Annotated in this window: 52 protein-coding genes (2 of these 52 only partly in view); 27 read left to right on the top strand and 25 right to left on the bottom strand. The window is 67.5% G+C overall.

All coding sequences use genetic code 11. The annotated features are described in order from the left end of the window. The 12 genes from IFT65_RS01965 to IFT65_RS01910 all read right to left on the bottom strand — a co-directional run. Positions 1-2,135, bottom strand: the 5' portion of a protein-coding gene (locus IFT65_RS01965; protein WP_192079733.1) for a TadG family pilus assembly protein. 7 nt of this gene lie to the left of the window's left edge; 2,135 of the gene's 2,142 nt are visible here — the first part of the coding sequence; its start codon is at positions 2,133-2,135; the stop codon falls past the left edge of the window. A gap of 2 nt (positions 2,136-2,137) precedes the next feature. Then, positions 2,138-2,560, bottom strand: a complete 423-nt coding sequence (locus IFT65_RS01960) for a DUF3613 domain-containing protein (protein ID WP_192079731.1) — start codon at positions 2,558-2,560, stop codon at positions 2,138-2,140. Then, positions 2,557-3,435 carry a tetratricopeptide repeat protein gene (locus IFT65_RS01955; protein ID WP_192079729.1) on the bottom strand — a complete coding sequence of 293 codons (879 nt, stop codon included), beginning with the start codon at positions 3,433-3,435 and terminating at the stop codon, positions 2,557-2,559. The genes IFT65_RS01960 and IFT65_RS01955 overlap by 4 nt, the downstream gene beginning before the upstream one ends. A 5-nt stretch (positions 3,436-3,440) precedes the next feature. Further along, a complete protein-coding gene (locus tag IFT65_RS01950; protein ID WP_192079727.1) occupies positions 3,441-4,367 on the bottom strand; it encodes a type II secretion system F family protein in 927 nt (308 codons plus the stop codon). A 31-nt stretch (positions 4,368-4,398) separates the two neighbouring features. Continuing rightward, on the bottom strand, positions 4,399-5,370 hold the full coding sequence (locus IFT65_RS01945; RefSeq protein WP_192079725.1) for a type II secretion system F family protein: 972 nt from the start codon (positions 5,368-5,370) through the stop codon (positions 4,399-4,401). 2 nt (positions 5,371-5,372) lie between these two features. Next, a complete protein-coding gene (locus IFT65_RS01940; protein ID WP_192079723.1) occupies positions 5,373-6,719 on the bottom strand; it encodes a CpaF family protein in 1,347 nt (448 codons plus the stop codon). Continuing rightward, positions 6,704-7,948 carry a fimbrial protein gene (locus IFT65_RS01935; RefSeq protein WP_192079721.1) on the bottom strand — a complete coding sequence of 415 codons (1,245 nt, stop codon included), beginning with the start codon at positions 7,946-7,948 and terminating at the stop codon, positions 6,704-6,706. The genes IFT65_RS01940 and IFT65_RS01935 overlap by 16 nt, the downstream gene beginning before the upstream one ends. Before the next feature lie 23 nt (positions 7,949-7,971). Beyond that, positions 7,972-9,306 (bottom strand): type II and III secretion system protein family protein, encoded by a 1,335-nt coding sequence (locus tag IFT65_RS01930; protein WP_192079719.1) that lies wholly within the window; start codon positions 9,304-9,306, stop codon positions 7,972-7,974. Positions 9,307-9,323: 17 nt separating this feature from the next. Further along, on the bottom strand, positions 9,324-10,358 hold the full coding sequence (gene cpaB, locus IFT65_RS01925; protein ID WP_192079717.1) for a Flp pilus assembly protein CpaB: 1,035 nt from the start codon (positions 10,356-10,358) through the stop codon (positions 9,324-9,326). Between the two features lie 20 nt (positions 10,359-10,378). After that, on the bottom strand, positions 10,379-10,870 hold the full coding sequence (locus tag IFT65_RS01920; protein ID WP_192079715.1) for a TadE family protein: 492 nt from the start codon (positions 10,868-10,870) through the stop codon (positions 10,379-10,381). Beyond that, positions 10,867-11,412, bottom strand: a complete 546-nt coding sequence (locus IFT65_RS01915) for a prepilin peptidase (protein WP_192079713.1) — start codon at positions 11,410-11,412, stop codon at positions 10,867-10,869. The genes IFT65_RS01920 and IFT65_RS01915 overlap by 4 nt, the downstream gene beginning before the upstream one ends. An 84-nt stretch (positions 11,413-11,496) precedes the next feature. Beyond that, positions 11,497-11,682 carry a Flp family type IVb pilin gene (locus IFT65_RS01910; RefSeq protein ID WP_192079711.1) on the bottom strand — a complete coding sequence of 62 codons (186 nt, stop codon included), beginning with the start codon at positions 11,680-11,682 and terminating at the stop codon, positions 11,497-11,499. Between the two features lie 590 nt (positions 11,683-12,272). Here IFT65_RS01910 and IFT65_RS01905 point away from each other — a divergent pair. The 7 genes from IFT65_RS01905 to IFT65_RS18820 all read left to right on the top strand — a co-directional run bounded on the left by IFT65_RS01905 (position 12,273) and on the right by IFT65_RS18820 (position 25,400). Next, a complete protein-coding gene (locus IFT65_RS01905; protein WP_192079709.1) occupies positions 12,273-13,253 on the top strand; it encodes a helix-turn-helix domain-containing protein in 981 nt (326 codons plus the stop codon). A 185-nt stretch (positions 13,254-13,438) separates the two neighbouring features. Beyond that, positions 13,439-18,052 carry a YadA-like family protein gene (locus IFT65_RS01900; protein WP_192079707.1) on the top strand — a complete coding sequence of 1,538 codons (4,614 nt, stop codon included), beginning with the start codon at positions 13,439-13,441 and terminating at the stop codon, positions 18,050-18,052. Between the two features lie 64 nt (positions 18,053-18,116). Then, positions 18,117-18,941 carry an OmpA family protein gene (locus IFT65_RS01895; protein WP_192079705.1) on the top strand — a complete coding sequence of 275 codons (825 nt, stop codon included), beginning with the start codon at positions 18,117-18,119 and terminating at the stop codon, positions 18,939-18,941. A gap of 136 nt (positions 18,942-19,077) precedes the next feature. Continuing rightward, positions 19,078-19,362 (top strand): hypothetical protein, encoded by a 285-nt coding sequence (locus IFT65_RS01890; protein WP_192079703.1) that lies wholly within the window; start codon positions 19,078-19,080, stop codon positions 19,360-19,362. A gap of 92 nt (positions 19,363-19,454) precedes the next feature. Then, positions 19,455-20,384: a M14 family metallocarboxypeptidase gene (locus tag IFT65_RS01885; RefSeq protein WP_192079701.1), complete on the top strand. Its 930-nt coding sequence runs from the start codon at positions 19,455-19,457 to the stop codon at positions 20,382-20,384. A gap of 143 nt (positions 20,385-20,527) precedes the next feature. Then, positions 20,528-22,507 (top strand): choline BCCT transporter BetT, encoded by a 1,980-nt coding sequence (betT, locus tag IFT65_RS01880; protein WP_188327089.1) that lies wholly within the window; start codon positions 20,528-20,530, stop codon positions 22,505-22,507. Between the two features lie 346 nt (positions 22,508-22,853). Then, a complete protein-coding gene (locus IFT65_RS18820) occupies positions 22,854-25,400 on the top strand; it encodes a methyl-accepting chemotaxis protein (protein WP_274602775.1) in 2,547 nt (848 codons plus the stop codon). Positions 25,401-25,535: 135 nt separating this feature from the next. Here IFT65_RS18820 and IFT65_RS01870 read toward each other — a convergent pair whose 3' ends face one another. Beyond that, the gene (locus IFT65_RS01870) at positions 25,536-26,513 is read right to left on the bottom strand and encodes a zinc-binding dehydrogenase (RefSeq protein WP_192079699.1); all 978 of its coding nucleotides are present in this window, start codon (positions 26,511-26,513) and stop codon (positions 25,536-25,538) included. 413 nt (positions 26,514-26,926) lie between these two features. Between IFT65_RS01870 and IFT65_RS01865 the strand changes: the two genes are divergently transcribed. From IFT65_RS01865 to IFT65_RS01850, 4 genes are all read left to right on the top strand, one after another. Then, the gene (locus tag IFT65_RS01865) at positions 26,927-29,305 is read left to right on the top strand and encodes a ribonucleoside-diphosphate reductase subunit alpha (RefSeq protein ID WP_192079698.1); all 2,379 of its coding nucleotides are present in this window, start codon (positions 26,927-26,929) and stop codon (positions 29,303-29,305) included. Between the two features lie 97 nt (positions 29,306-29,402). After that, positions 29,403-30,443, top strand: coding sequence for a ribonucleotide-diphosphate reductase subunit beta (locus tag IFT65_RS01860; protein WP_192079696.1), 1,041 nt, complete (start codon positions 29,403-29,405; stop codon positions 30,441-30,443). Positions 30,444-30,456: 13 nt separating this feature from the next. Further along, positions 30,457-30,921: a flavodoxin gene (locus IFT65_RS01855; RefSeq protein ID WP_249404987.1), complete on the top strand. Its 465-nt coding sequence runs from the start codon at positions 30,457-30,459 to the stop codon at positions 30,919-30,921. Further along, the gene (locus IFT65_RS01850; RefSeq protein ID WP_192079692.1) at positions 30,908-31,237 is read left to right on the top strand and encodes a thioredoxin family protein; all 330 of its coding nucleotides are present in this window, start codon (positions 30,908-30,910) and stop codon (positions 31,235-31,237) included. Before IFT65_RS01855 ends, IFT65_RS01850 begins: the two co-directional genes overlap by 14 nt. 13 nt (positions 31,238-31,250) lie before the next feature. Here IFT65_RS01850 and fabR read toward each other — a convergent pair whose 3' ends face one another. Continuing rightward, positions 31,251-31,904, bottom strand: a complete 654-nt coding sequence (gene fabR, locus IFT65_RS01845) for an HTH-type transcriptional repressor FabR (protein WP_188327094.1) — start codon at positions 31,902-31,904, stop codon at positions 31,251-31,253. Positions 31,905-31,997: 93 nt separating this feature from the next. On the opposite strand from fabR, the gene IFT65_RS01840 reads away from it, so the two are divergent. The 14 genes from IFT65_RS01840 (at position 31,998) to IFT65_RS01775 (ending at position 45,189) form a co-directional block, all read left to right on the top strand. Continuing rightward, positions 31,998-33,077, top strand: a complete 1,080-nt coding sequence (locus tag IFT65_RS01840; protein ID WP_192079690.1) for a ferredoxin reductase — start codon at positions 31,998-32,000, stop codon at positions 33,075-33,077. 12 nt (positions 33,078-33,089) lie between these two features. After that, positions 33,090-34,220, top strand: coding sequence for an acyl-CoA desaturase (locus IFT65_RS01835; RefSeq protein ID WP_192079688.1), 1,131 nt, complete (start codon positions 33,090-33,092; stop codon positions 34,218-34,220). A 131-nt stretch (positions 34,221-34,351) separates the two neighbouring features. Beyond that, positions 34,352-35,329 carry a glucokinase gene (locus IFT65_RS01830; RefSeq protein ID WP_192079686.1) on the top strand — a complete coding sequence of 326 codons (978 nt, stop codon included), beginning with the start codon at positions 34,352-34,354 and terminating at the stop codon, positions 35,327-35,329. 52 nt (positions 35,330-35,381) lie between these two features. Beyond that, on the top strand, positions 35,382-36,386 hold the full coding sequence (locus IFT65_RS01825) for a N(4)-(beta-N-acetylglucosaminyl)-L-asparaginase (RefSeq protein ID WP_192079685.1): 1,005 nt from the start codon (positions 35,382-35,384) through the stop codon (positions 36,384-36,386). After that, a complete protein-coding gene (locus IFT65_RS01820) occupies positions 36,383-37,117 on the top strand; it encodes a copper homeostasis protein CutC (RefSeq protein WP_192079683.1) in 735 nt (244 codons plus the stop codon). The genes IFT65_RS01825 and IFT65_RS01820 overlap by 4 nt, the downstream gene beginning before the upstream one ends. Before the next feature lie 212 nt (positions 37,118-37,329). Beyond that, entirely contained in the window at positions 37,330-37,800 is a 471-nt protein-coding gene (locus IFT65_RS01815; protein WP_192080115.1) for a DUF2975 domain-containing protein, read from the top strand. Further along, positions 37,800-38,027 carry a helix-turn-helix transcriptional regulator gene (locus tag IFT65_RS01810; RefSeq protein ID WP_192079681.1) on the top strand — a complete coding sequence of 76 codons (228 nt, stop codon included), beginning with the start codon at positions 37,800-37,802 and terminating at the stop codon, positions 38,025-38,027. Before IFT65_RS01815 ends, IFT65_RS01810 begins: the two co-directional genes overlap by 1 nt. A 44-nt stretch (positions 38,028-38,071) precedes the next feature. After that, entirely contained in the window at positions 38,072-39,616 is a 1,545-nt protein-coding gene (locus IFT65_RS01805; RefSeq protein WP_192079679.1) for a TerC family protein, read from the top strand. Between the two features lie 168 nt (positions 39,617-39,784). Beyond that, a complete protein-coding gene (locus IFT65_RS01800; RefSeq protein WP_192079677.1) occupies positions 39,785-40,645 on the top strand; it encodes an STAS domain-containing protein in 861 nt (286 codons plus the stop codon). A 1-nt stretch (position 40,646) separates the two neighbouring features. Further along, on the top strand, positions 40,647-41,009 hold the full coding sequence (locus IFT65_RS01795; protein ID WP_188327103.1) for an STAS domain-containing protein: 363 nt from the start codon (positions 40,647-40,649) through the stop codon (positions 41,007-41,009). Continuing rightward, positions 41,006-41,407, top strand: a complete 402-nt coding sequence (locus tag IFT65_RS01790; protein ID WP_192079675.1) for an ATP-binding protein — start codon at positions 41,006-41,008, stop codon at positions 41,405-41,407. The genes IFT65_RS01795 and IFT65_RS01790 overlap by 4 nt, the downstream gene beginning before the upstream one ends. Further along, positions 41,398-42,417 carry an ATP-binding protein gene (locus IFT65_RS01785; protein ID WP_192079673.1) on the top strand — a complete coding sequence of 340 codons (1,020 nt, stop codon included), beginning with the start codon at positions 41,398-41,400 and terminating at the stop codon, positions 42,415-42,417. Before IFT65_RS01790 ends, IFT65_RS01785 begins: the two co-directional genes overlap by 10 nt. Beyond that, the gene (locus tag IFT65_RS01780; protein WP_192079671.1) at positions 42,414-43,286 is read left to right on the top strand and encodes a HAMP domain-containing sensor histidine kinase; all 873 of its coding nucleotides are present in this window, start codon (positions 42,414-42,416) and stop codon (positions 43,284-43,286) included. Before IFT65_RS01785 ends, IFT65_RS01780 begins: the two co-directional genes overlap by 4 nt. Next, the gene (locus IFT65_RS01775) at positions 43,273-45,189 is read left to right on the top strand and encodes a response regulator (RefSeq protein ID WP_342029574.1); all 1,917 of its coding nucleotides are present in this window, start codon (positions 43,273-43,275) and stop codon (positions 45,187-45,189) included. Before IFT65_RS01780 ends, IFT65_RS01775 begins: the two co-directional genes overlap by 14 nt. A 61-nt stretch (positions 45,190-45,250) precedes the next feature. Here IFT65_RS01775 and IFT65_RS01770 read toward each other — a convergent pair whose 3' ends face one another. From IFT65_RS01770 to mdcA, 9 genes are all read right to left on the bottom strand, one after another. Then, positions 45,251-45,970, bottom strand: coding sequence for a GntR family transcriptional regulator (locus IFT65_RS01770; RefSeq protein WP_192079669.1), 720 nt, complete (start codon positions 45,968-45,970; stop codon positions 45,251-45,253). A gap of 88 nt (positions 45,971-46,058) precedes the next feature. Beyond that, positions 46,059-47,405 (bottom strand): SLC13 family permease, encoded by a 1,347-nt coding sequence (locus tag IFT65_RS01765; RefSeq protein ID WP_192079667.1) that lies wholly within the window; start codon positions 47,403-47,405, stop codon positions 46,059-46,061. A gap of 88 nt (positions 47,406-47,493) precedes the next feature. After that, positions 47,494-48,411: a malonate decarboxylase subunit epsilon gene (mdcH, locus tag IFT65_RS01760; RefSeq protein WP_192079665.1), complete on the bottom strand. Its 918-nt coding sequence runs from the start codon at positions 48,409-48,411 to the stop codon at positions 47,494-47,496. Beyond that, entirely contained in the window at positions 48,408-49,268 is an 861-nt protein-coding gene (gene mdcB / locus IFT65_RS01755; RefSeq protein WP_192079663.1) for a triphosphoribosyl-dephospho-CoA synthase MdcB, read from the bottom strand. Before mdcB ends, mdcH begins: the two co-directional genes overlap by 4 nt. After that, complete coding sequence (gene mdcG, locus IFT65_RS01750) at positions 49,265-49,918, bottom strand: malonate decarboxylase holo-[acyl-carrier-protein] synthase (protein WP_192079661.1); 654 nt, start codon at positions 49,916-49,918, stop codon at positions 49,265-49,267. Before mdcG ends, mdcB begins: the two co-directional genes overlap by 4 nt. A 3-nt stretch (positions 49,919-49,921) precedes the next feature. Beyond that, entirely contained in the window at positions 49,922-50,626 is a 705-nt protein-coding gene (gene mdcE / locus IFT65_RS01745; RefSeq protein ID WP_192079659.1) for a biotin-independent malonate decarboxylase subunit gamma, read from the bottom strand. Beyond that, the gene (locus IFT65_RS01740; protein WP_192079657.1) at positions 50,623-51,519 is read right to left on the bottom strand and encodes a biotin-independent malonate decarboxylase subunit beta; all 897 of its coding nucleotides are present in this window, start codon (positions 51,517-51,519) and stop codon (positions 50,623-50,625) included. The genes mdcE and IFT65_RS01740 overlap by 4 nt, the downstream gene beginning before the upstream one ends. Beyond that, complete coding sequence (gene mdcC, locus IFT65_RS01735) at positions 51,516-51,839, bottom strand: malonate decarboxylase acyl carrier protein (RefSeq protein WP_192079655.1); 324 nt, start codon at positions 51,837-51,839, stop codon at positions 51,516-51,518. Before mdcC ends, IFT65_RS01740 begins: the two co-directional genes overlap by 4 nt. A 12-nt stretch (positions 51,840-51,851) precedes the next feature. Continuing rightward, the gene (gene mdcA, locus IFT65_RS01730; RefSeq protein ID WP_192079653.1) at positions 51,852-53,495 is read right to left on the bottom strand and encodes a malonate decarboxylase subunit alpha; all 1,644 of its coding nucleotides are present in this window, start codon (positions 53,493-53,495) and stop codon (positions 51,852-51,854) included. Between the two features lie 162 nt (positions 53,496-53,657). Between mdcA and IFT65_RS01725 the strand changes: the two genes are divergently transcribed. Further along, on the top strand, positions 53,658-53,945 hold the full coding sequence (locus IFT65_RS01725) for a DUF3817 domain-containing protein (RefSeq protein ID WP_192096201.1): 288 nt from the start codon (positions 53,658-53,660) through the stop codon (positions 53,943-53,945). A 165-nt stretch (positions 53,946-54,110) separates the two neighbouring features. Here the strand turns inward: IFT65_RS01725 and IFT65_RS01720 are convergent, their stop codons facing one another. Next, positions 54,111-55,274 (bottom strand): MFS transporter, encoded by a 1,164-nt coding sequence (locus IFT65_RS01720; RefSeq protein WP_192079649.1) that lies wholly within the window; start codon positions 55,272-55,274, stop codon positions 54,111-54,113. Positions 55,275-55,296: 22 nt separating this feature from the next. Then, a complete protein-coding gene (locus IFT65_RS01715; RefSeq protein WP_192079647.1) occupies positions 55,297-56,082 on the bottom strand; it encodes a DeoR/GlpR family DNA-binding transcription regulator in 786 nt (261 codons plus the stop codon). A gap of 318 nt (positions 56,083-56,400) precedes the next feature. Here IFT65_RS01715 and moaA point away from each other — a divergent pair, with 318 nt between their 5' ends. Then, positions 56,401-56,893, top strand: the start of a protein-coding gene (gene moaA, locus IFT65_RS01710) for a GTP 3',8-cyclase MoaA (protein ID WP_188327119.1). It continues 527 nt past the right edge of the window; the window shows 493 of its 1,020 coding nt (coding positions 1-493); its start codon is at positions 56,401-56,403; its stop codon lies beyond the right edge, outside the window.

Genomic DNA, 56,893 nt, shown 5'->3' with positions numbered 1-56,893 from the left:
ACCAGTTGCGCGCCGCTGCAGCTGATCGACTGCACGTGCACGTCGGTACGTCCGAGTTCCAGGCCAAGCACGTTCGCCAGCGTGATCGAGAGCAGCCTGCCGACCTCGTTCAGCAGCCCCTTCAACGGCTCCATTGCCACTTTCAATACGGCACAGAGCACCCCGGAGCAGTTCAACGTGGCACCCGGCGTGGCCACGACGCTGCCGGCGTTCGGGTCGCCGATGCCGCCGGGCCGGGTCTGCAGGAACGAGGCCAGGTTGCGCTTGACGCAGCCGTTGTAGTCGACGAGCTGGGTCAGCAGGCCGCTGCAGCTTTTTGCGGTCAGGTCACCCAGCAGCAGCGACAGCAGGCCGCCAAGCAATCCGCCATTGCGTCCCTGGGTGACATCGGCGAAGACATTCAAGGCCGATGGCTGGTCTTTCAGTGACCAGTCACCAATTGGATTCAAGTTGGCGACGCGGACATCGCCGCGCAGCACCTTGACGGCCTGATCGACATCGTAACGGCCGCTGGCCTGCCGCGTCGCATCCAGGAACTGACCGGCGAACTGCAGCGCGGTGTCGTCGGTCCTGGCGCCGGCGATGCCGGGATTGATCATGTTGGCGAGCAGCTTCATGAGCTCATTGGTGAGGGTCATCAACGAGGTGCCGATCGGCAACGCGTTGGGGTCGGTGGAGCGGGTTTCGTTCTCGGGCACGGTCACGCGCTGGGTAGCCGACAGCGCGGCCAACTGCAGCTTGTCGTTGATCAGCGGTGCGCCCAACAGGGTGAGCAGCTGTTCCTTGCCCAGGCTGGCGTCACAGACATCGCGCCGGGTGAAACGATCCGCATCGGCCACTTTGCCGATGCAGGTGCGCAGCACCGACGAGGTGACATCGAAGGTGGCGGTGCGCGGACGGGCACCACATTGCAACGATTTCAGGTCGGCATACGCGTTGGTTACGTCGACGTGCAACGGCACCTTCAGGCGGGTGCCCAGCAACGACAGCAGGCCGCCCGCCAGTGGCAGGTTGTTGGTGTCGATATCGACGAAGACACGGACCTGGGCGTTGTAGGCGCGCGCGCCGTTGTGGGTGATGCCGGGTCCTCCTTGATGCGCGCCGCCGATGCCGATCGACGGCGGTTCGATCACGGCGGCCTGCGCCTGGACGAGGCCCAGCAGGGTCAGGTTGTTGACCGCAACGCCGCGTCCGCCGTTGGCGATGCTGATGCTGGTGGTTATCAGGTCCAGGGCGTTCAGTTGCGTCTCCAATGCGCTGGCTGCCGTGCCCTCCGGTGCCACTACCTGCGCGAACAGGCCACCCCCTGTGGAATCGCTGCCCAGCTTGATGGCCAGCTGGTCGAGGTCGAGTCGGGTGGCCAGCGCGCTGCGCAGTGCGCTCAGATCGACAGCCGCCACGCCCGACTGCGCCAGCACGGTCGCCGTTGCATCCAGCAGCCGGCCCAGTGACACGCGGTGTGCGGCAAGCAGGGCGTTGAAGTCACCGACGCTGATGTTCGCATCCACGGGGATGCCGAGCGCCTGCAGCAGGCCCCCCGGCGTGATGCGTGCCTGCGCCAGTCCGTCGTAGCCGAGCAGGCTGGTCTGGTCCAGGTCGACGCCGACCAGCTTCAGGGTGTTGCCGAGAGGCGTTCTGCCATTCACCCGCAGCAGCTGGGCACCCACGCTGAAGGCGGCGCTGGGTGCGCTCCGTTTGGCGACGGCCTGTGCGCTGACGGTCGGCATCGCGGTGTTGTGGCCGAAGAAGGGCACCACGCTGCGCCGTGCCGTGACCTTGACCGCGTTCAGCGCGTGCTGCGTGCTGGCACCGGACAGGAAGTGGTCGGCCGCCGGATGGATAGGCTTCCAGCTGCCACACTGGATATCGACCTGGCCGCCGAACCGGTTTTCCACCAGCGCGTTGCGGCGTGCCGCCGTATTGTCGCCCAGGCCGGCACTGCACAGATCCAGCCGCTGGGCGCCAGCGATGGCCGACAGGTCAGCCGTCTTCTGCGCGTCACGCTTTGCCCAGTACAGATAGCCGACCTCCACCAGGCCCAGCATGGTCACCAGGCCGACCATCAGCAGCAGCATGGTGACCGACATGGCACCGCGTTGCCGTGCGCGGCAGGGTATCGCGCGGCGGCGGGCCATGGTCAGTTGCTCCCTGCTTTGGTTGAGGTCCCGACGGTGTTTTCAAAGTACTCGGGCAGTTCGTGCTCGAAGCTCTTCAGGTAGCGCGCGTAGCTGGCGCGCGCCTGGTCGCCCAGTACGGGCAGGCCGGGCCCGGCCTGCGTGCCCGATGCCTGCAGACGGATCAGGTCGCGGGTGGCCTGGCCCGGTTCCCCGGACAGCGTGGCGACGGACGCGGCGCGGTAGGCGGGGGGCGGGACGGGGCCTGGTGCAGCCGGTCGTGCAGCGTCGGCGGCAGGCGGTGCAGGCACCTGGGCCTCGGTGCGCAACGGCACCACAGGGTCACCGAGCATGCGCCCGGTGACCGGTGCCTGCTGCGCGGCGGCGGCGGCCGCTGACAGCAGGGCGAGTGCAAGGCTGCAGCCGAGCAGGGTAGGTGAGGTCATGGGGTGCTCTCCGTGGCAGTGGCGATGTGGCCAAAGCGCTCCAGCATGGTGGCGGGAAGCGCGCTGTCGGGACGTACGGGGGTGGCGCGGACAGGGACGGTCCGGCGGTCTGCAGCGCCAGGCTGCGGCGCGCCGCGGCGCCGGTCATCTGCGGATGCGATGCCGGGTGATGAAGCGGCGGACGCCGCCTGCGTGCTGCTGGCGCGCTGGCGCAGTGCGACGGCTTGGCGCTGCACCTCGCTGCGCGTGAAAGCGGAGGCGTTGCCTCGTTGCAGCAGGCGCTCGGCCGTGTCCGGGTCGTTGCGCAGCAGCGCCCACACCGCGAGGTTCGCAACAGCACGCGGATCGCCCGGTACGAGCTCCAGTGCCTGCGCGAGCGGAGCCTGCGCCTGTTCGAGTTTGCCTGCACGCAGGCGTGCGTAGCCGAGGTCACCCAGCACGGCGGTATCCAGCGGCATCAGGTGGGCCGCGCGTGCGAGGGCAGCTTCCGCCTTGTCATCCTGGTCGCGCTGCGCCGCGATCAGGCCGATGCCGTGCCAGGCCGCCGCCGCTTGGTCGCCGCGCGTCAGGGTGACGTACAGGGCATCGGCCGCGTCCAGTTGGCCGGTCTGGCGCAGGGCGTCGGCCTGCAGCAGTCGCACGGCGGGTGTATCGCCATGGCGCTGCCTGAACGCATCGATGTGGGCCAGCGACGCGTAGTAGGCGCCTTGCTTCTGCATGCGCTGGATCAGGTCAAGGTAGGTGCCGCGCGTGTTGACCGCGTCCGCGCCGGGCTCGACCAGGCTGGGGGCGACCTGGCGATAGCCGCCGACGGTCTGCGAACACGCGGTGGCCAGCAGGCAGCAGCTCAAGGTCAGTATCAGGTGTCGCCGCATCGTCATCATATCCGGGTGAGGGTAGAAGCCAGCGCGAGCAGCGCAGGGCCGGAAAGCACCAGCATCAACGCCGGCAGCAGGGTCAGCATCATCACCACGGTCATCTTCACCGACAGCTTTCCCACCTTTTCCTTCAGGGTGTGCCGCCGTTGTTCGCGCAGCCGCAGGCTGAACTGCTTGAGCGGCTCCTGCACCGCACCGCCGTGGGCATGCACCTGCAGGATCAGCTGCACCAGGCTGCGCAGGTCGTCATCGTCGTACGCCTCGCCCAGCCGGCGCAGTGACTGCGATCGACTGCGGCCATGCGCATAGGCGATGTTGGCGTCGTGGATCTCACGCCCCAGCACGGGCAGCGCGGGACGCAGTTTCTCGCCCAGTGTCTGCAGGCTCTGGTCCATGCTGTAACCCACGCCCTGCAGCAGCCGCAGCAGGTCGATCAGCATCGGCAGTTCGTCGTTGACGCGCTTGCGCCGACGACCGGCCCAGATGCCGAGCACGATCTTCGGCAGCAGCAGGCCGGCGGCCAGCGCGGCGATCACGGTGAACACCCGTCCGGCGCCCTCGGCGTCCACCAGGGCCGGTGCCGGCAGGACGATCGCCACGGCGAGCAGCAGGCGCAGGGCGACATAGATGGCCGTGCCCCGGCGCGTGTTCCAGCCGCCGAGGTCGAGCAGCATGCGGTCCTCGCTGGCCAGCAACGCACGTTCGATGCGCCCGCCGCTGAAGCGCTGGCCGATGGCTTCCAGCCAGGCCAATGCGCTGCGGGGTGCTGCCGGGGTCGGCACGGTCGACGCGCGGGGCTGCAGTGCGGACTGCAGCGTCGCATCACTGCGTTGCTGTCGAACCGCCTGGATCCAGTACAGCGCACCGAACAGCGCCACGCTGGCGGCGAACAGCAGCAACGACAGGGTCCACCAACCGGTCGGGCTCATGGGGCTGCTCCCGGTGCGGCGTGCGGAAGTTTCATAGCGATTTCGCCAGCCGGTACAACAGGAAGCCGCCCACCAGTTCCAACCCCAGCGCTGCCAACAGCAGGGTGTGTCCCTGTGGCTGGCGCAGCATCGGCTCGAAGAAGCCGGGGCTCATCAGGGCCATCAGCAGGGCGCTGATGGGAGGCAGCAGGCCGAGTACCCACGCCGACATCCGGGTTTCCGAGGTGGTGGCCTTCAATTCCTGCTGCGCCTGGTCCAGGTCGCGCATGAAGTCGCTGAGCCGCTGCAGCACCTGATCGGAGCGGCCGCCGATGCGGACGCAGACACCCATCACCACCGCGAGCACCTCCAGTGCCTCCACCCGCCATGGAGCCGACGCCTGCGACAACGCCCGGTCGAGATCCATGCCGGTACGCGCATTGCGCAACGTGACATCCAGCAGGTCGCGCAAGGGCGCGACGGTCTGGATCGCTGCGGTCTGGAAGGACATCTGCAGACTGTTGCCCAACCCGGTCAGGCGGACCAGGTTGTCGAGGAAGTCAGGCAGTTGGCGGACCAGCTTCTGCTGCAGCTTGCCGATGCGTCGCTGCAGGACGAGCCCACAGACGAGTGCGTACAGGCCGAACGTGACCGGAAATGCCCAGCCGGTGCCCAGGCGCACCACGGCAAATGAAGAAAACGCGATTCCTGCCAGCAGGGCCAGCACGGGCGCACGCCAGCCCGGACGCATGCCCGCGCGCAGCAGGGTGGCATCCCACGGCAGCGCGCTGGCGTTACCTGCGGTGGCCCCCGGTGTAGCGGGCAGGGGCGCGATCGCGGCGGCACCGGATGCAGCGGAGTCGAGCTGGGTGGCCGACGCGGACGTTGCGCTGCGCTGCAGGCGCTGCTCTGTGTGTCCCATCGACGCCTGTGCGCGTGCCCGGCGCTGTGCACTGCCGAGCAGCAGCAGGGCGAAGGCACCCAGCACGGCGGCGATGCACAGCAACAGCAGCACCGTGGCCATGCTTACCAGGCCCCCGCGTTGAACGATTCGCGCAGTGCCTGGCGGAACGGCTCCAGTTTGTGCGAATGCGGGTGGAAGCCCAGCCCGATCCAGCGGTCTCGCTCGCCACCCTCCGCGTCCAGCTCGACTTCGTGACGGAACATCTCCTGGGTCGAGATCATGTTGTCGCTGACGCCGGTGATTTCCGTGATCGACACCAGCACGCGACGGCCGCTGCCCAGCCGGGAGATCTGCACGATGAAATCGATCGCGCTGGCGATCTGCCTGCGCAGGCTGTCCTCGCTGCCCTGGAAACCGGCGAACCCGGCCAGCATCTCGATGCGGTAGAGGCAGTCGCGCGGGGAATTCGCATGGATGGTGGCCATTGATCCGTCATGGCCGGTGTTCATCGCCTGCAACATTTCCAGGACTTCCGCCCCGCGGACCTCGCCGACCACGATACGGTCCGGACGCATGCGCAGGCTGTTGCGCACCAGGTCGCGGATGCTCACCGCACCGTGTCCATCGGTGCCGCCGATGCGGCTTTCCAGGCGCACCACGTGGGGATGGTTGAGTGACAGCTCGGCGGTGTCCTCCACCGTCAGTACGCGCTCGTTCTCCGGGATGTAGTTGGCCAGCGCGTTCAACAGTGATGTCTTGCCGGAGCTGGTGCCGCCCGACACCAGGATATTGCAGCGACCGAGCACCATCGCCTGCAGCAACGTCTGCATCGGCTTGTCGAAGGTGCCCATCGCCAGCAGTTCGTCCGGGGTGAACGGGTCCTTGCGGAACTTGCGGATGGACACCATCGGCCCGTCCACCGCCAGCGGCGAGATGATGGCGTTCAGGCGTCCGCCATTGGGCAGCCGGGCATCGACCATCGGGTTGGAGTCGTCCAGCCTCCGCCCCAGCGGCGCGATGATCCGGCGCAGGATGCGCAGCAGGTGGGTGTCGTCGGTGAAACGCTGTGGGGCGCGCTGCAGCCGCCCGCCCTGCGAGACGTGCACGTCCTTATAGCCATTGATCAGGATGTCTTCGATGTCCGGGTCACGCAGCAGGTCATCGAGTGGACCAAATCCGGTGAGCTCCTTGACCAGGCCCTCGGCAACGATCTGCATTTCCTGTTCGTTGATCGGGATGCGCCATTCCTGCACGAACCCGGCCGTCTCACCCTCCACCCAGCGCCGCACGGTGTCCGGTGCCCACGCGTCGATGTCGATGCGCTCGTCTTCCACCCGGTTGAGCAGGTGTTCGTGCGCGGCGGACAGCACCTTCTGGTACTGCTCTGTCTGCGCGAACGGCAGCGGCGCCGGATCAGGCGGCACCTCGCGGAAGGGTGCGTTCGGGAACGGCATCACTTTGTCTTCCATGGCAGGTTACTCAGGGCGTGGGCGAACCTGTCGCGCAGGCCCTGCGCTTCGGGTGGGCTGGTGGTCGGGTCGAAGCGGGCCAGCAGCGGGGCGAGGGCACGCACGTAGGGATCACGCGGCGCATCGTCAAGCAGCAGGTGGCCTTGGCTGGCACTGGCGCGCAGCCGCGGACGGTCGGGCAGGGTGGCCAGCAACGGCAGCGCGAAACGCGTGGCGATCTGCGCGGCGGTCAGGCCGTTGTGCTCTCCATCGCGGTTGACGATCAGTTTCAGCCGATCGCTGCCGCGCAGGCCGGCAGGCAACTGGTGCAGCAGTTGGTCGAGCGATACCAGGCTGGCGATCGCGCTGTCGGTGACCAGCCAGATCTCGTCGGCGTTGTCGAGCAGCGTGCCCGGTACCTGCCGCAGCGGCGTGCCGCCAAGATCGCACAGCACGCTGCAGAACAGGCTGCGCAGCCGCTGCAGCAGCAGGCCGGGGTCACTTGGCGGCAGCGCTTCGCTGCCGGCAGCGCGATCCAGCAGTACCAGGCCGCCGGGATGCCGGGCCATGGCGGTGCGTGCGAGGGTGGCATCGATGCGTGCGGCACTGCGCAGGGCTTCGTCGTAATGGAACCGGCTGTCGATGTTGAGGTAGAGCGCGAGGTCGCCGGCGGGCTGGCTCATGTCCAGCAGCAGCACATCCTGGTGGTTCCCAGCGGCACGCATCTGCTGCGCCAGCACGCTGAGATGGGCGGCCAGGGTGCTGCTGCCCATCCCGGCGCGCACGCCCAGCAACAGGGTCAACGGCGCCTTCCGCGCAACCTCCGGTGTGGGGGGAGCCGGCGCGATGGCCGCGCGAGTGAGGACGGCAAGAATCTCTTCGGCATCGGCATCCAGGTCAACGAAGTCGCGCAGTCCCGCGCGCAGCGCGCTGACCACTCCCTCGATCTGCCCCAGGCTGGTCGCCCCCACGGCGACCATCGACAGGTCGGGGCGGATCTGCCGCAGCTGGCGCACCAGTTCTGCCGACGCGGCAGCCCGTGCTGCGTGGAAGTCGAGCAGCACCAGCGTCTGCGCCCCCACGCGCAGCTGCTGGACCGCGCCCGGGAAGCCGGCATCGTGGTGGCCCAGCGTCCAGTTCGGCGGCAGCTTCGCCGCCAGCCTGGGCAGCAGGTCGCGGTCACTGGCAAGCACGACGAGGTTCATCGGCGGTCCCAGGGTCGGCAGGCTGAAGGCGGTGGCGAGTGGCATGGGCTGTGGGCTCGGGCCATGGATCAGCGAGAGAAACCGGGCACGGCGTCGGGGCCGGCCGGCCCGATCAGCCAAGACCCCCACACCGGCAGGTTGGCGCGTGACTCGCGCTCGCCGGGGAGTGGCAGCTCGGTGTTGCGCGCCAGCGGCTTGACCAGCCGCGGCGTGACGATGATGACCAGCTCCTTGTCCTGGCGCTTGTAATCCAGGTTGCGGAAGAACGAACCGATGATGGGCAGGTCACCCAGCAGCGGCAGTTTGTTCACGGTGGAGGCCACCGTGCTGCTGACCAGCCCACCAATGACGAAGCTTTCGCCATCACCCAGTTCAACGGTGGTGTCGGCGCGGCGGGTGCTGATCGATGGCACCTGCACGCCGTTGAGGGTCAGCGCATTGCTGTAATCCAGGTCGCTGGCTTCGGGCGCTACCTTCAGCGCGATCCGGTCAGCCGACAACACCGTGGGTGACACCGTCAGGCCGATGCCGAACGGTTTGAAGGTGATGGTGGTGGTGCCCAACCCCTGGGGTTCCAGTAGCGGCAGCTCGCCACCGGCAAGGAAGCTTGCACTCTGTCCTGACAGGGCAACCAGCGTGGGTTCGGCCAGCACACGGGCCATGCCATTGCTCTGCAGCAGGTCCAGGTCCGCGGTCCACAGATCCTTGCTGGAGCCGAACACCAGCTTGAATGCAGATTGCAGCGGTGTACTGCCGCCATCGCCGTCGCCGCCCCCCGGGACGCCACCGGGCCGTGCGATGCCATACGAGAAGCCACCGTTCTGGTTCTGGAAGTTGATGCCGATCTGCTTCAACACCGTGCGGTTGAACTCGACCACCTTGACCTCGACCTGCACCACTCCGCCGATGCCGACCGTGGAGATGTCGCTGACCTGACCGTCCTTGCCGACCGCGGCATCAGCCGCCTTGCGTGCCTGGGCATGGTCGAGCAGGGACGCGCTGGTACCGCTGACCAGCGCGTCGCTGCCCTGGACGGTGACCGCGGCGCCGCCTCCCTCTGCAAGCGCGAGCCCGCCCTGTACCGCGCTGCGCACATCGATCTGCAGGCGTTGCGGATCGCGCTGACCTTTTTGCCACAGCAGCAGGGTGGTAGTGCCGGGGGCCTTGCCGACCAGCAGGGCGTCGCGGTTGCCGCGCAGCATCACCACATCGGCGACCGAAGGATCCGCGATGGCCACCCGCTCCAGATCGGCAGGCAGCGCCCAGGGACGCTGTTCGCGCGTCTGCAAAACGATGTCCGCCGACACGTTGGCCAGCAGCGCGGGCGAGGACACCAGCGCGACGAACAGGATCACCATCCGCAGCGGGCGGCGCAACAGACGAGGCGTGCAGCGAGGAATCATGGAGGGTCTCGTCGAGTTCAAGGGGTGCTGCTGCCACGGATGATTTCGATACCGGCCGGTGCCTGTCGTGGCACTGGACGCCGGGTTGTGGCGACCGCGCTGGCGGTGGCCGCTGCGGCGGGGCGCGGCCCGCTGCGCCCTGCCAGCGCGTCGAAATCAAGACCGGCGAACGCGTCGTTCTCCGGATTCGAGACCGCGGCAGCGCGTTCGTCCTGCAGTCCGCGCGCAGCGGCCAGCACCGTCCGGGGCACCGGGAACAGGCTGGGGTCGGCGACGGCCGTGTCGGCGGGATTGCGCAGGGCAAGGAACAACTTGCCCTGCTGTGCGCCAAGCAGCAGGCGATTGGCTTCGGCCACCGGCACCGCCAGCACCGCACTGCGCGCCGGTTGCTCAGGTGGACGGCTGCCACTGTCCGCGCTGGCGGACCCGCGGATGTCCGCAGCGCGCGGGTCGCTGTCAGCCTCCTGCAGCGGCTCGTCCGTGCCCGCAGGTTGCGTCCGTGGCACGTGCAGATCGTGTGCGCCGTAACTCAGCACGCGCAGCCGGGACAGCAGCAGGCGGGTCTGCGCCTGCTCCGGCTCGCCGTAGGCCTGGCTGCCTTTGAGGTTGAGGAACACGTCGACGAAATCGCCCGGCAGGATCCGGTTGCCCGCAGCCGCCAGCTCATCGACCGGCACGGCAAGCGCGCGCTCACCTGGGCGGACCTGGAGGGAGAATCCCTGCGCGAGGAATTCCTGTTGCAGCACGGTGCCTTCGGCGATGTCCTGGGTAGGCACCAGGCCGACCACGTTCGCCGTGTCGCGGTACGCGCCGGCAGGGGAATGCGGACGCACGCTGATGCGGACCTGCGACAGCTCGATGGGGCTGCCAGCGATCAGCCGCCCACTGGCCTCGACAACCCGCTCCTGCGGAACATCGGCGGTGCTGTGGGTCGGCGGACTGGCCGGCGCGCGGGCCTCCGCAGCGCGGCGGCCGACGACGAGCGCGATGAGGGCGAGCAGCACCGCAAGGGCGAGCAGGACAATGGCGGCGATGCGGGTGAACTTGAGCATGGAGCGTCTCCTGACACCTTTCAGTTACTGCCCAGGTCGAGTTGGGCGACGGCGATGCTGCGGATCGGACGGTCCATGGCCCAGCCGTACAGGCGCCCGGTTCCAGGGAGGAAAGGGTGCGCACCGTAGTCGTAGCTCACCGACACCTGGATGCATTGGGCGTCAGCCATGCCGACGCAGGGCGTGGGCTGGGACACGAGGATGGGGGCGCTGCCGCCGTTGCTGCAGTCCGGGGTCTGTCCGGCATAGGCGAGCAGCCACTGCATGGACCGCTGTGCGGCCTGGCAGGCGCCGACGCGGCGCTGCTGTGCGGTGCCGAAACGAAGCGATGCGCGCGCCCCTTCTGCCGAGGCCGTGGCCAAGGTCTGCTGCACGGCCATCATCATCACGCCGGTGTAGGTCAGGAACAGCAACGGCAACACGCCGAGCATCAGCATGAAGGCGAATTCGAGGGTGACCACGCCGCGCTGGCGGGAAGGGCGGGCAGAGCGGGCAGGGAAGCGGACGTTCATCGGACGCCCCCGGCAACAGTCCAGAGCACCCAGGCCATGGCAGCCGCACCCAGGTAGGCGGCATACGGAATCCCGGCACGCCCTTGCCGGGCACTGTGCATGCGCTGTATCGCCGGACGTTCGTGCAGCTGACTTTCCCACTGCTGTCGCGCGAGCACCATCCGGACCGGCAGCAGGCCCTGCAGCGCACGCCAGGCGTACACAGCGACGGCATGCACGCCCGCCAGCAGGCTGGCTACGATCCAGACGGGCAGCAGCGCATGCCAGCCGAGCAGCAGCCCCACCACGGCGAAAAACTTGACGTCGCCCGCGCCCATCCAGCGGATGGCGTAGAACGGAATCAAGGCGGCAAAGCCGATCAACAGGCCGAGGATGTGGCGCATCGGATCGCTGTCGGACGATGTCAGCGCCGAGATCGTGATGATCACGACCCCGGCGCCCGCTGCCGCCAGCAGCCAGAGATTGGGAACACGACGTGCGTAGAGATCGCTGATCACGATCCGCAGGCACAGCACCATGGCCAACAAGCTCAAGGCGGTCATCGTTGGGCTCCTCCGGTGAGCGCACGTCAGCGGGTAAACCCCGACTCCCATATGACGCGCGGGATCGGGGAAAGAGGCGCCGCGTCAGGTTGTTGCGCTGCCCTGAGTGACTAGCACGTTGAGGCGGGTAAACAGTGCAGTGAAGAAGCCAGTGAACTGGTCACGGCCCACGACCACCAACACTCCGGCGATGACCGCGGCCAGCAGGCCGTATTCCAGCGCGGTAACGCCGTCTTCTTCTTTCAGGAACTTGCGGATGGATGCATTCATGACGGTTGACTCCCTTTACCTGTCAGTTATTCCAAGGATATTGCCCGGATGGTCGATGCGGCTCCGCCACGACCATTTAGTTTCCCGCACGATTCCCTGTGCAGGCAGCGGTTCCCGCGAGGGAACCTGCATATTGTGGCGACCGGCACAGGGCACGGACTTAATAGGCGACCGGTACGACGTCCAACGTCGATCCCGCCTTGCAAAGGCCGTGTGCTGGCTCGTATTCCGCCAGTCAATGGCTCCCCGAACTGCCACCGCGTGCTTACTGTGCCTCAATTTCACCTGATGACAACATCAATCGCTATGCAAATTCGGCACAAACGTGATGAATGCGATTGAGGCGTGGCGGAGTGCGGACTACATCACATTTGGATCGAATTAAAGCAGAGGTCCTCCGCGGGTGCGTCGGGAAATTGACGCGTTCACTTAATAATCGGTGTGTCCACGGCGCGTCCAGGATTTCAAGTTTACGCGCGCAGATAATCAGGCATACTCCGTTCATCAACACGAACGAACCAGGGTGCGCGTGCGCACGCCGGATGGTTGGTGAAAGTCGAAGTGTGGTGCCGAAGGGGGATGTCACTGTCATGGCAGATGGTGTTGGAAGCGTTGGCGAAAACGGATTGCGGCCGATGGACCTGGCGACGCTTGGCAATGTGCTGCGCGTGTGCGATGTGGAGCTGGTGCTGCTTGATGGCAACGGTCCGCGCGCGTCCATCGACGCACGCGTGCACGACGAGGCGCTGTTCTGCCATGTGGCGACCGGGTTCCAGGTGCGTGGTCGCTTCATGCTGCCGCCCGACTGGGCGATGGTGGGGTATGTCCATGCCGCTGATCCCGATCGCAGCTGGTGCCACGGTGTACCGCTGGCGGCCGGCACGGTGCTGACCGTGCTGCCCGAGGGCATCAGTGAATTCGCATTGGGCGCCGGAACACGCATCACGCTGGTGCTTGTCGCTGCCGCGCGGTTGCAGCGCAAATTGACCGAGCTCAGCCTGCGATCCACGCCGCCGTCAGGCCAGGCGCTGAATCTGTTCGGCATCGCCGACGATGCCGGCCTAGCGGATCACTACCGGGAACTGCAGGCAGTGTTGACCGCGGGCAACAGTGCGGGCCTGGCTGCGCAGGCAAGCGACGGCCTGTTGCACGAACATGTGCAGGCACTGCTTGCCGCGGGACCGGGCGAGCAGGTGATGAACACGCGGGCGCGACGGACGCACTACCTCATCGTGCAGCGCGCCGAGAACTTCATGCGCTTGAACCTGCGCCACAACATCTACATGAACGAGATCTGCGATGCGGCGGGCGTGAGCGAGCGCGGCCTGCGTTACGCGTTCGAAGATCTGTTCGGCCTCTCGCCGAACCGCTACCTGTCGATGCTGCGCCTGTCTGCTGCCTGCCGCGGGCTGTCGATGGCGGACGGCGGACGTCGCTCGGTGAAGGCCATCGCATTGAGTTGCGGCCTGTGGGATCTGTCCCGGTTTGCCGACAACTACCGCAAGGTGTTCGGTGAGCTGCCACGCGATACCTTGATGCGTGCGCCGGGCGCGACGGGCCAGTCCAACTGAGGCAGCAGACGCGATTGCCGGAATCGTGCATCGCGCTGCCGAATCTCTTCGACACCTTGCCGGAATGCGTCGTTTGCCTGCCGGAATGAAGTGCCCCGCATGACGTGCACGCGCTGAAATAGCAGTCACCTGCCAACAGGCAGACCGAATGACTCACGACGCGTCGTCCACGGGGGACTGAACTCATGAATCGCATTTTCCGACTGGTGTGGAGCAAGCAGCTGCGCGCCATGGTCGTGGCCTCTGAACTGGCCACCGGCGCCCACGGCGCCTCTTCACTCATCGATCAGCGCCCTGGGCTGCCCGCCCCGGCCGCGCTCGCCATTGCCATGGCATTTGCGCTGTGCGCCGGCTCGGCTGCCGCTGCGGAGAACAACCAGACGATGCGTGATCTGCATGCCCTGGCCGCGAAGTACACGCAGCAGGCACCGGTGAAGATCGATGCCGATGCCGCCTTGGCCGTCCTCGCCGGCCAACAGGCCGCACGACCGCTTGTCGACGTCGATGCGAGTGTCAACCTGCGACTCGCGGCCGACCTGCCGATTGTCCGCCACGTGCTGCCAGCGAAGGTGCAGGTCGCAGCGGCGGTGCGGGCAGAGGCATCGGCGGCGAAGCCGGTCATCGCGGCGGGTGCCGTCGCTTCCGTCACCGACCCGCGCCGCGCCGTACCTGCGATGGCAGTGAACGCAGCCGTGCAGGCCGGTGGTGCAGCCGATCAGCCAGCGAGTGGCGTGCAGGCCGTCGTCGCTGCTGCGCTGTCGGATGGCAGAACCGCTACCGGTAGCAGCAACGCCCACGTCGCGGCAGAAGCGGCCGTGCGCCTCGCCGCGAAGGAAGAAGATCCGATTGCGACCGACGTGGTGGTCAACGCCGCGCTGGATGCGGGTCCTGCCGGCGGTGTATCGGTTGCCGCCGACGCCCATGTGCTGGGTGCCGCCGATCGCAACCCGAAGCGGGTCCTCCAGGCATCTGCCAGCGCGCAGGCCAGTGGCCTGAACCTGGGCAGCGTGGTGGGCGGTGTCGGCTCGCTGCTGGGCGGCGTCGGCAGCGCAGTGGGCGGGCTGGTGCAGGGCGACCTCGGCACGGTGGTGGGCGGCATCGGCGCCGGCGTGGGCGGACTGGTCGGCGGGGTCACCGACGGGCTTGGCCTGAGCGCACCTTCGGCCATTCCGCCGGGTAGCCCGAAGGCACCGCGACCGGCCGCGCCCAACGCGGGCCTGGTCATCGGCAGCGGTGGCGTGGTCGGTACCCTGTCCACGCTGGTCGGGCCGACGTTGCAGAGTGTGCTGGGCGGCGATGGCTTCGTCCGTAATGGCGGGTTGTCGGTCAGCAGCGCCAACGTGCAGCAGACCTACTCGGTCACCAATGTGCTGGGCCTGCCGGTGGTCAACCTGACCCCGGTCGGCACGTTGCTTGACGGACTGGGTGGCGCCACCACCGGTGGCAGCTCGCACCTGACGCTGATCGGCGGCGTCACCTCTGACAGCTATATCTACAACATCAACAACGGCGACCCGAACGGGCTGCTGGGCCTGCTGCTTCCGGGCCAGGCGCCGGAGTGGGCGGCGTCGTGCCTGAACGTGCTGGGCGTCGTCTCGGTGGACTGCTGGGCCGTCAATCCGGCGCAGGACTTCCAGGTGCTGATGGGCGATGGCGCCTATGCCAACGGGTCGCGCGAAGTGGTGATCGGCGCCAATGCCAGCCACCGACTGCCGCAGCAGGATGCCAACGTCGCCTTCCCCGGCGCCGGCGTCAACGATCCAAGCAATCCCACCGGCGTGCCGACGGCGGATTACGCCGCACGCATGGGCCACTCGGTGATCGTCGGTGACAGCGCCAGCGGCACCGCCAACGGCCAGGTGTTGCTGGGCGCGGAGGCGACGTCCAGCGAAGCCAACAGTGTCGCGCTGGGTTACCGCTCCAGTGCGTTGCGCGGTGCGCAGGCCAGCTACAACGCCTATGGGCTGGATACCGCACAGGTGTCCAGTGGCGAAGTGTCGGTCGGTTTCGCCGGCGGCGAGCGGCAGATCACCCACGTCGCGGCGGGCAGCCTCGCCAGCGATGCGGTCAACGTGGCACAGCTGCAGGGCGCGGTCGAACTGATCAACGCAGCAGGCGTCATGGCCGTCACGTACGACGACGATGGCACCGGCCTGCCCAACTTCCGCCGTGCCACGCTGGGCGGGGGGACGGGCACGACCACCTTGGCCAACATCGCCGACGGCGTGGACGCCAACGATGCGGTGAATGTCAGCCAGCTGGAGGCCATGGAGCAGGGCGCGGTGCGCTATGACGTAGCCGCCGATGGCAGCGTGGACTACCGCAGTGCCACGCTGGGCAACGGCAGCGGCACGACCCGGCTGAGCAACCTGGCCAACGGCATGGTTGCCGCGGCCAGCACCGAAGCGGTCACCGGCGCGCAGCTCTCCACTACCAATGATGCGCTGTCGGCGTTCTTCGGCGGCACCACGTCCTATGACCCCGCTACCGCGCTGTTCACTGCGCCGCAGTTCGCCATCACCTCGGTGGCAGCGGACGGCGGGCAGGCAGCAGGCGTGTACGACAATGCCAACGACGCGTTCAACGCGGTCGGCGGATCGCTGGTCAACCTCAATACGCAGATCAGCGACATCCGCAATGGGGAGGCGTCGCGCTTCTTCAAAGTCAATTCGATCGGCGTGGATGCGGCGGCGCCGGGCACGGAGTCGGTCGCCATCGGGGGCGGCGCCAGCGCAATGGCGGGCAATGCCGTGGCCCTTGGTGCGGGCAGCGTGGCGGATCGCGCCGACAGCGTGTCCATCGGCGCGCTGGGTGCCGCGCGCCAGCTGACCAACGTGGCCGATGCCACCGAAAGCAACGATGCGGTCAACCTGGGGCAGCTGCAGGCCTCCGAACAGGGCGCGCTGCGCTACGACGTCGCGGCCGATGGCAGCATCGACTACGGCACGGCCACCTTGGGCAACGGTACCGCGACCACGCTGAGCAACCTGGCGGCGGGCGAGGTGGCGGCCACCAGCAGCGAGGCGATCAACGGGGCCCAGTTGTTCGCGGCCAGCCAGTCCGCCGCAACGCATCTGGGCGGGGGCGCCGGCGTGGATGCGACGGGTGGCATCACGGCGCCGACCTATACGCTCAACAGCGTGGCGGTTGACGGTTCCATCAGCAGCGGCGACTACAACGATGTGGGCAGCGCCTTCGATGCGGTGAGTACCTCACTCGCCAATGTCGCCGACAAGACCGACACCGTGGACCGGCTGGCCGTGAAGTACGACGCCGATGCCTCCGGCAACGCGAGCAACGCCATCACCCTGGCCGGTGACGGCAGCGGTGGCGCGGTACAGCTGGGCAACCTGGCCGACGGCAGCATCGGCGCGGGCAGCCGGCAGGCGGTGACCGGCAACCAGTTGTTCGCCACCCACCAGACCGTCGCCAACTATTTCGGAGGTACGACCGTGTATGACGGCGCAACCAATACCTGGACCGCACCGACGTTCCGCATCTCGTCCATCGCCACCGACGGGTCGGTGGTTGGCAGTGACTACGGCAATGTCACCGTCGCGTTCTCTGCCGTGGACTCGTCGCTGCAGAACATCAACCAGCGCATCGACAACATCGGCGGCGGCGGAAGCGCGTTCCTCGCGGTCAACTCGAGCAAGTCCGGCGCCACGGCCGCAGGCACCGACGCGGTAGCCGTAGGGCCGCAGGCCAGTGCGGCCGGGACGGCCAGCGTGGCGATCGGCGATGGCGCCAGCGCGGCGGCCGACAACAGCGTGGCCCTCGGTGCAGGATCGGTGGCCGCGACGGGAGCGCAAGCCGGCTACACCGGGGCGTTCGGTGCCGCAGGCAGCAGCAGCTCGGCGGGTGAAGTGTCGCTCGGCAGCACCGGCAGCGAGCGGCAGCTCACCCATGTGGCCGATGGATCGGCGCGCTACGACGCGGTGAACGTCGGCCAGCTGCAGAACGGTGTGCAGTACGCCATCGACGAGTCCAGGAGCTACACCGACCAGCAGATCACCAACATCAACAACGGCAGCGCCGGGATGTTCCAGGTGAACAACTCGCAGGCGCTGGCCAATCCGTCGGCGAGCGGCAGCAACGCTGCCGCCGGTGGCGCAGGCGCCAACGCCGCCGGGGCGAATGCCACGGCATTGGGCAACGGCGCGCAGGCACAGGCAGACAACACGGTTGCGCTGGGTGCAGGGTCGGTCGCGAACCGCGCCAACACGGTGTCGGTGGGCAGCGCGGGGGCGGAGCGGCAGATCGCCAACGTGGCCGACGGCAGCCAGGCCACCGATGCGGTGAACGTCCGCCAACTGCAGGCCTCGCAACAGGGCACGATCCGCTACGACAGCACCACCAGCGGCGCCACCGATTTCAGCAGCGTCACCCTGGGCCAGGCGGGCAGTGGCCCGACCCAGGTCCGCAATGTGGCGGCCGGCTCGGCGGGCACGGATGCGGTCAACGTGGATCAGCTCCGCAGCGGCATGTCGCAGACGTTGGACTGGTCGAAGGCCTACACAGACGAACGCATCGACAGCTTCGACCGCAACCTGAAGCGCACCGACGACCGTGCGTCGGCCGGCATCGCATCGGCCATGGCGGTGGCTGCATTGCCGCAGCCCAGTGAAGCCGGCCGCAGCATGGCCTCCTTCGCGGCGGGCAGCTTCAACGGCGAGTCGGGCATGGCACTGGGCATTTCCGGCGTCTCCGATGGCGGGCGCTGGATCTACAAGTTCAGCGGGTCGACCAACACCCGCGGCGACGGCGGTGTCGCCATGGGTGCCGGCATCCAGTGGTAACTGCACCGGGGCGGCCGGCCCTGCGTCGGCCGGCACCGGTATCGCTTCATACAGGGGGAAACAGATGAACAGATCACTCCATCACGCCCACGCCGTGCGCTGCATGCTCGCGGCAGTGGCCCTGGGCCTTGCTGCCCTCACCGGCTGCCGCAGCCATGCGACGGCGGGTGCCGACAGCATGGCGTTTCCGCCGCCCGCCAAGGCGTCGTTGAAAGAGGGCGTCTTCGCCGATCCGGCCGACCTGCGGCGCTTCTCGCCCGGCATGAGCAAGCGGCAGCTCTACGCCCTTCTGGGCACGCCGCATTTCAACGAAGGCATGTGGGGCGTACGCGAGTGGAACTACCTGTTCAATTTCCGCATGCCACAGGGGGGCGAGTACTTCACGTGCCAGTTCCAGGTGCGCTTCGATGACAAGGGCGTCGCCCAGGGCGGCTACTGGAAGCCACAGTCGTGCGCGGCGCTGGTCGAGCCGCCAACGGTGCCGGCTGCAGCAGCCCAGCCCGCCGCGTTGCCGCGTGAACCCCTGCGCCTTTCGGCCGATGCGCTGTTCGCGTTCGACAGCGCAGCGCTCAGCGCGACAGGTCGGCAGGCGGTAGACGGGGTGGTGGGCCAAGTGCAACGCGCCAGCCAGGTCCAGCACATCGACGTGGTGGGCTATTCCGATCGCATCGGAACGCCTGCCTACAACCTGGACCTGTCGCGGCGCCGCGCCGATGCAGTGCGCAGTGCCTTGGTGGAAGGCGGTGTGGACCCCACGGCCATCCGGGCCGACGGGCGCGGCGATGCCGAGCCCCTGGTCCAGTGCGCGCAGCGAAGCCACGCGCAGCTGATCGCGTGCCTGGCGCCCAACCGCCGGGTACAGATATCCGGCCGTGCACGGATGGACTGACCGATCTCTTTCCGTGACGTGCCTGTCGGCACGCTCACCTCCCGTGTCCCCCTGGTTCTCCGGCACGCGCGGCAGCGTCTCCCCCGTCCAGCCCGCGCGTGCCGGTGAACCAGTTCTTTCTTGCAGCAGGAAATCCATGAACGCACAACTGGCCATGAAGACCCAGACCACGATCAGCCTGTACGGGCAGCTCGGCAATCATGCGGTCGTGCGCCTGCCCGGTCGCCGCCACCCGGGGTTGATCGTGCAGTCCGATACCGTGGCGGGGTTCATTGCGCAGCTGCAGGAAGCACAGGTGTCACTGCGCAGCGGACGCACCCAGCGAGCCGATGCCGAGATGGCCCTGCTGATCGAGGTATTGCAGGACTGGTATGCGCAGATTGAAGGCCGCTTGGCCGATGCCGGCGAGGCCATGGGGTAGGGCGGGCAACACACGGGCCCAGCACGGTGGCCGACAGGGGCACAGCGTGCGGTGTTAAAATCACGCCTGATTCCTGCTGCCGCGAGACCATCATGTCGCCTGAAGCGTTCTATCCCGTGGGTACACCGGGTCAGCCCTGGGGCGAAGCCGAACGTGCGCAGTGGCGTGCACGCCAGCAGCGGCTGCGGCGATTCGACGACGACGTGCTGCCGCGCATCGATGCCCTGTCGTCGCGCTTCGAACGCGTGCAGTACGGGGCGTTGGACTACGCCGGGGATCGCTACCCGTTGCTCGCGCTGCGCAGCCAGCCATGGGATCCGGCCCTGCCGGCGGCGCTGGTGACCGGTGGCGTGCACGGCTATGAAACCAGTGGCGTGATGGGGGCGCTTGAGTTCCTTGAGCAGCGCGCCGCCGACTACGCCGGCCGCATCAATCTGCTGGTGATTCCCTGCGTCAATCCGTGGGGCTATGAGCGCATCAACCGGTGGAACTTCGATGCGATCGACCCGAACCGCAATTTCCGCGCGGATGGCCCTGCACGCGAATCCACGGCCGTGGTCGAGCTGGTGGCACCGCTGAAGTCACAGTTCGTGCTGCACATCGACCTGCATGAGACCACGGACAGCGACGAGAGCGAGTTCCGCCCCGCGGTCGCTGCACGCGATGGCAAGCCCTTCGAGCCGGGCCTGATCCCCGATGGCTTCTATCTGGTGGATGACACCGAAAACCCGCAGCCGGCGTTCCAGCAGGCGGTGATCCGCGAGGTGGAGCAGGTCACCCACATCGCGCCGCCCGACGCCCAGGGCGAGATCATCGGCTCAAAGGTGGTGTCGCACGGGGTGATCGAGTACCCGCTGGTGGCGCTGGGCCTTTGTGCGGGCATCACCGGGGCGCGTTTCACCACCACCACCGAGGTGTATCCGGACAGTCCGCGGGCGACCCCACAACAGTGCAATGACGCCCAGGTGGCCGCGGTCACGGCGGCATTGGACCACGCCCTTGGCCAGGTCGCCGGTGGGTGACGTACGGCAATATGACGCAATTGACTAACGTAACCAGCCGAAACCGCGCCTAAAGCGCGATTTTTGCCATTCTTCATGCAGAATCCATGGCAGCTCCGCCATCATGGTACGGATATCCCACTGATTCGGAGCAGGTCGCTTTCATGGAAGCACTGGAGCCACAACATACCCCGGTGCGGACCCTGCGGCCCGTCTTCGCCATCGCGTCGATCATCGTCGTGGCGTTCGCCGTCTTCGTCAGCGTGTACCCGCTGGGCGCGGGGCGCATGCTGCTGCAGGCGCAGGACTGGGCCTCGTCGAACGTAGGCTGGTACTACCTGCTGGCGATGACGCTGTACCTGGTGTTCGTCGTCGTCGCTGCGCTGTCGCCGTACGGCAACATCAAGCTGGGCGCTGACCATGACGAGCCGGAGTTCAGCTATCTGTCGTGGGCCGGCATGCTGTTCGCCGCCGGCATCAGCATCACCCTGTTCTTCTTCTGCGTGTCCGAGCCGCTGACCCACTTCATGCAGCCACCGCAGGGCGGCGGGCCGGCCGGAGAGGCCGGTGCACGCCAGGCCATGTCGGTGCTGTTCCTGCACTGGGGCCTGCACGGCTGGGGCGTGTTCGCCCTGGCGGCGATGGCGATGGCCTACTTTGCCTACCGGCATAACCTTCCGCTGGCCCTGCGCTCGGCGCTGTATCCGCTGATCGGCAACCGCATCAACGGACCGATCGGCTATACCGTGGATGCCCTGGGGATCGTGGCCACGGTGTTCGGCCTGGGCGCGGACATGGGGTTCGGCGTGCTGCACCTCAATGCCGGCCTGTCGCACCTGTTCGATGTCCCGCATGCGCACTGGGTGCAGATCACCCTGGTCGTGGTGATGATGGGTGCCGCGGTCGCGGTGGCCGTGACCGGTGTGGAGAAGGGCGTCCGCCTGATGTCCAACGTCAACATGCTGCTGGCCATCGCGCTGGTGCTGTTCATGCTGTTTGCCGGGCCGACCCAGTACCTGCTTGGCACGTTGATGCAGAACGTCGGTGACTATCTGGGTAGCGTGGTCGGCAAGAGTTTCGATGTCTATGCCTACGGCGGACGACCCGGCTGGATGGGCAACTGGACGGTGTTCTACTGGGCGTGGTGGATCGGCTGGTCGCCGTTCGTGGGCCTGTTCATCGCGCGCATCTCGCGTGGCCGCACCATCCGCCAGTTCGTGTTCGGGGTGCTGCTGATCCCGCTGGGCTTTACGCTGGCGTGGCTGTCCATCTTCGGCAACAGCGCACTGGACCAGGTCCTGCATCACGGACAATCGCAGTTGGCGCAGCTGGCCATCGATGACCCGCCGACCGTGCTGTACGCCCTGCTGGACACGTATCCGTGGAGCCGGGTGGTGATCGCGGTGACGGTGTTCGTGAGCTTCATTTTCTTCGTCACCTCGGCCGACTCCGGTGCGGTGGTGCTGTCGACCCTGTCCTCGCACGGGGGGGCGCCGGAAGACGATGGCCCACGCTGGCTGCGCGTGTTCTGGGGCGCAGTGACCGCCGTGGTCACCGCGGGCCTGCTGCTGGCCGGCAACATGGACGCCCTGAAGTCGGCGGTGGTGCTGGCTTCGCTGCCGTTCTCCGCCGTGCTGCTGCTGATGATGTGGGGGCTGATGCGGTCATTCGCCGATGAGGGCCATCGCAAGCGGGCGCTGCAGTACCGTGCCTCGCCGCTGGTCGGGGCCAGCAGGCACCATCAGGGCTGGCGCCAGCGGCTGGGTCAGGCGGTCAACTTCCCGGTGCGCGACCAGGTCTACCGCTTCATGGATGACGATGTGAAGCCGGCGATGGAGGATGTAGCCGAGCAGCTGCGCGGGCAGGGCTGGGACGTCTCGACCCGCTTCGACTCGGGTGACATGGAGCTGGCGGTGGACCATGGTGAGCAGCAGGATTTCCAGTACCGGGTCATCCTGACCGGCTACCGGGTACCGTCCTTCGCCTCGCACCAGGCACGCAACAGTCGCTACTACCGCGCCGAGGTGCACCTGTACGAAGGCAGCCAGGACTACGATCTGGTGGACTACAGTCGCGAGCAGATCATCAACGACATCATCAGCCAGTACGAGCGGCACGTGCAGTTCCTGCACCTGAGCCGCTGACGCCCCGCGGGGTGCGGGCAGGGCAGGGCAGCGTGTCGCCGGGAGCGCCGCGCGGTGCGCTCGCCGAGCATGGTTCGGCGCTACCGTCCCCGGCGCGCTGGCCGCCCCTCGATTCTGCGGGAGGCCGTTGTAGCGCCGAGCCACGCTCGGCGGGATGCCGGCAGCGCCGAAGCGGGAGGCCGTTGTAGCGCCGAGCCATGCTCGGCGGGATGCCGGCAGCGCCGAAGCGGGAGGCCGTTGTAGCGCCGAGCCATGCTCGGCGGGATGCCGTCAGCGCCGAAGATGGTCAAGAAAGTGTCACGCAGGTCGATAGAGAGGCAGTCCGCCCCCCCTTCCGAGCCTCACGATGCGCGCCGTCTCCCCCTCACCCCGCTCCCCCCGCCGACCCAGCGTGGCCCGCCGCCTGATGCTGGGCACCGGCCTGCTGGCCTTGGCCTGCTTCGGCTTCACCGCCGTCATCAGCTACTGGCGCAGCAGTGATGCGCTGCTGGAAAGCGCCCAGGCCCGGTTGAAGGACCTGTCCGGCCAGGAAGCGCAGCGCATCGCCGCCGAGATCGCGGTGGCTGCCGACACCGGCACGTCACTGGCCAACAGCTTCCGCGTGCAGCGCACCCTGGGCAGCCTGGACCGGACGGCCGCCGACGCGGTGATACGGGCCCAGCTCGAGGCGCATCCGCAATGGCTCGGCATGGGCACGCTGTGGGAGCCGGATGCGTTCGATGGCAAGGATGCGGACTTCGTCGGCAGCGATGGCCACGATGACAGCGGCCGTTTCATGACGTGGTGGGCCTGGCAGAGCGGCACCCTGGTGCGCGAACCGCTGAGGGACTACGAGAAGCCCGGTGACGGCGACTGGAACCTCAAGCCGCGCGAGACCCGCGCGCAGGCCGTGGTGGAGCCGTACTACTACCCCGTGGCCGGCAAGGACACGCTGATGACCACCGTGGCGACGCCGATCCTGGAGGGCGACCGCTATCTGGGCGTAGTGACCGTCGACTTCACCCTGGCTGCGCTGCAGGCGCGCATCGCCGCGATGCGCCCGATGGACGTGGGGCATGCCACGCTGCTGTCGCCGGCCGGGTCGGTGATGGCCAGCCGCAACGCAGCGGACGTCGGCAAGGTCCGCGACGATGCCGCCACCCGCGCGATGCTGGCCGCCGTGGCCAAGGGCGAAACGGTGAGCGGTGAGGTCGACTTCAATGGTGAAAAAGAGCTGCAGGTGTTCGTGCCGCTGCGCGTGGGCTCTGCGCCGCAGGTCTTCGCGCTGGGTATTTCGGTGCCTGCCTCGCACGTGATGGCGCAGGCCCGGGAACTGCTGTGGGTGATCGTGGCCGTGGGCCTGTTGTCGGCGTTGCTGCTGAGCGCCGCGCTGTACCTGCTGCTGCAGCGGCTGGTCCTGAAGCCGCTGGCAGAGGCGGAGCATGTCTCGGCAGCCGTCGCCGAAGGCAAGCTCGACAGCCGCATCAGCGTGGTGCGCAATGATGAAGTGGGGCGCCTGCTGGGCGCGATGGGCAGCATGCAGGACCAGCTGCGCGCCGTCATCACTGCCCAGTCGGAACTGGCCGAGCGGCACGATGAGGGACAGATCAGCTACCGGCTGGACGCGGCCGCATTCCCCGGTGAGTACGGTCGCATGATCGCCGGCACCAACGCATTGGTGGCCGGCCACGTGGAGGTGCAGCAGCGGCTGGTGCAGGTGATGGCCTGCTACGCAGTGGGCGACATGAGTGCGGACATGGAAGACCTGCCGGGCGAGAAAGCACTGATCAGCGCTGCCATGCGCGATACCAAGGCCAACCTGCAGGCCATCAACACACAGATCCTGCAGCTGGCGCATGCCGCGGCGGCGGGTGACTTCACCCAGCGTGGCGATGCGTCGCGCTTCTCGCATGACTTCCGCGGCATGGTGGAAGGGCTCAACACCCTCATGCAGACCACCGACGCCAACCTGGCGGAGCTCTCGCGGCTGCTGCAGGCGATCGCCCGCGGTGACCTGACGGCGCGGATGGAGGGTGATTTCCACGGCGTCTTCGCGCAGATGCGCCGTGATGCAGATACCACGGTGGAACAGCTGACGCGCATCGTCGGCGGCATCCAGCAGGCCAGCGCGATGATCAACACGGCGGCCGGCGAGATCGCGGCGGGCAACGATGACCTGTCGCAGCGCACCGAACAGCAAGCCGCCAGTCTGGAAGAAACGGCGGCGTCGATGGAAGAGCTGACCTCCACCGTGCGCCAGAACGCCGACCATGCGCGCCAGGCCAACCAGCTGGTGCAGGGCACGGCCGGGGTGGCGTCACAGGGCGGCGAGGTGGTGGCGCAGGTGGTGCGGACGATGAGCGGCATCGAAGTGTCGTCGCGGCGCATCGCCGAGATCATTTCGGTGATCGATGGCATCGCCTTCCAGACCAACATCCTGGCGCTCAACGCGGCCGTGGAAGCGGCACGGGCGGGCGAGCAGGGGCGGGGATTTGCCGTTGTCGCAACCGAGGTGCGTGCGTTGGCGCAGCGTTCGGCCACGGCCGCGCGCGAGATCAAGGGCCTGATCGATGATTCCGTGGAGCAGGTGGAGCAGGGCGCCACGCTGGTACGGCAGGCGGGCAGCACGATGCAGGAAATCGTCAGCTCGGTGCACCGGGTGACCGACATCATGGCCGAGATCTCCGCCGCCTCGCAGGAACAGAGCGCGGGCATCGAACAGGTCAGCCAGACCGTGGTGCAGATGGACGAAGCTACCCAGCAGAATGCGGCGCTGGTGGAAGAGGCGAACGCGGCCGCGCGTTCACTGGAAGAGCAGTCGCACGAACTGCAACAGGCGGTGGCGATCTTCCGCCTGCGCGGTGCTGTAGGCACGTCGAACGTGTCCAGGCGTGTAGTCGCCGAACCGGCATGAGGTTTCCGGGCTGACGGCCAGCGGGCGTAGCGCCGGAAGCGCCGCGCGATGCGCTCGCCGAGCATGGTTCGGCGCTACCACGGCTCCCGGAGACGGTAGCGCCGCGCCGCGCCACGCTCGGCGAGACAGACGTGATTACGGGCGCAGCAGCACCTTGCCGGTGCGCCCGGACGCCAGACTGGCCGCCGCCGCGTCGGCAATGTCATCCAACGAGAACACCGCCTGCACCGGCAACTGCAGCTCGCCCGCCGCCGCGCGCTTCAGCAGTTCGCCCACCAGCCGCTTCTTGTCGTCCACGGCCATCGCCTGGCTGACCTTGCTGCCCCAGAAGCCTTTGACGGTGGCCTGCTTGAAGATCACATCCCCCGACGGGATCTGCATCGGTTCGCCGGTCATCGAACCAAACGACACCAACGTGCCGCCCTCGCCGAGCAGGCCCAGCAGCTCGCCGCTTGCCGTGCCACCAATCGAATCCACGGCCGCCGCGGCCAATGCCTCGCCGAGCAGGTCACGCACCGCGTCCTGCCAACCGTCCGACGCGGTGGACACGACATGCGGGATGCCCATGGCCTCCAGCTCCGCTACGCCGTCGTCGCGGCGGACCAGGTTGACGACGTTCACGCCGCGCGCCTTGGCCAGCATGGCCAAGCTCTTGCCCACCGCACCGTTGGCGGTGTTCTGCACGATCCACTGGCCGCGCTCCACCTTGAGGAACTCCAGCAGCATCAGCGCGCTCAGCGGCATCGCGATCAGCTGTGCGGCGACTTCGTCGCCAATGCTTTCCGGCATCGGGATGACCATCCGTTCGGGCGCGATGAACGCCTCGGCCCAGGTGCCGTGCACTGATGCAGCGGCGACGCGCTGGCCGATCTTCAAGCCTTCGACGCCCTGGCCCAGCGCATCGATCGTGCCCAAGCCCTCGCTGCCGCCAATGGCCGGCAGGGTGGGCTTGTAGCCGTACTTGCCGCGGACCGTCCACAGATCGTGGTTGTGGATGGGCGCGAGCACGGTGCGGATGCGGACTTCGCCCGGACCGGGCTCGGGCAGGTCATGGTCGGCGGCGGACAGGACGGATGTCGGATCGCCGAAACTGGCGTGGAGGGCAGCGCGCATGGTGAATCCCTGGTACGTAGAAACAGAGAGACAGCGTGCCACCCGTCCCTGCAACAGCAGGTCAACGCAGGCTGCGACCTATCGTCGCAAGGCCGGATAATCGCTCATCTTGTGTTGACGGCATCGGCCAAGCCCACTATGTTGTGGCTGTCACTCCCGGTCAGCCGCCGCCGCCGGACGCAACCTCTACGTCCCGCGGCCAGCCTCCCCTGAAGCTTTCCGTGTCGACGCGGCCGCCACCATGCGGACGCAGGTCGCCCCCACGGCCCGGATACCGGCCGCAGGCGCAGGCAACAGCCGACGATCTCCGTTCCCGCGCGATGGCATCACACCCGACCTCCTCGTGCGCCGGTATCGCGTGCGGGGTTCCATGGCCGCACCCGGGTCCCGCGGTGTGCCAAGAGAGCTGGACCATGACAGACACCCCCTACCGCGCGGCCGCCCCGGCCAGCGCCAGCGACGCCGTGCACGCCACTGGCGAGTCCATCACCACGTGGATCACCAAGGAAGCAGGAAATCGCCAGCTGCCCTTCGATCCGCTGCGCCTGGACCGCAGCATCGACCGGATCCAGCATGATCTGCCGATGCTGGACGTTGCCGGTTTCCGCCGCAGCGTGCATTCCATCGTCGAGCGCAAGCCCCGCATCAGTGCGGATGACCTGGTCGACCTGATGATCCGGGAAGCGGAATCGCGGGTCGACGTGGTGGCCCCTGAGTGGGAGCAGTTCGCCGCGCGGCTCTATCTGGCGCGCTTGTACAAACGCGCCGCACGCAACCGCTTCTACGATGCCGGCCTCAAATACGGCTCGTACGTCGGGTTGCAGGAAAGCCTGGCCGATCGCGGGGTGTACAGCAACGATATCCTGCGCTGCTACTCGAAGGAGGAGCTGCAGCAGGCGGGCGCGATGATCGACCCGCAGCGCGACGCCTTGTTCGCCTACAACGGGCTGTACCTGCTGGCGACGCGCTACCTCGCCACCGACACCTCGCGCGAGGTGTATGAACTGCCGCAGGAGCGCTGGCTGACCATCGCGCTGTACCTGATGCAGAACGAGGGCGGAACGGGGCAGGGCGGACGCAGCCGCCGCATGCAGCTGGTGGGCGAGGCGTACTGGGCCCTGTCCCATCTGTACATGACCGTAGCCACGCCTACCTTGGCCAACGCCGGCAAGACCGGTGGCCAGCTCTCGAGCTGCTTCATCGATACCGTCGACGACAGCCTGCAGGGCATCTATGACTCCAACACCGACATTGCGCGCGTCTCCAAGCATGGCGGCGGCGTAGGCGCCTACATGGGCTATGTGCGCAGCAGCGGCGCACCGATCCGCGGGGTGGCGAACTCTTCCGGCGGCGTGGTGCCCTGGATCAAGCAACTCAACAACACGGCGGTGTCGGTCGATCAGCTGGGGCAACGCAAGGGCGCCGTGGCGGTGTACCTGGATATCTGGCACCGCGATATCGAGGCGTTCCTCGACCTGCGACTGAACAACGGCGACCAGCGCCTGCGCGCGCACGATGTGTTCACTGCGGTGTGCGTCCCGGACCTGTTCATGGAGGCAGTGGAGCGCCGTGCAGACTGGTATCTGTTCGATCCGCATGAAGTAAAGCAGGCCAAAGGCTGGTGCCTGCAGGACTTCTTCGACGAAACGCGCGGGCAAGGCAGTTTCCGTGACCGCTACGCGGAACTGGTCGCCGATGAGCGCATCAGTCGCCGCACCGTGCGTGCGATCGATCTGTTCAAGCGGATCATGCTCAGCCAGCTGGAAACCGGCAACCCGTTCCTGTTCTACCGCGACGAGGTCAACCGGCGGAACCCCAACAAGCACTGCGGCATGGTGTATTCCAGCAACCTGTGCACCGAGATCCTGCAGAACATGAGCCCGACGCGGATGATCCAGGAGATCGTCAGCGGCGACCAGATCGTGACCACCCGGCGTGCCGGTGACTTCGTCGTCTGCAACCTCTCCTCGATCAACCTCGGCCGCGCCATCAGGGCGGCGGACGACCTGCTGGCAAGCGACGTGCTGGAGCGGCTGATCCCCATCCAGGTCCGCATGCTGGACAACGTGATCGATCTGAACGTGCTGCCGGTGCCGCAGGCCACCATCACCAACCGACGCTATCGCGCGATCGGCCTGGGTACGTTCGGTTGGCATCATCTGCTGGCGCAGCAGGCCATCCAATGGGACAGCCCGGATGCCGAGACGTTGGCGGACACCCTCTACGAACGCATCAATTTCCTCACCATCCAGGCCAGCACGCAACTGGCGGCGGAGAAGGGCAGCTACCCGATGTTCCGTGGCAGCGACTGGGACACCGGCGCCTACTTCCGTGACCGCGGCTATGACAGTGACGCATGGCAGACGCTCGCCGCCGACGTGTCCCGGCAGGGGCTGCGCAACGGCTGGTTGCTGGCGGTGGCGCCGAACATGAGCACCGCTCAGATCGCCGGGTCGACCGCGTCCATCGATCCGATCTACAGCGCGTTCTATTACGAAGAAAAGAAGGACTTCCGGCGACCCGTCGCGGCACCCGGCCTGTCCCTCGACACCTGGCCTTACTACGAAAAGGGCGCCTACAAGGTGGACCAGTTCGCCAGCGTGCGGCAGAACGCGCGGCGCCAGCGCCACGTGGACCAGGGCATCAGCTTCAACCTGTATGTGCCCAGCAGCATCCGCGCCAGCACGTTGCTGGAGCTGCACCTGGAGGCGTGGCGGCAGGGTCTCAAGACCACGTACTACGTGCGCTCCAATGACATCGACATCAGCGAATGTGAGTGGTGTTCCAGCTGATCGTCGTGACAGGCCCTGGCCGCCCAGCGAACGGCCGATGCAACCGATCAACCGCCGCCGGGCAGGGCCCGGCGCTACCGGAACAACAGGAATCCCCATGGCAACCCCGCTGGAACGCATCCGCATCCTCGAACCGCGCCACCCCAACCGCAGCACCGGCATCATCAACGGCCGCACCAGCGGCATCCTCAACTGGAACGATATCCCGTACCCCTCGTTCTACCGGGCCTACAAGGAGCTTTCGACCAACTTCTGGATTCCCGACGAAGTGGACATGAAGCAGGACGCGCGCCAGTACGCTGAGCTGTCCGGTCGCGAAAAGAATGCGTATGACAGCATCATCGGCCTGCTGGCCACGCTGGACTCACCGCAGACGCGCTTCATCTACAACGTGGCCGAGTACATCACCGATCCTGCCGCGCATGCCAACGCTGCGATCATCGGCCAGCAGGAAGTGATCCATAACGAGAGCTACAGCTACGTGCTGGCATCGATCACCGACCTGTCCAACCAGAACCGGGTGTTCGAGATCGCGCGTACGCATCCCACCATCATCAAGCGCAACGCGCCGATCATGGAATCGTATGACGACTTCCTGCGCGAGAAGTCCGCAGAGACGCTGCTGAAGGCGCTGATCCAGTCCTCGATCCTGGAAGGCATCAATTTCTATTCGGGGTTCGCGTTCTTCTACAACATGGTCCGCCAGAACCGCATGAACGGTACTGGCAAGATCATCAGCTTCATCAACCGCGATGAGCTGGCGCATACCAAGTTCATCAGCGAACTGATCCGCGCGATCGTCGGCGAGAACCCGAGTCTGCAGGGGGATGCGCTGACCGCCTACGTACACGACGCCTTCGCCCACGCCATCGAGCTGGAAACGCAGTGGAGCGGCGAAGTCCTGGACGGCATCGACGGCATCGACGTGGATGAGATGGTGCGCTACGTGAAGTACCGCGCCAACAAGATGGCCGGGATGCTCGGCATCGAGCGCTTGTACAGCGATGCCAGCGACAACGTGATGCCGTGGATCAAGGCCTATGCGGACAACTTTACCGAGACCAAGACCGACTTCTTCGAGATGCGCAATGCCAGTTACAAGAAGACCAACCTCGACAACGGATTCGACGACCTGTGAGCAGACGCGCCCCTTGCGGCTGTTGCTGGTGGTCGCCTCGCTCAGCGGCAACACCCGCGAGCTGGCCCGCATGATCGCCTGCCACGGCCGGCAGGCAGGCCATGCGGTGCACTGGCAGGAGGCGGAGCAGGGGGCCGCCTCGCCGCCGCTGCAGGTCGACGAAGCGGATCTGCTGGTGCTGGGCTGCTGGACGGACAACGCGGGCAGGACGCCGGCCGAGATGAAGGCATGGATCGCGCGCATGGTGGAGAGCGGAAAGCGACCTCGCCAGGTCGCTGTGTTCGGCACCGGCGAGACGCAGTGGGGGGTGGACTATTACTGCGGGGCGGTCCATCGGCTCATCCGTTACTTCGACAGCCCGCACCCGGCGCTGACCTTGGAACAGATGCCACAGCGCACGCACGATGCCACGCGGGTGGCGCAGTGGATGGACACCGTCCTGGACGGCCTGGGGAGCGCGCGCCATGCGGATCATTGAGGCCAGCACGACAGACCACTTCCATCAGGTGGTGGCCACGCAACCGCGGCTGCTGGTGGACTTCCATAAAGACCAGTGCCCCGGTTGCCGCATGTTGGCGCTTTCGCTGCAACGGGTGGCAGGTACGGCCGCCGGGCAGGGGGTGGTGCTGCTGCGCGCACAGCTGGAGGTGCTGGGCGAGTCCTTCTTCAAGGCGCTGGCGCTGCGGCAGACCCCCACCCTGATGCTCTTCCGTGACGGTGGCGAAGTGGCGCGGTTGGCGGGCTACCAGACGCCGGTTCAGATCGAGGCGGCGATCGCCCGATTTCTCGGGTAGTGACGGCCGCGGTTCAACGCTTGCGGCGGAAGGCGGCCGGTGTGCGTGCGCCGACGATGATCATGCGGACCATCGTGGAGATCTCTTCGATCAGCTCGGCGTCTTTCTCCGGTGGCATGTCCATCGCGCTTGCGCCCATGGCGAATACCAGCCGGGTGATCGCCTTGGACGCCAGCTGCGGTGCGTGCAGGCGCACTCCGTCCATGGCCGCCAGCCGGACCAGATCGACCTGCAGTTCGTCTTCGAAATACTGCAGCTCGCGTTCGACGGCGTGCTTGAAGTCATCGGAGCCGACCGCGCCTTCACGCAACAGCACGTGCAGCAGCTTGTCGTCCGCGCGGAGCTGCTCCATGAAGGTTTCCACCGACACCCCGACCACGCTGCTCGCCGACGTCGTGGCGCGGCGGCGGGCCTGGCCGATGATGGTGCGCAGCGAGCGGCCCGCCAGGTCGATCAACGCAATGGACAGCTCGTCCATGTCGCGAAACTGCCGGTAGAAGCTGTTCGGGGCGATGCCGGCCTCACGCGCGACCTCACGCAGGCTGAGGGTGGACAGGCTGCGGTGCGGCCCGATCAACGCCAGCGCCGCGATGATCAGATCCTCGCGGGTCACCGTACGGCGGACCGGCGTGGTGTCTTCAGGCGGAGGCGTGACGATGGGGGGCATGGGGCAACCGGGTGGACGTAGCGTGAATCATACCTGATGCGGTCGGTATACACCTGTATACACAGCTGTGTGCGCGGACGTATAGTTCACTCCATGAACGCTGCCGCCCGTCCTGTCCCGGTTACCCGCCCGTCGCGGATGTCCCCGCAACGCTGGATGCCGCCTGCCTTGTTCGATTTCTGGGCAGGCAAGCTCAACCCCTTGTGGACCCTGCGCCAGCCGCTGGCCCGCCTGGTCCGGCGCGAGCCGGCGGGCGAGGGCGCGTGCACGTTGGTGCTGCAGACCAACCGCCACTGGCGCGGCATGCAGCCGGGCCAGCACGTCGCGTTGAGCGTGGAGATGGACGGTCGGCTGCTGCAGCGCAGCTACAGCCCGACCCGGCTGGGCCCGCGCGAGCTGTCGATCACCGTGAAGGCCGTCGACGGCGGGCGGGTGAGCCAGTATCTGGTGCACCAGGCCACGCCCGGCACGGTGTTCCCGATCGGCACTGCGTTCGGTGAGTTCGTCGCGCCAACCGCCGCTCCGCTGCTGCTTCTTGCCGCAGGCAGTGGCATCACGCCGATGCGCAGCCTGCTGCGCGGGTTGTCGGCGCGCCCGCTGGCCGCTCCGGTGGACCTGTATTACTGGGAGCGCAGCCACGCCGCCATCAATTTCCGCGAAGAACTGCAGGCGCTGGCCGCAGCAGATCCGCAGCTGCACGTGCACCTGCTGGCGACCCGCGAGGGCACCACGCCCGCCGCACGCATCGACACCATCGCGTTCGATGCGCTGGGTGATGTGCCGCTGGCGCAGCGCCAGGTGCTGGCGTGTGGCCCGGACGGCTTCGTCAGTGCGGCTCGCGCGCGGCTGCTGCACCACGTTGCGGGCTTCCAGTCCGAAGCGTTCACGCCGCCCGCGGTCGATATCACTGCGGTAGGCGAGGTGCAGCTGACCCTGGCGCGCAGTGGCCGCACGCTGACGGTGCCGCGCGGCAAGGCGTTGCTGGACAGCCTGGAAGCGCACGGCCTCAAGCCCAAGCACGGTTGCCGCATGGGCATCTGCAACAGCTGCACCTGCGTCCGCGCCAGCGGCGCCACGCGACACCTGCGCACCGGCGAGGCACAGGACGAACCGGCGATGCCGGTGCGTATCTGCGTCAGCGCGCCGACCACCGACCTGGTCCTGGATCTCTGAGGAACACATGCAATGAGCCGCCCTGATCGTGCCCTTACCCCTGCCGAACTGAATGCCTTCGGCGCCGAACTCGATGCGATCCGCGACCGCGTGATCGGCGAGCTGGGTGCCCGTGATACCCGCTACATCCGCCGCGTTGCCGCGGCGGTGCGCTGGTCCGGCCTGTTGGGCCGCGCCCTGTTGTTCGTGGGCGCGTTCTCGCCGCTGTTCATGGCCGGTCTGCTGTGGCCGGCCTGCATTGCCGGCACGTTGTTGCTGGCGTTGTCGAAGATCCTGGAAAACATGGAGCTCGGGCACAACGTGATGCACGGCCAGTACGACTGGACCGGCGATCCGAAGCTGGATGGCAACAGCTACGAATGGGACATCGTCGCCACCAGTGACAACTGGCGCAAGACGCATAATTTCAAGCACCACACGTACACCAACGTACGCGGCATGGACGATGACATCGGCTATGGCCTGCTGCGCATCTTCCCCGAGCAGCGCTGGCGTCCGTTCTACCTGCTGCAGCCGATCATCGCGCCGATCTTCGCGCTGATGTTCCAGTGGGGCGTGGCCATCCAGGACCTGCGCATCGGTCGCTGGCTGAAGGGCCGCATGACCGCCCACCAGCTGTGGAAAGAGACGCGTCCGGTCGCCGCGAAGATGGGGCGCCAGCTGGGCAAGGATTACGTCCTGTTCCCGCTGCTGGCCGGACCGTTCTTCCTGCCGGTGATGCTGGGCAACCTGGTCGCCAACGGCATGCGCAACATCTGGACCTACGTGATCATCTTCTGCGGCCACTTCACCGCCGATGCGGAGACGTTCTCGAAGGATTGCCTGCGCAATGAATCCCGTGGCCACTGGTACCTGCGTCAGCTGCGTGGTTCGTCCAACCTGAAAGGCGGGTGGGTGATCAACGTGCTGTCGGGCAACCTCAGCCACCAGATCGAGCACCACTTCTACCCGGACCTGCCCGCGAACCGCTATTCGCGCATCGCCGTGGAAGTGAAGGACATCTGCCGTCGCTACGGCCAGCACTACAACACCGGGTCACTGCCAAGCCAGTTCGGACAGGTGGTGTGGCGCATCCTGCGCCACGCATTCCCCAGCCGCCCGACGCGCATGGGGGCGCCGCACGCCGCAGCCGGCACCGCCTGAACCCGGTCGCTGCCCGCGCTATGCAAAGCGCGGGCAATGGCTGAGAATCCTCAGGATTGAGTTGAACCAGCAAAGGCGTGCGAGTGAACGTTGCGGCATCTTCCCGGGCCCCACAGTCGGGCCCATCCCCCGTGACGCCTCCCGTTGCCGGATCACCCGCGCCCCTGATCGTGGCCGATGTCGGCGGTACGTATGCCCGCCTGGCGTGGGCCAACGATGACGGCACCGCGCCGCACATAGACGGGTTCCGCCGTTACCAGTGCGCGCACCATCCCAGCCTGGCGGCGATCCTGTCCGAGTTTGCCGGAAGCGCGCCGCCTGCCGGCCTGCGTGCGGTGGTCGCCATCGCCGGTCTGCTGCAGGGCGACACCCTGGTCAACGCCAACCTGCCGTGGCCGGTGGCGCGCGAGGCCACGCGGCGTGACGCAGGGTTGCACCACCTGCAGCTGATCAACGACTTCGAAGCGGTGGCGCTGGCCATCCCGCACGTGCATGCCGACGCGCTTGTGCCGCTGCATGACGGTGACGGCGCTGCATCTGCATGGCCTGCGCTGGTCCTTGGCCCGGGCACCGGACTGGGTGCGGCACTGCGGTTCGCCGACGGTGAGCGACCGGTGCTGGCCAGCGAGGTCGGGCATTCGGCGCTGGCCGCCGGTACGCCGCTGGAGCTGGACGTACTGCGCCTGCTGCTGCAGCGCTGGCCGCATGTCGACAACGAGCGCGTGCTGTCGGGCACCGGCATGATCAATCTCTATGAGTGCCTGTGCGTGCTGCGCACGGTGTCGCCGCGCTGGCGGGACACCGCCTCGCTGCTCGCGGCGGCGAAGGCCGGCGATGATCCGCTTGCGAGCGAGACCGTGCAGGTGTTCTGCGGCTGGCTGGGCAGCTTCGTCGGTGACCTGGCGATTGCCTTCGGCGCGCGCTCGGTTTACCTGGCCGGCGGCGTGTCCGCGCATATCGCCCCGTTCATCGCTGACAGCCCGTTCGTGGCGCGCTTCCTCAACAAGGGCGTGCTGGGCAGCGTCCTGCAGCAGGTGCCGGTATGGCGCGTCGAGCACGGCGAGCTGGGCGTACTCGGTGCCGCGGCCTGGAAGGGCGATACGATGTGATGCTGCCCGGCCGGTGGCCGGGCATGGCATGGGCGATCTGGAGCGACACCGCATGAGCGACCGTAGAACTTTCCTGCAGGCCGGCGCGCTGGCCATCGGTGCACTGGGGTTGCCCCGTGGCGCACGCGGGTCCGCACCCGCTGCCGGCGCCAGGGTGGTGTCCACCTGGGACTTCGGCGTCGGTGCCAACCAGGTGGCGTGGAAGACGCTCGCCGCCGGCGGCAGTGCACTCGACGCGGTGGAGCAGGGGGCACGCTGGGCGGAAAGCGAGCTGTGCAACCCCACGGTGGGACGCTGCGGCAATCCGGATCGCGATGGCAACCTCAGCCTGGACGCGAGCATCATGGACGGCGATGGCCGCTGCGGTTCAGTGGCCGCGCTGGTGGACATCCTGCATCCGGTGTCGGTGGCCCGGCGGGTGATGGAACATACCCCGCACGTGATGCTGGTCGGGCAGGGCGCCCGGCAGTTCGCGATCGAGCAGGGCTTCCCGCGCGAAAAGCTGCTGACGCCGGCGGCGGAGAAGGCCTGGAAGGCGTGGCAGAAGACCGCAGAGTACGCGCCACAGATCAATGCCGAACGACGCAGCATTCCGGGCGACAGCAGCAACCACGATACCCTCGGGATACTTGCCCTCGACGCACAGGGACGGCTGGCCGGGGCCTGCACCACCAGTGGCATGGCGTGGAAGATGCAGGGCCGCGTGGGCGACAGTCCGATCATCGGGGCGGGGCTGTACGTCGACAACGAGGTCGGCGCGGCCACCGCCTCAGGGGTGGGCGAAGAGATGATCCGCAACGCGGCCTCGTTCCTGGTGGTCGAACTGATGCGCCAGGGCCGCAGTCCGGCCGAGGCCTGTCGCGAGGCGATCGCGCGGGTCGTGCGCAAGCGCCCCGAGGCCAGCCGCACGCTGCAGGTCTGTTTCTTGGCGATGAACCGGGATGGCGATGTCGGCGCCTACGCGCTGCATCGTGGGTTCGTGTACGCGGTGTGCGATACGCAGCGCCAGGATGCCTTGCACGATGCGGCGTCGGTCTACCGTAGCGAACAGACATGAGCGCCGCGCACGTACTTGAAATCGCCTGCGATGGGGTGGGCTCGGCACTGGCCGCGCAGGCCGGAGGAGCGGACCGTGTGGAACTGTTCGCCGATCTTGCGTCCGGCGGTCTCACGCCGTCGCATGGCACGCTTGCGGTCGCCCGCGAGCGCGTGCAGCTGCCGCTGTTCGTGCTGATCCGGCCGCGGGCCGGCGACTTCCGCTACGGCGACTGGGAAGCGCAGGTGATGAGGGAAGACATCCTGCACTGCCGGACGCTGGGCGTGGATGGCGTGGTGCTGGGCGCGTTGACCGCCGATGGCGATGTCGATGTGCCCTTGTGCCAGCGCCTGGTCGAAGCGGCAGGCGGCATGCAGGTGACCTTCCACCGCGCCTTCGATGCCGCCCGCGATCTGTCGCGGGCGCTGGAGGACGTGATCGCGCTCGGCTGCAGCCGGGTCCTCAGCTCGGGCGGGCAGGCGTCGGCGGAGCAGGGCGCCGATGCACTGGCCGCGACCGTGCACCAGGCGGACGGACGCATCGCGGTGATGGCCGGTGCGGGCATCACCGCCGATCGCATCGCGGCGATTGCCCTGCGCACCGGCTGCCGGGAGCTGCACGCCTCGGCCAAGGTCCGGGTCAGCTCCACGATGCACCACTACAATCCTGCGCTGTCCGGGCTGGAGGCGGACCACCTGCAGTCCGGCACAGAGCAGGTGGCGGCACTGCGCGCGGCGCTGGACCGGATGTAGCGACCCGCAGCCGCGCCTCCTCGCGGCAGTGCCCGCCACGGGATCGTCGCGCGGGGCCGCTGGACACGACCTCGTTTATCGTTTATCAATAAGGCGGGTCGCTCTTCCGGTGACCATCTGCCGGAGGCTTCGTGCCAAGCCGTACCCACCGTGCGCCGAGATCGCGCGGTATCTTCAACCTGACCCATGCCGCCATCCACGCCGTCACGGCGATGTGCTGGCTGGGCATCCTGGGCGCCCTGTGTGCTGTTCCGCTGGTGTTCCATCGCCCCGCGCGTCTGCTGGATTCAGTCGATGCCCGCGTCGTTGCCGAACACGGCGACGTCCCCCATCTGCTGCTGCACTTCAGCGCCGGCCTGCTGGCGATCGTGGTGCTGTTGGCCTTGGGGCTGGTCTTCCTGCGCCACCTGCAGCGGCTGGTGAGCTCGGTGCGTGAGCAGCAGCCGTTCACACGCGGCAACGTGACACGCCTGCAGCGCATGGCCTGGCTGATGCTGGCGATGGAGCTGCTGTCGATCGTCATCGGCCTTTACGCCAGCTGGATGGGCCCGCAGTTCGCGTGGATGGAAGTGGGGGGCGGCATGTCCATCACAGGGCTTATCGCGGTCCTGATGCTGTTCGTGATCGCGCATGTGTTCGCGGTTGGCACGGCCATGCGCGAGGACCTGGACGGCGTGGTCTGATGGCGATCGTCATCACCCTCGACCGCATGCTGCTGGAACGCGGCATGACCCTGTCCGAGCTGGCCGGGCGCATCGACATCACCCTGGCCAATCTGTCGATACTGAAGACCGGCAAGGCGCGCGCGATTCGTTTTTCCACCCTGGATGCGATCTGCCGCGAGCTGCGCTGCACGCCAGGCGACCTGCTGGGCCACGATCCGGCGCGCGCGCAGGACGATGGCCCCTGAGCATCGAACGCTTCACCCCCCTCAACGACTGAAAAGAACGAATCATGGAATGGCTGGCTGACCCCTCGATATGGATGGGGCTTGCAACCCTGGTGGTGCTGGAGATCGTGCTCGGCATCGACAACCTGGTCTTCATCGCGATCCTGGCCGACAAGCTGCCGCCACATCAGCGTGACCGCGCGCGGGTGATCGGGCTGACGCTGGCGCTGCTGATGCGGCTTGTCCTGCTGGCCGCGCTGTCGTGGATCATGAAACTCACCGAGCCGCTGATCGCGGTGCTCGGCCATGATTTTTCCGGCCGCGACCTGATCCTGCTGGCCGGCGGCCTGTTCCTGCTGTTCAAAGGCACCATGGAGCTGCACGAACGGCTGGAAGGGCGTACGCATGAGGACGGTGGCAACCGGGTCTATGCAAGCTTCGGCACCGTCGTCGCCCAGATCGTGGTGCTCGATGCGGTGTTCTCGCTGGACTCGGTGATCACCGCCGTCGGCATGGTCGACAACCTGGGCGTGATGTATGCGGCAGTCACCATCGCGATGGCGTTGATGTTGCTGGCCAGCAAGCCCCTCACCCGCTTCGTCAACAAGCATCCCACGGTGGTGGTGCTGTGCCTGGGCTTCCTGCTGATGATCGGCTTCAGCCTGGTGGCCGAGGGGCTGGGCTTCAAGATTCCGAAGGGCTATCTGTATGCCGCGATCGCGTTCTCCATCCTGGTCGAGTCCTTCAACCAGTGGGTGGGCTTCAACCGCGAGCGGGATGCCCAGCTGGTCCCGTTCCGCCAGCGCACGGCCGACGCGGTGATGCGCATGTTCGGCGCACGCGATGCCGGCTCGCCGCGTGACGATGATCCGGACCGCGATGGCGATGCCAGCGAGCGTCTGCAGCCGGCCGAACAGGACATGATCCGCAGCGTGCTGACACTGGCCGAGCGACCGGTGTCCAGCGTGATGACCGTGCGCACCGACGTGCAGTGGCTGGACATCAGCCGCGGCCAGGAGGACGTGATCGCCCGGCTGATCGCCAGCCCGCACACCCGGCTGCTGGTCGCAGACGGCGACCTGGATCGCCTGCGTGGCGTGGTGCAGAGCCGCGACCTGCTGGCCAATCTGCTGCAGGGCAGGCCGCTGCAGCTGGAGGCCAGCCTGCGCGACGCGCAGTTCGTATCGTCCACGGCCAGCGCGCTGCAGGTGCTGGAGCTGATACGCCAGCACCCGGTGCCGCTGGCGGTGGCGGTGGACGAATACGGTGGCGTGGAGGGCCTGGTGACCGCCAACGACCTGCTGGCCGCCATTGCCGGTGACCTCGCCGATACGCAGGGCGAGGAGTACGGCATCCAGGAAATCGGCGCGGGCCACTGGGAGGCCGACGGCAGGCTGACGCTGGATGACCTGCAACGTCATGCAGGCATCCGTTTTACCCGTGAGGGCGATTACCAGACGCTGTCCGGGCTGGTGCTGCATGCGCTCGACCGGATGCCGGTGCAGGGTGACGTGGTCGAGCACGACGGTGTCCGCCTGCGCGTTCTGTCCGTGGAAAAGCGCAGGGTGGGACGCATCTCTTTGCAGCGCAACGATCCCGTCGACGGCTGAGCATCTTCACGCCGCGAACACATTGCTGATTGCGTAATGACGAGGCTGTGTTGGACAGGGAATGCCGCGTATGACGTTAATGCAGGCATGCAGCGCCTTGTCAGGCACGGACGATTGACTTGACCGCATGTCGGTACAGGCGCCCCCCGAACATTCCAGGATACTTTCATGGCGGCATTGCAGCAGCGCACCCTCGACCTCATCCGCCGCAACGAGGAGCAGATCCTCGCGCAGTGGCAGCAGACGCTTGCCGCCGGTGGGCAGGGGCTGGACAACCGGATTTCACCGCTGGAGCTGGATGGTCAGCTGCGCGAGTACTGGCGCTTGTTCCAGCAGGCGATCTCCGCCGCCGATGCGGGCTCTCTGCAGGGAGCGGAGTGGCTGTCGCTGCGGCGTTTCCTTGAAGAGCTGAGTGCGGACCGCGCGCGTCGCGGCTTCAACTCGTCGGAGACCGCGCAGTTCGTGTTCTCGCTCAAGCGCCCGCTGTTCGAGCAGGTGCAGGCGGGCTTCGTGGACAATCCGCAGCAGCTGGGCGACCAGATGTGGGCGCTGTCCGAACTGCTGGACCTGCTGGGCCTGCATACGGTCAAGGCGTTCCAGAAGTCGCGCGAGGAAGTGATCCAGCGCCAGCAGGAAGAGATGCTGGAACTGTCGACGCCGGTGGTCAAGCTGTGGGAAGGCGTACTGGCACTGCCGATGATCGGCACGCTGGATTCGCAGCGCACCCAGGTGGTGATGGAATCGCTGCTGCAGCGCATCGTCGATACCGGTTCGGAAATCGCCATCATCGACATCACCGGCGTGCCCACCGTGGACACCCTGGTGGCCCAGCACCTGTTGAAGACCGTCACCGCCATCCGCCTGATGGGCGCCGACGCGATCATCAGCGGCGTGCGTCCGCAGATCGCGCAGACCATCGTGCACCTGGGGCTGGACCTGCAGGGCATCGTCACCAAGGCCAACCTGGCCGATGCGTTGGCGCTGGCGCTGAAGCGTACCGGCCAGACCGTGACCAAGGTGGCCGGCTGAGATGGATCGCATCCCGATCCTGCAGATGGGCGATCTGCTGCTGGTGACCATCCAGGTGGACATGCACGACCAGTTGGCGCTGACCCTGCAGGATGACCTCACCGAGAAGATCCAGCGCACCTCCGCACGTGGCGTGCTGATCGACATTTCGGCGCTGGATATCGTCGACTCGTTCATCGGCCGCATGATTTCGACGATCTCCGCACTGGCCCGCATCATGGATGCGACCACCGTGGTGGTGGGCATGCAGCCGGCGGTGGCGATCACCCTGGTGGAGCTGGGCCTGGACCTGCGCGGTGTGCGTACCGCGCTGAACGTCGAGCGCGGGATGAAGCTGCTCCAGCAACGCGACGCCGACTCATGATCGCCGACAGCGGTTCCATTCCCGTGCGCATCGAACAGGACGTGGTCGTGGCCCGGCAGACGGTCCGCCAGCTGGCCGTGGCGTTCGGTCTGCGACTGGTCGACCAGACCAAGCTGGTCACGGCCGCCAGCGAGCTGGCACGCAATGCGGTGATCTACGGCGGCGGTGGCGACATGCACTGGACCACCGTCGAGCGCGGCGTCCGCAAAGGCATCCAGCTGGTATTCGCCGACCAGGGACCGGGCATCCCGGACCAGGTGAAGGCACTCACCGACGGCTGGTCGTCGGGTTCCGGAATGGGCCTCGGCCTGTCCGGGTCGCGGCGACTGGTGGATGATTTCGCGCTGGACAGCGCGCCCGGTGAAGGCACACGGGTCACGATCACCAAATGGACCTGAACTTTTCCGGCCCTGTCACCCGCGTTGTCACCATCGAAGAAACCACCCAGGTCGGCCAGGCACGACGCGAAGCGCTGTCGCTGGCGAGCCAGGCTGGATTCAACGAGGGGGATGCCGGACGCGTTGCGCTGGCCGCCACCGAACTGGCCACGAATCTGTGGCGCCATGGCGGCGGTGGCCGCATGTATCTTTCCGTGATCGCCGGCCACGACGGCCCTGGCGTGGAGCTGTGCACGATTGATCGCGGCCCGGGGTTCGTGCTCGCGCAGGCCCTGCAGGATGGCTACTCGACCGGTGGCAGCCAAGGTCTGGGCATGGGCGTGATCGCCCGTCAGTCACGGGTCATGGACGTGTGGAGCGATGACCGCGGCACGGTCGTGCTCGCACGCATCCATGCCGAGCGCGCCCCACGCAATGCGGACCTTGCCTACGGTGCCGTCCGCCTGCCGATCAAGCACGAAGACGCCTGCGGCGATGCATGGCACCTGCAGGTGCAGGCCCGCCAGCTGACCTTGACCATGATCGACGGGCTGGGCCACGGCGTCCTGGCCGCCGCGGCGTCTGAAGCCGGGGTGCGCGCGTCAGCGCTGGCGCCAGCGGGCGAGGGTGCCGTGGATCGCATCGCACGCCTGCATGCCGGGCTTTCCGGCTCGCGCGGGGGAGCGGCGGCCGTGGCCTGCCTGTCGCTGGACAGCGGCGCGATCGACTTCGCCGGCGTGGGCAACATCGCCGGCAGCCTGCTGATCGCCGACACGTCGCGCGGCATGGCCTCCATGCCCGGCATCGTCGGCGTGCAGTACCGCAAGGCCCAGGCATTTGCCCTTCACGCACCGGCTGGCACGCTGATGGTGATGCACAGCGACGGGCTGCAGGCCCGTTGGAGCATGCGTGATTACCCGGGGCTGCAGCATCGCCACCCCGCGTTGGTGGTGGCCGTGCTGCACCGTGATTTTGATCGTGGTCGCGACGATGTCTGCGTCGTCGCGCTGCGTGCAGGAGTGTTTGAATGACCGTCAACGATGTGCCGGACCCGCAGGAGCTCGACCGGCTGCGGCAGGAAAACGAAGCGCTGCGCGCAGAGCTGGACGAAACCAACCAGGGCGTGGTGGCGCTGTATGGCGAGCTGGACCAGCAGGCAGAACAACTGCGCCAGGTGTCCGAGCTGAAAAGCCGTTTCCTGTCCTACATGAGCCATGAATTCCGCACCCCGCTGGGGTCGATCCTGAGCATGACCCGGCTGTTGACCGATGGCATGGACGGCGAGCTGAGCAGCGGCCAGCGGCAGCAGGTGACCTTCATCAGCAACGCGGCCAGCGAGCTGCGCGAGATGGTCGATGACCTGCTGGACCTGGCCAAGATCGAGGCGGGGCGGATCACCATCTCGCCGGGCTGGTTCGATCTGATGGACCTGTTCACCGCGCTGCGCGGCATGTTCCGGCCGCTGCTGGAGGGCAACCAGATCGATCTGGAGTTCGTCGCCCCGCCGCGGCTGCCGATGCTGTACACCGATGACAAGAAGCTGGCGCAGATCCTGCGCAACTACATCTCCAATGCCTTGAAGTTCACCCCGCGTGGCCGGGTGGTGGTTTCCGCGCAGATGGAGGGAACCGATGCGGTGCGCTTCAGCGTGCATGACACCGGCATCGGCATCCCCCTCGACATGCAGGCGGCCTTGTTCGAAGACTTCATGCAGGTGGATTCGCCGTTGCAGAAGCGCCTGCGTGGCACCGGCCTGGGGCTGTCGCTGTGCAAGCGTTTCGCCACCCTGCTCGGTGGCCATGTCGGCATGAACAGCGTGCCGGGGGAGGGCTCGGAGTTCTTCGTGGTGCTGCCGGTGAAGCTGGTGGCCAGCGCGGAGGTGCCCCGTGCAGCAGAGTGACCGGCTGCTGGTGGTGGACGACAACATCGCCACGCGCTATTCGGTGCGGCGCGTGCTGGAACACCACGGCTACCAGGTAGACGAAGCAGGCACCGGCCAGGAGGGACTGGATGCCGTGGCTGCCCGCGACTACGCGGCATTGGTGCTGGATGTGAACCTGCCGGACATGAGCGGTTTCGACGTGGTGCGCGAACTGCGTGCGCAGCCGCGTACGGCGCTGCTGCCGATCGTGCATGTGTCCGCGGCTTCGATCAGCACCGGTGACATGATCACCGGCCTGGATGCCGGCGCGGATGGCTATCTGGTGCACCCGGTGGACCCGGATGTGCTGCTCGCCACACTGCGCAGCCTGCTGCGTGCACGGCGTGCCGAAGACGCCCTGCGCGAGGCTGAGGCGCGTTTCGGCGAGATATTCCGCCAGATCAATGCACCGATCGCCGTGCTGGATGCGGAACTGAAAGTGCACGACGCCAACGAGGCGTTCGTCCGGCTGTTGGGAAGCCAGGCGGCGACGGGCATGCCGCTGGAACGGCTGGGCAATGCAGGCGAGTTCATCGATGGCCTGCGTGACGCGCTGCATCGGCGCGAACGCTGGCAAGGCACCGTGGCGCTGCCCAATCCGGCGGGCAACCCGCGCATGACCCAGTGGCGGCTGACCCCATATCAACAGCCGGATCTCGGCCTGGTGGTGGTGGAAGACATCACCGCCCACCATGAGCGCGACCGCGAACAGCGCCGCGAACTGGCCTACCAGATCGCCGAGCGCGAACGGACCGAAGCCGAGCTGCTGCAAGCGCAGAAAATGGATGCGCTGGGCCAGCTGACCGGCGGCATCGCGCATGATTTCAACAACCTGTTGACCACGATCATTTCCGGCCTGGACATGATCGAGCTGGCGGCCAGCACCGGCAAGCTGGAGCGCCTGGGGCGATATACCGAAGCAGCGTCCAGTTCCGCCACGCGCGCGGCGGCGCTGACCCAGCGCATGCTGGCGTTTGCCCGCAAACAGCCGCTGGATCCGCGTCCGTTCAATGTCAGTGCCTGCATCCACTCGCTGGAAGACCTGCTGCGGCGGACCATCGGTGAGAACATCGAGCTCGAGTTCGAGCTGGGCGACGAGCCGTTGGTCGCGCTGGCCGATCCGAACCAGTTTGAAAGCGTGGTGTTGAACCTGGTGATCAATGCGCGCGATGCGCTGGGCGGAAACGGGCTGATCCGCATCCGCGGCGAGCGCGCGCGGGTGGACGGCGATTACGCATTGGCGGCCGGTGACTACATCAGCGTCAAGGTGATGGACAACGGCAGTGGCATCGAGGCGCATCTGCTGAAGAAGGTGTTCGAGCCCTTCTTCACCACCAAGCCGCAGGGCGAGGGCACCGGGCTGGGCCTGTCGATGACGTATGGTTTTGCACGACAGAGTGGCGGCGTGGCGCGCATCAGCAGCGAGCCCGGCGTGGGTACCGAAGTGGAGCTGCTGCTGCCGTTGGGCGATGCCGCGCGGATACTGCCGGTGGACGCGCACCGCGATACACCCAGCGGACGGCTGGAGCGCGTGCTGGTGGTGGACGATACCGACTCTGTGCGTCAGATGGTGCAGGACATGCTGCGCGAGGCCGGCTATGACGTGGTGGCCGTAGGTGATGCACGCCAGGCGCTGCGCGAACTGCGCGATGACGACAGCATCGCACTGCTGCTGTCCGATGTCGGCCTGCCGGGCATGAATGGACGCGAGTTGGCCGATGCCGCGCGGGAACTCAGGCCACGCCTGCCGGTGCTGTTCATCACCGGCTATACCGAGCGCGCGACGGTCCGCAATGAGTTCCTGGGGCCGGGCATGGCATTGCTGCCGAAGCCGTTCAACCTGTCCGAGCTGCTGCGTGCGGTGAGTGTCGCCTTGCGCTGACGGCCAGGTTGGACACTTGACGGCCAGCGGGAGCTTGACGGCCAGCGGCCGTCACTACCCTTCAGATGCCGCCTTCGCGTGGCAGCGGGGCGGGCACATTGAGTTGCCCCCCTGCGGCCACATAGGCGGCCAGTGCTTCACCCTGGCTGAGCAGGTGACGGTTCATCGTTGCTTCCGCCGCCTGCGCGTCGCGGCGGCTGATGCAGGCCATCAGTTCGCGATGCTCGGCCAAGGACTGGGCCATGCGCCCGGGCGTCAGCAACTGCCGGCCCCGGTGCATCTTCAGGATGCGGTGCAGATCATGGGTCACCCGGATAAGCCAGGGGTTGCCGGCATGGGTCTGCAACGATTCGTGGATCAGGTAGTTGTTGCGGTAGTACTCCGCCAGGTCGCCGCTTGCCGCAGCACTTTCCATGGCGTCGTGCAGTGCCTGCAGGTGCGCGATGCCGTCATCGTCGATGCGCCGCACCGCGTCGTGCGCGCAGCGGCCTTCCAGCATCGCCATCACCGGGAACAGTTGATTCAGGTCTTCCAGCGTGAGCCGCGTCACCCGGCTGCCACGACCCGCATCGATCTGCACCAGGCCTTCGGCAGCCAGCAGCTTCAGGCTTTCGCGCAGCGGCGTACGGCTGATGCCCAGCTCTTCCGCCAGCGCCGGTTCGTCGATCCACTCACCCGGTGGCAGCAGATAGTCGTAGATCTTCTGCCGCAGCTGTTCGGCGACTTCTTCGTAGAGCGGCACGCGACGGTTGCTTCTGCGGGGGCCGGGGGCCAAGGGCATGGTCAGGTGATCGAATGCAGGAAGGGATAGTTTAATCGCTGCCACCGAGGGTGACGCGGTTGCGCCACCCTCGATGCACCGGTGGGCCTTACATCCAGCCCGGCACCACGAACAACAGCCATGCCAGCAGCGGACCGAAGGCCACGACCAGCCCGCTGTACACCAGGAAGCGGCGGAACAGGGCTTCGCGTTCTTCCTTCGCGGCCGATGCCACCACCAGCGCGCCATTGGTCGAGAACGGGCTGACATCCACCACCGTTGAGGAGACCGCCAGCGCACAGATCACACCCGCCGCGCTGAGATGGCCCTGCATCAGGAACGGCACCGCCAACGGGATGGTGGCCCCCAACACGGCAGCCGACGAGGCGAATGCCGAGACGATGCCACCCACGTAGCAGACCAGCAGCGCGCCGAGCAGCGGGATGCCGATGGCGCCCACGCCATGGCCCACGAAATCGACCGCACCGGCCTTCTGCAGTACCGCAACGTAGGTGACCACACCGCTGATCAACAGCACCGTCGACCAGCTGATGCCATCCACCGCGCCCTTCTGTGCACTCGGCGAAGCCAACGCAATGGCCACCGCTACGGTGATCGCGACGAGGCCCACGTTGAGGTCGTAGACCAGTGCGGCAACACCCAGGCCGAGCAGGCCGATCAAGGTGATCAGGCGGTCGCGGTTGAGCCGCACCTCTTCCAGTGCCAGGGGATCGTTGGACAGCGTGCCACCGCCGGCACTGACCACCGCGCCATGGCCTTCAATGGCGAACTGCCGCGACGAAGCCTGCACGCCGGCGACCATCGGCTCGGCTGCAAGCTCGGGTCCGCGGCGCATCAGCGCGATGCCGCCGAACGCAAAGAAGCAGATGAAGGCCATCAGGGTGTTGAAGCCCAGGCTGGTCAGGAACACGGCCATTTCCGTGACTTCCAGCCCGGCCTTCTGCACGACCTGGTTGGTGATGCCACCGTACACGCTGATCGGCGAGAAACCGCCGGCCTGCGCGCCATGGATCACCAGCAGGCCCATCATCAGCGGATTGATCCGGTACTGCTTGGCAAAGCGCAGCGCGACCGGCCCGATGATCGCGACCGCAGCGGGGCCCAGGGCGCCGAAGGCCGTCAGCACCGCGGTGACCACGAACATCACCCAGGGGATGGCCACGATGTGGCCGCGCACGGCTTTCACTGCCCAATGCACCAGCAGGTCGATGGTGCCGTTCTTCTGCGCGATCGCGAACAGATACGTGATGCCGACCAGGGTCAGGAACAGGTCACCCGGGAAGCCGGCCAGCACTTCCTTTCCGTCCATCCCGACCCAGATGCCGCCGACGATGAACGCCAATGCAAAGCCGACGGCGCCCATGTTGATGGGCAGGGCCGTGGCCACGATGAACATGATCACCAGTCCGATGATCGTTGCGATTTCTGGACTCATGCGCCCTCCCGAGACACCTGGTCAACCAGCTCGGATGGCGGCCCGCCATCCAGGGGTACTGCGTGTACGTTCTGACCGGTGCGTGCGCTCATGCGCGCGCACAGGCCGCCTGCACCCACTCCAGCACGCCCTCCAGCGTGTGGAACTCTTCCACCGAGCGTGCCTGCAGCTGCGGATGCAGCTCACGGGCGCGCCGGCTCAATGCACTGCCCGGGCCGAGCTCCAGGAACACGCGGGCACCGTGTTCGACGGCCTGCTGCATGACCGTCTGCCACTGCACGGTCTGTTCGATCTGCTTCGCCAGTGATCGGCGGACCTGTTCCACGGTGACCACGCTGCGACCGTCGATGCCGGCCAACAACCGCGTGCGCGGCGCATGCAGCCCGGTCACCGCAAGACGCTGGGCGAACGCCGCCGCCGCGCTGGCCAGCAAAGGGGTGTGCGCCGGCACCGACACCGGCAGCGGCACGCTGCGCGCGCCACGGGATTCGGCTGCGGCCTGCAGCGCATCCAGCGCAGGGCGTTGCCCCCCCAGCACGACGTGGTCGTCGCCGTTGACGATGGCGACGAAGACACCGTGGTCGCGGCACAGCGCGTCGATGACGCCGCGCTCCAGCCCGATCACCGCCAGCAGTCCGCCGTCGGCGGGCGCTGCGGCGTCCATGGCCGCCGCGCGGTCGATGGCCAGTTGCAGGCACTGCGCCGGCTCCAGGCTGCCAGCCACCGCGTGGGCGGCGAGTTCGCCCGCGCTGTAGCCGGCCACCACCCGTGGGGGAGGGAGGTGATCCCGAAGGGCGAGCCAATGGCCCAGCGCCGCTGCACAGACCAGAGGCTGAGCCATGGCATTGCGGAACCGGTCCGGGTCCGCCGCCAGCGTGGCCGGTGCCGCACCAAGCAGCTGCGCAAGCACCTCCAGCATCGGCGCGGCGGCCGCCGACGCGGCAAGGCGATCGAACATGCCGGGCTGTTGCCCACCCTGGCCGGGGCACAGGAGCGCGAGCGTCATGGCATGCGCTCCTGCATCAGCAGGAACACGCTGCAGGCAAGCAGGTCTGCGCTGCCGCCAGGGCTCAACCGACGCTGCTCGAATGCATGGCCGAGGTGCCGCAGGCGCGCCGACCAGCCCGCCGCATGGACGCCTCCGCTGGCCAGGAACTCCCGTGCGCTCGCCTGCGCGAACGCCAATCCCTCACGTCCGCCGCGATGCAGCAGGTTGAGGTCGTCCGCCACTGCGATCAGTTGCATCAGGGTCTGCACGTGCGCGGTTGCGGGATCCAGCCCGTCGGCCAAGGCCGCGCGGAGCGCTGGCACTCCGACCCCCTGCAGCAGGGGAAATCCAGCGGCGGCTTGTTCGCGGACACCGGCGACGCCGTGCAGGGCACGCGCACGCTGTCCCGGACTGCGCGGGTCCAAGGGGGCGTCCAGCAGGTCATCGCGCCACCGTGCAACATCGGCGCACACCGTCTCGGCCGGGGCCGGGCGACCCTGTTGGACGTACAGCCGCGACGCGTGTGCGACCAGCAGGCCCAGGCTGAAGATGGCCCCGCGGTGGGTGTTGATGCCGCCGGTCGCTGCGCCCATTGCCTGCTCCGCGCTGAGGCCGAGCTGTCGCAGCGACGCGAATCGCTGCGCGGTGGGGCCCTGTGCGGCGATCGCCACGAAATAACCGCGCAGCGCGAACAGGCTGCGCATGAAGGTGCCGGCATCCATGTCGCGGTGACTGCCACGACTGAAGGGGGTCACCAGGCCGGGTTTCGGACTGCAGGCCAGCTCGGCGTGCAGCGCGGCGATGGCCATGCGGCCCAGCCGGTGCGCGGGTGCGCGCGGAAAGGGGGAAGGGCAGGGGATCGCGAGCGCGTTCATGCAGGCTGACGCCTGTCGGCGCACGCATCTGCGCCCAGCGCGTCGCGCGTCGCCAGCCAGCAGGCCGCATCGGCCTTCACCAGCACCCGCGGTGCATCGCTGGCGTATTCGCGCCAGTTCACCGCCTGTCCACCGGCGAATCGCAATTCGCCATCGGCACGCAGCCGATGCACGGATTCCCAGTGCTGCAACAGCGTGCAGATCGCTGTCGCGGCATGCTGATCGTCGACCTCCCACAGCAGGTCGAGGTCCGAGCCAGGATGTACGTACTCACGTCCGGTGACTGCCTGCCAGCCGTGGCTGCCGAACACGCGCGGTGCCAGCCCCCGTCCGCTGCACTGCTGATGCAGCGCGTGCAGGGCGGGCCGCCAGCTGCCGCTGCAGGTTTCCAGCACCGCCGGCAGCGACGGCGGCGGCGCGTGGCGCAGGACCGCACCGCGCGGCGCGCGCAAGGCCAGGCGCTGGCGCTGTTCGGCCAGTGGCAAGGGCACGCCCAGCCGCAGCTGATCGCCATCGGTTGCCGGATCGCGTCGCGCAATGACCACCGGCAGTCGTGCCCGCAACCAGGCGCGCAGACGGGCTTCGGCCTGCGGGGTCAGCGCGGTGAAGTCCGCCTGCGGGTCGATCCAGGCCAGATCGTGGCGCCGCATGGCTCAGGCCTCACCCGCCGCGACGGCGCGGGCGACGTCGTGTGCCAGCAGGCGTCCGCCGCGTTGCAGACCGCGTTCGCGGCGCAGGTCGCGGGTCGGTGGCGCGGCGAGCGCTGCCTCCAGCGCGACCGCAAGATCGCCCTCCCACACCGCTTCCACCGCGCCCATCCGCACATAGTTGTCGACGCCGGGCGCGAACACCGGGGAGCTGGTGCTCAACGCCTTCAGCTTCTCCAGCGGCTGCTTGGTGACCCGCGCCATCGCACGCAGATCCATCACCCGGACCTGGGCCTCGGGAAGCGCGAAGATGCGGTCCGCCATCAGGCCGAAGGACAGAAATCCTCCACTCACGGATTCGCCATACACCAGGCTGACCAACGGCGCACCGCGCCGACGCGCGAGCTCCAGGCTGCGCGCGAGGTGCGCGAAACACCCGTTGATGCCCAGCAGTTCATCGCGGCGCGCCAGCCGCTGGCCCGCCGTATCGACCAGCATCACGATGGGGCGCTGCGGATGCGCACGGGTGCTGGCCAGGACGCAGGCCGAGAGCGCCAGCGCGTGATCAACGCCCACCTCGAGCTTGTTGGCGGTGCCGATGACCGTGACCTCGCCCACGCCGGTGGTGGCGGTTCCGGTCAGTACGTCATCGTTGCGGGCAATGGCGTGGCCGCCCGGGAACAGGGCAGGCAGCAGCTGATCGAGCTTCATGGCAGGCTCCGCGCGGCAACCGCATCGAGGAAGGCGGGGGTATCGAGCAGGGGCAGTCGCTCGGGATGGGCGATGCCCTGCAGGGTCCAGATCTCCAGGCCATCGCGGCACGCGCCATAGGCGGCGATGCGTGCCTCCAGCTTGCGCTGGGCCTGCTCCAGCGACGCAAGCGGGTCGTCGGTTCCTGCCGCATCGCCGGCATCGAGGGCCGCCACAGCGGCGTCGACGAACGCGTCCATCCGGTCGGCGACCAGCTGGTCTGCCTCGCCGATGAGGTAACGGTGCTTGCCGCCGGTGACGCGCCACACCAGGGCGCGGTCGCGCGAGTCGAACTCTTCCACGCCCCGCACCGTTTCAATGACTTCAGGGCCGGACAGTGACAAGCGGCCTTCTTCGGACATCAGCACCGCGGTGCAGCAGCGGGCAACGATGCCCATGCCACCGAAGGCCCCGTTCCCGCTGCCGACCAGCGCCAGCACCGGGATGCCTTCCGCACGTGTCGCCAGCACGGCGCGCATGATCTCGGAAATCGCAATCAGGCCCGCGTTGGCCTCGTGCAAGCGCACACCACCGCTGTCCAGCAGCAGCAGCACCGCGTCCGGGCGCTCGCTGCGGGCGCGTTCCAGCAGGCCGGTCAGTTTGGCGCCATGCACTTCGCCCACGCCGCCGCCCATGAAGGCGCCCTGCTGCGCGGCCACCAGCACCGCGCGGCCCCGCACTGTGCCTGCGCCGACGACGATGCCATCGTCGAACGCCCCGGGCACGTCCAGCTGGGCCAGATGCGGGCTGATCGTGCGTCGGCGCGGACCGTAGTACTCGGTGAAGCTGCCGGCATCGAGCAGGCCAGCGATGCGCTCGCGGGCATCGGCTTCGTAGTAACTGCGCTGGCTCATGGCTGCTGTCCCCGCTCGTCGAGCGCTTCCAGTGCCTGCTGCAGGCGCAGGCTCACCACGGCCGGCGTCGCCCCCGCATCATTGATGGACAGTCGGACATCGCGCAGCGGATGGCGTGCGGCGAAGTCGGCCAGCACCGCCTGCCAGATCTCACCGAAGCCGCGGGCCGAGGTGATCACGTCGATCTCCATATGGCCATCAAGCGGCACCGCTTCGACCAGTACTTCCAGATTGCCCGAGGCGACCACGCCGACCAGGGCGTGCAGATCGGCGGCGCCCAGCAGGCGCTCACCGGGAAAACGATAACGGAGGGTTTCCATGGATGCTGTCCCTTACCAGTTGCGGAAGCGTTTGGGCGGGTCGTACAGGCCGCCGGACCAGTGCACGAGATCCTTGATCGAGCGCGCGGCGAGCAGATCGCGCGTGGCGTCGCGGCTGCGTACGCCCAGGTCCTCGGCGCGGCGGATCACACCGCGGTCGCGCAGGTTCTCCACCATCGCTTTGTCGCGGCCCATGCCCACGGCGGTGTAGCCGGCGACACCGCGTATCGCCTGTTCGCGTTCTTCCGGGGTGCGGCACAGCAGCAGGTTGGCGATGCCTTCCTCGGTCAGGATGTGGGTCACGTCGTCGCCGTAGATCATCACCGGCGGCAGGGGCATGTTCGCGCGCTCGGCCAGCTCCCAGGCATCCAGCCGGTCGACGAAGGCCGGCGCCATGTGTTCGCGGAAGGTTTCCACCATCTGCACCACCAGTTTGCGACCGCGCGGCATCTGGCCGGGCAGTGCCGCTTCCGCGCCCGCCTTCAGCCAGGCCGGACTGGCGTGGCGACGGCCACGTGCATCCGATCCCATGTTGGGCGCGCCGCCGAAGCCGGCGATGCGGTCGCGCGTGGCGGTGGAACTGTTGCCCTGCAGGTCGATCTGCAGGGTGGATCCGATGAACATGTCGCAGGCATACAGGCCGGCGGTCTGCGAGAACGCGCGGTTGGAGCGCATGCTGCCGTCGGCACCGGTGAAGAACACATCGGGACGCGCCTGGATGTACTTCTCCATGCCCAGTTCCGAGCCGAACGAATGCACGGATTTGACGAAGCCGGATTCGATGGCCGGGATCAGCGCCGGATGCGGATTGAGTGCCCAGTGACTGCCGATCTTGCCTTTCAGCCCCAGCGATTCGCCGTACGTGGGCAGCAGCAGTTCGATCGCCGCAGTATCGAAGCCGATGCCATGGTTGAGGCGCTGCACCCCGTACTCCGCGTAGATGCCTTTGATCGCCATCATCGCCATCAGCACCTGGATCTCGGAGATCTGTGCCGGATCGCGGGTGAACAGCGGTTCGATGTAGTTGGGGCGCGGCGCGAGGGTCACGAAATCGACCCAGTCCGCCGGGATGTCGACGCGGGGGAGGGTGTCGACGATCTCGTTGACCTGGGCGATGACGATGCCGCCGCGGAAGGCAGTGGCTTCGACGATGACCGGGGTGTCTTCGGTGTTTGGACCCGTATAGAGATTGCCATGGCGGTCCGCTGCCTGGGCAGCGATCAGGGCGACTTTCGGAGTGAGGTCGATGAAGTAGCGGCCGAACAGTTCCAGATAGGTATGGATCGCGCCGATGTCGATGCGTCCTTCAGCCACCAGACCCGCAAGGCGACCGCCCTGTGGACCGGAGAAGGAGAAATCCAGGCGCTTGGCGATGCAGCGCTCGAACACGTCCAGATGCGAGGGCAGGGAGAGTACGGACTGCACCATGTGCAGGTCGCGCACCCGTTCCGGATTGAGCTGGGCCAGCGATTCGGCCAGAAAGTCGGCCTGCTTCTGGTTGTTGCCTTCCAGACAGACGCGGTCACCGGGCTCGATGACGGCTTCGAACAGGTCGATAACGCGGGCGTGCGGCACCTCGCGCGCCAAGCCGGCCTGGGCGGCGCGTTGCAGGCGCTCCTGGCGCTGCTGCTCAAGGGTATTCCAGACACGGGTCATGCCGATGACCTTTGTAATTACGGAGTAATTACGACGCTATCACCGGATTCCAGAGCCTGCAAGCGTCGGTGCAGCATGAGCATCGGCTGCGGATGCGTATCATCCGTATTCCTGCAAGCGGCCCTGGAGTTCCTGTTGAAGCCTTTACCCCCGATCAGTCCGATGGGCCGCGTTTTCGCCTGGACGGCGTTTTTCGAGGCCCTTACGTGGGCCGGCCTCCTGCTGGGCATGTGGTTGAAATACGGCCCGCAGGCCACCGAGTCGGTGGTGTGGTGGTTCGGCCGGCTGCACGGCGTGGCATTCATGGCCTATCTGGCCGTGACCGTGGTCGCTGCGCTGCGACTGCGCTGGCCGTGGTGGGCTACGCTGCTCGCCATCGTCGCGGCCGTGCCACCGCTGGCCACATTGCCGCTGGAATGGTGGTTCCGCCGCCGCGGCCTGCTCCGATAACGCCAGCGGACGCCCCGCACGCCCCGCACGCCCCGCACGGGTAGCGCCGAGCCACGCTCGGCGGGCACAGGTACCGACGCGAGACGCGCCCCCGGTAGCGCCGAGCCATGCTCGGCGGAGTGTTTCCGGGGCACAGAACCAACAGCCGCCGAGCACGGCTCGGCGCTACCGCTGCGGCCCGCGCCGTGAGCCCGCACCGATCGCGCGCGCGCCGACGCCGACCAGCAGCAGGGCGATGGCGACCAGTACGAAGGCGACCACCAGGCTGCTCAGGTGCGCGACAAACCCGACCAGCGCCGGTCCGGCCAGTACGCCCGCATAGCCCAGCGTGGTCACCGCCGGAATCGCCAGGCTTTCCGGCATGGCCTTCTGGTTGCCGGCAAGGGTGAACAGCACCGGCACGATGTTCGCGCACCCCAGGCCCACCAACGCGTAGCCCGACAACGCCAGCGGCAGCGTGTCGGCGAACGTGGCCATCAGCAGTCCCCCCGCGCCGAGTGCCGCCCCCGCCAATACCGCACGCAGGGCGCCCAGCCGGGCGACCACCCGGTCACCGAACAGGCGGGTGACGGTCATCGCCACCGAAAACACCAGGAAGCCGAGCCCTGCGCGACCCGCCGGCACCGCCTGCACTTCATGCAGGAACACCGCGCTCCAGTCCAGCATGACCCCTTCGCACAGGAAGGCGACGAAGCACAGGGCGCCGATCAGCAGCACCACCCCGCGCGGGATGGCGAACATCGGCGCATCACCGGGGGCGCGCTCACGGCGCCAGTGCGGCGCGGCCAGCAGGATGACCACCCCCATCACCGCGACGAGCAGGCACGCGCCGACCCACGGCGCCGCACCCAGCGCGAGCAGCGCCGTCATCGCCGCTGCACCCACCGCGCCGCCGATGCTGTAGAACGCGTGGAAGCCCGACATCATCGGCCGCTGTGCATCGCGCTCCACCATGACCGCCTGCAGGTTCATGACGCAGTCGCAGGCCCCCACGCCCGCACCAAACACGAACAACGCGCCAGCCAGCGCAAAGGCATTCGGTGCCACGGCGAGAAAGGGCAGCGCCAGGCAAGCCAGTGCCAGCGTGGCCAACATCAGGGCGCGGCAGCCGAAACGCGCAGCCAGCGCACCGGCGACCGGCATCGCCAGCAGCGAGCCTGCGCCGAGGCAGAGCAGGGCGAGCCCCAGCGTGCCCTCGTCCAACCCCGTACGCATCTTGGCGAACGGCACCAGCGGCGCCCACGCCGCGATGGCGAAGCCGGGCAGGAAGAACACCGCGCGTGTAGCGTGCTGCTGGCGCAAGGCGGCAGGGCGGGAGAGATCGTTCATCGTGACGTTTTCCAGGCAGGGGTCAGGCAGTGGTGGCAGGGCAGGGCAGGACCGCCACGCCACGGTGGCGCAGGCCGTCGATGAAGGCGGCAGGCGCATCGGCTTCGACCAGCACGGTGTCGACCTGATCACGCCGGCCGATACGGTGCGCGCCCACGGCGCCCAGTTTTTCCGTCATGGCCACCACCACGAAACGATCACAGCAGCGCAGCAACGCGCGCTTGAAAGCGGCCTCCTCGCCGTCGATGGCCCACGCCTCCCCTTCGCTGTCCAGGGCGCAGGTACCGATGAAGCCCACATCGACCCGCAGCGTGGCCAACTGCTCCAGCGCCTGCGCCCCAAGCACTGCGCCGGAGCGCGCATCCAGGCGTCCACCGATCAGGGTGACCTCGATGTCGCCGCGCCCCATCAGCACCAGGGCGATGTCCGGCGCGTTGGTCACCACGCGCAAGGCGCGGTCACCGGGCAGGGCCGCCGCAATCGCGCTGTTGGTCGAGCCCGCATCCAGTGCGACGACGTTGCCTGCCTGCAGCAGGCTGACGGCGCTCAGCGCCAGCGCGTGTTTGCGTGACGACTGATGCTGCTGTCGCTCGGCCAGGGGCGGAAACGCAGGCGTCAGCGGCAATGCGCCGCCATGGACGCGACGGCATAGACCGCGTTGGTCCAGCTCACGCAGGTCGCGGCGGATGGAGTCTTCCGACACGCCGAAATGCGCGGCCAGTGGCGCGGCGAGCACGCGACCTTCGTCGCGCAACACGCGCAGGATGTAGTGCTGGCGTTCGCCCGGCAGCGCGTCGGGGCCGCTCATCGGGCCGCGGCCGTCGTCGACGAGGCCGTCCCGCATCCGCCAGCGGGCAGGGCAATCAGCATAGGGAGAGGGCGCATGGGGCATCCAGAGCATGGCGGGCACGTCATCTTAGCCCAAAAGCCGTAATAGCGTGCACGTTCGTGCAGCTTCGTGCATTCGTCGCGCGCGCTTCCGCAGGCGATGAACCAGGCGGCTACACGCGGCACCGGCCGAACAGGCCTCCTCGCGGCAGGGTTCAAGCGGCTCAGTCATGCCCTGTCGACGCCGCGGCGGTTAGCCTTGATCGCTATGCATGAAGAACGCAGGCAAGGTCAGGACATGGCGCAGCGCGCAGACACAGCAGCAGGATCAGCGGCGGCGCCGCCGCTCAGCGATGGCTTTGGCCGGCGCTTCCCGTACCTGCGTCTTTCGCTGACCGAAGCCTGCAATTTCAGCTGCAGCTATTGCCTGCCGGACGGCTACCAGGCCGATGGGCGTCCGCGCTTTCTCGCGCTGGACGAAATCGGCCGGTTGGTGCGCGCGTTCGCGGCGCTGGGCATGCACAAGATCCGGCTTACCGGCGGCGAGCCCAGCCTGCGCAAGGATCTCGATGCGATCATCGAAACCGTGGCGGCCGTGCCGGGTATCCGCAAGGTGGCGATCACCACCAACGGCACCCAGCTGCCGAGACGGCTGCCGGGATGGCACCGGGCGGGATTGACCGCGCTCAACGTCAGCATGGACAGCCTGCAGCGCGATCGCTTCAAGGCCATCACCGGTCACGACCGGCTGCCCGAGATCCTGCAGGGGCTGCAGATGGCGCAGGCGCTGG

Source organism: Stenotrophomonas sp. CFBP 13725 (genome assembly GCF_014841935.1).
Taxonomy (GTDB): domain Bacteria; phylum Pseudomonadota; class Gammaproteobacteria; order Xanthomonadales; family Xanthomonadaceae; genus Stenotrophomonas.
This window is presented reverse-complemented; position numbering and strand designations above follow the sequence as displayed.

Bases quoted from the DNA above. Each gene is read 5' to 3' on its own strand.
- IFT65_RS01960 (WP_192079731.1), bottom strand. From the start codon at position 2,560: ATGACCTCACCTACCCTGCTCGGCTGCAGCCTTGCACTCGCCCTGCTG.
- IFT65_RS01955 (WP_192079729.1), bottom strand. From the start codon at position 3,435: ATGCGGCGACACCTGATACTGACCTTGAGCTGCTGCCTGCTGGCCACC.
- IFT65_RS01950 (WP_192079727.1), bottom strand. From the start codon at position 4,367: ATGAGCCCGACCGGTTGGTGGACCCTGTCGTTGCTGCTGTTCGCCGCC.
- IFT65_RS01945 (WP_192079725.1), bottom strand. From the start codon at position 5,370: ATGGCCACGGTGCTGCTGTTGCTGTGCATCGCCGCCGTGCTGGGTGCC.
- IFT65_RS01940 (WP_192079723.1), bottom strand. From the start codon at position 6,719: ATGGAAGACAAAGTGATGCCGTTCCCGAACGCACCCTTCCGCGAGGTG.
- IFT65_RS01935 (WP_192079721.1), bottom strand. From the start codon at position 7,948: ATGCCACTCGCCACCGCCTTCAGCCTGCCGACCCTGGGACCGCCGATG.
- IFT65_RS01930 (WP_192079719.1), bottom strand. From the start codon at position 9,306: ATGATTCCTCGCTGCACGCCTCGTCTGTTGCGCCGCCCGCTGCGGATG.
- cpaB (WP_192079717.1), bottom strand. From the start codon at position 10,358: ATGCTCAAGTTCACCCGCATCGCCGCCATTGTCCTGCTCGCCCTTGCG.
- IFT65_RS01920 (WP_192079715.1), bottom strand. From the start codon at position 10,870: ATGAACGTCCGCTTCCCTGCCCGCTCTGCCCGCCCTTCCCGCCAGCGC.
- IFT65_RS01915 (WP_192079713.1), bottom strand. From the start codon at position 11,412: ATGACCGCCTTGAGCTTGTTGGCCATGGTGCTGTGCCTGCGGATCGTG.
- IFT65_RS01910 (WP_192079711.1), bottom strand. From the start codon at position 11,682: ATGAATGCATCCATCCGCAAGTTCCTGAAAGAAGAAGACGGCGTTACC.
- IFT65_RS01905 (WP_192079709.1), top strand. From the start codon at position 12,273: ATGGCAGATGGTGTTGGAAGCGTTGGCGAAAACGGATTGCGGCCGATG.
- IFT65_RS01900 (WP_192079707.1), top strand. From the start codon at position 13,439: ATGAATCGCATTTTCCGACTGGTGTGGAGCAAGCAGCTGCGCGCCATG.
- IFT65_RS01895 (WP_192079705.1), top strand. From the start codon at position 18,117: ATGAACAGATCACTCCATCACGCCCACGCCGTGCGCTGCATGCTCGCG.
- IFT65_RS01890 (WP_192079703.1), top strand. From the start codon at position 19,078: ATGAACGCACAACTGGCCATGAAGACCCAGACCACGATCAGCCTGTAC.
- IFT65_RS01885 (WP_192079701.1), top strand. From the start codon at position 19,455: ATGTCGCCTGAAGCGTTCTATCCCGTGGGTACACCGGGTCAGCCCTGG.
- betT (WP_188327089.1), top strand. From the start codon at position 20,528: ATGGAAGCACTGGAGCCACAACATACCCCGGTGCGGACCCTGCGGCCC.
- IFT65_RS18820 (WP_274602775.1), top strand. From the start codon at position 22,854: ATGCGCGCCGTCTCCCCCTCACCCCGCTCCCCCCGCCGACCCAGCGTG.
- IFT65_RS01870 (WP_192079699.1), bottom strand. From the start codon at position 26,513: ATGCGCGCTGCCCTCCACGCCAGTTTCGGCGATCCGACATCCGTCCTG.
- IFT65_RS01865 (WP_192079698.1), top strand. From the start codon at position 26,927: ATGACAGACACCCCCTACCGCGCGGCCGCCCCGGCCAGCGCCAGCGAC.
- IFT65_RS01860 (WP_192079696.1), top strand. From the start codon at position 29,403: ATGGCAACCCCGCTGGAACGCATCCGCATCCTCGAACCGCGCCACCCC.
- IFT65_RS01850 (WP_192079692.1), top strand. From the start codon at position 30,908: ATGCGGATCATTGAGGCCAGCACGACAGACCACTTCCATCAGGTGGTG.
- fabR (WP_188327094.1), bottom strand. From the start codon at position 31,904: ATGCCCCCCATCGTCACGCCTCCGCCTGAAGACACCACGCCGGTCCGC.
- IFT65_RS01840 (WP_192079690.1), top strand. From the start codon at position 31,998: ATGAACGCTGCCGCCCGTCCTGTCCCGGTTACCCGCCCGTCGCGGATG.
- IFT65_RS01835 (WP_192079688.1), top strand. From the start codon at position 33,090: ATGAGCCGCCCTGATCGTGCCCTTACCCCTGCCGAACTGAATGCCTTC.
- IFT65_RS01825 (WP_192079685.1), top strand. From the start codon at position 35,382: ATGAGCGACCGTAGAACTTTCCTGCAGGCCGGCGCGCTGGCCATCGGT.
- IFT65_RS01820 (WP_192079683.1), top strand. From the start codon at position 36,383: ATGAGCGCCGCGCACGTACTTGAAATCGCCTGCGATGGGGTGGGCTCG.
- IFT65_RS01815 (WP_192080115.1), top strand. From the start codon at position 37,330: ATGTGCTGGCTGGGCATCCTGGGCGCCCTGTGTGCTGTTCCGCTGGTG.
- IFT65_RS01810 (WP_192079681.1), top strand. From the start codon at position 37,800: ATGGCGATCGTCATCACCCTCGACCGCATGCTGCTGGAACGCGGCATG.
- IFT65_RS01805 (WP_192079679.1), top strand. From the start codon at position 38,072: ATGGAATGGCTGGCTGACCCCTCGATATGGATGGGGCTTGCAACCCTG.
- IFT65_RS01800 (WP_192079677.1), top strand. From the start codon at position 39,785: ATGGCGGCATTGCAGCAGCGCACCCTCGACCTCATCCGCCGCAACGAG.
- IFT65_RS01795 (WP_188327103.1), top strand. From the start codon at position 40,647: ATGGATCGCATCCCGATCCTGCAGATGGGCGATCTGCTGCTGGTGACC.
- IFT65_RS01790 (WP_192079675.1), top strand. From the start codon at position 41,006: ATGATCGCCGACAGCGGTTCCATTCCCGTGCGCATCGAACAGGACGTG.
- IFT65_RS01785 (WP_192079673.1), top strand. From the start codon at position 41,398: ATGGACCTGAACTTTTCCGGCCCTGTCACCCGCGTTGTCACCATCGAA.
- IFT65_RS01780 (WP_192079671.1), top strand. From the start codon at position 42,414: ATGACCGTCAACGATGTGCCGGACCCGCAGGAGCTCGACCGGCTGCGG.
- IFT65_RS01770 (WP_192079669.1), bottom strand. From the start codon at position 45,970: ATGCCCTTGGCCCCCGGCCCCCGCAGAAGCAACCGTCGCGTGCCGCTC.
- IFT65_RS01765 (WP_192079667.1), bottom strand. From the start codon at position 47,405: ATGAGTCCAGAAATCGCAACGATCATCGGACTGGTGATCATGTTCATC.
- mdcH (WP_192079665.1), bottom strand. From the start codon at position 48,411: ATGACGCTCGCGCTCCTGTGCCCCGGCCAGGGTGGGCAACAGCCCGGC.
- mdcB (WP_192079663.1), bottom strand. From the start codon at position 49,268: ATGAACGCGCTCGCGATCCCCTGCCCTTCCCCCTTTCCGCGCGCACCC.
- mdcG (WP_192079661.1), bottom strand. From the start codon at position 49,918: ATGCGGCGCCACGATCTGGCCTGGATCGACCCGCAGGCGGACTTCACC.
- mdcE (WP_192079659.1), bottom strand. From the start codon at position 50,626: ATGAAGCTCGATCAGCTGCTGCCTGCCCTGTTCCCGGGCGGCCACGCC.
- IFT65_RS01740 (WP_192079657.1), bottom strand. From the start codon at position 51,519: ATGAGCCAGCGCAGTTACTACGAAGCCGATGCCCGCGAGCGCATCGCT.
- mdcC (WP_192079655.1), bottom strand. From the start codon at position 51,839: ATGGAAACCCTCCGTTATCGTTTTCCCGGTGAGCGCCTGCTGGGCGCC.
- mdcA (WP_192079653.1), bottom strand. From the start codon at position 53,495: ATGACCCGTGTCTGGAATACCCTTGAGCAGCAGCGCCAGGAGCGCCTG.
- IFT65_RS01725 (WP_192096201.1), top strand. From the start codon at position 53,658: ATGGGCCGCGTTTTCGCCTGGACGGCGTTTTTCGAGGCCCTTACGTGG.
- IFT65_RS01720 (WP_192079649.1), bottom strand. From the start codon at position 55,274: ATGAACGATCTCTCCCGCCCTGCCGCCTTGCGCCAGCAGCACGCTACA.
- IFT65_RS01715 (WP_192079647.1), bottom strand. From the start codon at position 56,082: ATGAGCGGCCCCGACGCGCTGCCGGGCGAACGCCAGCACTACATCCTG.